At 69.5% G+C, this 57,671-nt stretch carries 41 protein-coding genes (2 of these 41 cut by a window edge); 11 read left to right on the forward strand and 30 right to left on the reverse strand.

From position 1 onward, the window contains the following. Positions 1-562, reverse strand: the start of a protein-coding gene (locus ACFYWI_RS29435; RefSeq protein WP_389238274.1) for an aldehyde dehydrogenase family protein. It extends 908 nt beyond the left edge of the window; 562 of the gene's 1,470 nt are visible here — the first part of the coding sequence; the start codon lies at positions 560-562; its stop codon lies off the left edge, out of view. Positions 563-780: 218 nt separating this feature from the next. On the opposite strand from ACFYWI_RS29435, the gene purU reads away from it, so the two are divergent. Further along, positions 781-1,653 (forward strand): formyltetrahydrofolate deformylase, encoded by an 873-nt coding sequence (gene purU / locus ACFYWI_RS29440; protein ID WP_389238276.1) that lies wholly within the window; start codon positions 781-783, stop codon positions 1,651-1,653. 212 nt (positions 1,654-1,865) lie between these two features. On the opposite strand, the gene ACFYWI_RS29445 is transcribed toward purU, so the two are convergent. After that, positions 1,866-2,690: a 5,10-methylenetetrahydrofolate reductase gene (locus tag ACFYWI_RS29445; RefSeq protein ID WP_389238278.1), complete on the reverse strand. Its 825-nt coding sequence runs from the start codon at positions 2,688-2,690 to the stop codon at positions 1,866-1,868. Next, positions 2,687-4,345 carry a choline dehydrogenase gene (betA, locus tag ACFYWI_RS29450; RefSeq protein WP_389238280.1) on the reverse strand — a complete coding sequence of 553 codons (1,659 nt, stop codon included), beginning with the start codon at positions 4,343-4,345 and terminating at the stop codon, positions 2,687-2,689. Before betA ends, ACFYWI_RS29445 begins: the two co-directional genes overlap by 4 nt. Positions 4,346-4,489: 144 nt before the next feature. Between betA and ACFYWI_RS29455 the strand changes: the two genes are divergently transcribed. Further along, positions 4,490-5,287 (forward strand): IclR family transcriptional regulator, encoded by a 798-nt coding sequence (locus ACFYWI_RS29455; RefSeq protein ID WP_389238282.1) that lies wholly within the window; start codon positions 4,490-4,492, stop codon positions 5,285-5,287. Between the two features lie 106 nt (positions 5,288-5,393). Here ACFYWI_RS29455 and ACFYWI_RS29460 read toward each other — a convergent pair whose 3' ends face one another. The 6 genes from ACFYWI_RS29460 to ACFYWI_RS29485 all read right to left on the reverse strand — a co-directional run bounded on the left by ACFYWI_RS29460 (position 5,394) and on the right by ACFYWI_RS29485 (position 11,727). Further along, positions 5,394-6,569: an aromatic ring-hydroxylating dioxygenase subunit alpha gene (locus ACFYWI_RS29460; protein ID WP_389238284.1), complete on the reverse strand. Its 1,176-nt coding sequence runs from the start codon at positions 6,567-6,569 to the stop codon at positions 5,394-5,396. Between the two features lie 126 nt (positions 6,570-6,695). Then, complete coding sequence (locus ACFYWI_RS29465; protein ID WP_389238286.1) at positions 6,696-7,868, reverse strand: NAD(P)/FAD-dependent oxidoreductase; 1,173 nt, start codon at positions 7,866-7,868, stop codon at positions 6,696-6,698. Beyond that, positions 7,865-8,227, reverse strand: a complete 363-nt coding sequence (locus ACFYWI_RS29470) for a bifunctional 3-phenylpropionate/cinnamic acid dioxygenase ferredoxin subunit (protein ID WP_389238288.1) — start codon at positions 8,225-8,227, stop codon at positions 7,865-7,867. Before ACFYWI_RS29470 ends, ACFYWI_RS29465 begins: the two co-directional genes overlap by 4 nt. 683 nt (positions 8,228-8,910) lie before the next feature. Continuing rightward, on the reverse strand, positions 8,911-9,540 hold the full coding sequence (locus ACFYWI_RS29475) for an MBL fold metallo-hydrolase (protein WP_389238290.1): 630 nt from the start codon (positions 9,538-9,540) through the stop codon (positions 8,911-8,913). Next, complete coding sequence (locus tag ACFYWI_RS29480; protein WP_389238292.1) at positions 9,540-10,625, reverse strand: S-(hydroxymethyl)mycothiol dehydrogenase; 1,086 nt, start codon at positions 10,623-10,625, stop codon at positions 9,540-9,542. The genes ACFYWI_RS29475 and ACFYWI_RS29480 overlap by 1 nt, the downstream gene beginning before the upstream one ends. Before the next feature lie 250 nt (positions 10,626-10,875). Beyond that, the gene (locus tag ACFYWI_RS29485) at positions 10,876-11,727 is read right to left on the reverse strand and encodes a universal stress protein (RefSeq protein ID WP_389238294.1); all 852 of its coding nucleotides are present in this window, start codon (positions 11,725-11,727) and stop codon (positions 10,876-10,878) included. A 299-nt stretch (positions 11,728-12,026) separates the two neighbouring features. Between ACFYWI_RS29485 and metG the strand changes: the two genes are divergently transcribed. Continuing rightward, a complete protein-coding gene (gene metG, locus ACFYWI_RS29490) occupies positions 12,027-13,757 on the forward strand; it encodes a methionine--tRNA ligase (protein WP_389238296.1) in 1,731 nt (576 codons plus the stop codon). Positions 13,758-14,078: 321 nt separating this feature from the next. Here metG and ACFYWI_RS29495 read toward each other — a convergent pair whose 3' ends face one another. Further along, positions 14,079-16,235, reverse strand: a complete 2,157-nt coding sequence (locus tag ACFYWI_RS29495) for a DUF1996 domain-containing protein (protein ID WP_389238298.1) — start codon at positions 16,233-16,235, stop codon at positions 14,079-14,081. Positions 16,236-16,577: 342 nt separating this feature from the next. On the opposite strand from ACFYWI_RS29495, the gene ACFYWI_RS29500 reads away from it, so the two are divergent. The 4 genes from ACFYWI_RS29500 (at position 16,578) to ACFYWI_RS29515 (ending at position 21,197) form a co-directional block, all read left to right on the forward strand. After that, entirely contained in the window at positions 16,578-17,687 is a 1,110-nt protein-coding gene (locus tag ACFYWI_RS29500; protein WP_389238300.1) for a mechanosensitive ion channel family protein, read from the forward strand. Between the two features lie 509 nt (positions 17,688-18,196). Continuing rightward, positions 18,197-19,927: a cytochrome c oxidase subunit I gene (gene ctaD / locus ACFYWI_RS29505; RefSeq protein ID WP_389238302.1), complete on the forward strand. Its 1,731-nt coding sequence runs from the start codon at positions 18,197-18,199 to the stop codon at positions 19,925-19,927. A gap of 171 nt (positions 19,928-20,098) precedes the next feature. Continuing rightward, positions 20,099-20,326, forward strand: coding sequence for a DUF5133 domain-containing protein (locus ACFYWI_RS29510; protein ID WP_389238304.1), 228 nt, complete (start codon positions 20,099-20,101; stop codon positions 20,324-20,326). Between the two features lie 196 nt (positions 20,327-20,522). Next, entirely contained in the window at positions 20,523-21,197 is a 675-nt protein-coding gene (locus tag ACFYWI_RS29515) for a hypothetical protein (RefSeq protein ID WP_389238306.1), read from the forward strand. Positions 21,198-21,553: 356 nt separating this feature from the next. Here the strand turns inward: ACFYWI_RS29515 and ACFYWI_RS29520 are convergent, their stop codons facing one another. The 3 genes from ACFYWI_RS29520 to ACFYWI_RS29530 are packed head-to-tail and all read right to left on the reverse strand — an operon-like array spanning position 21,554 to position 23,054. Then, entirely contained in the window at positions 21,554-22,021 is a 468-nt protein-coding gene (locus ACFYWI_RS29520) for a DUF2269 family protein (RefSeq protein WP_389238308.1), read from the reverse strand. Next, positions 22,021-22,356, reverse strand: a complete 336-nt coding sequence (locus tag ACFYWI_RS29525) for a hypothetical protein (RefSeq protein WP_389238310.1) — start codon at positions 22,354-22,356, stop codon at positions 22,021-22,023. The genes ACFYWI_RS29520 and ACFYWI_RS29525 overlap by 1 nt, the downstream gene beginning before the upstream one ends. Before the next feature lie 26 nt (positions 22,357-22,382). Continuing rightward, complete coding sequence (locus ACFYWI_RS29530; protein WP_389238312.1) at positions 22,383-23,054, reverse strand: DJ-1/PfpI family protein; 672 nt, start codon at positions 23,052-23,054, stop codon at positions 22,383-22,385. Between the two features lie 186 nt (positions 23,055-23,240). Here ACFYWI_RS29530 and ACFYWI_RS29535 point away from each other — a divergent pair, with 186 nt between their 5' ends. Then, a complete protein-coding gene (locus ACFYWI_RS29535; RefSeq protein ID WP_389238314.1) occupies positions 23,241-24,221 on the forward strand; it encodes a GlxA family transcriptional regulator in 981 nt (326 codons plus the stop codon). A gap of 47 nt (positions 24,222-24,268) precedes the next feature. Here the strand turns inward: ACFYWI_RS29535 and ACFYWI_RS29540 are convergent, their stop codons facing one another. The 17 genes from ACFYWI_RS29540 to ACFYWI_RS29620 form a co-directional block, all read right to left on the reverse strand. Further along, positions 24,269-24,604 (reverse strand): helix-turn-helix domain-containing protein, encoded by a 336-nt coding sequence (locus ACFYWI_RS29540; protein WP_389238316.1) that lies wholly within the window; start codon positions 24,602-24,604, stop codon positions 24,269-24,271. A 106-nt stretch (positions 24,605-24,710) separates the two neighbouring features. After that, positions 24,711-28,211, reverse strand: coding sequence for a CHAT domain-containing protein (locus tag ACFYWI_RS29545; RefSeq protein WP_389238318.1), 3,501 nt, complete (start codon positions 28,209-28,211; stop codon positions 24,711-24,713). Positions 28,212-28,218: 7 nt separating this feature from the next. Further along, complete coding sequence (locus ACFYWI_RS29550; RefSeq protein ID WP_389238320.1) at positions 28,219-28,932, reverse strand: hypothetical protein; 714 nt, start codon at positions 28,930-28,932, stop codon at positions 28,219-28,221. A gap of 494 nt (positions 28,933-29,426) precedes the next feature. Then, positions 29,427-30,458: an AAA family ATPase gene (locus tag ACFYWI_RS29555; RefSeq protein ID WP_389238322.1), complete on the reverse strand. Its 1,032-nt coding sequence runs from the start codon at positions 30,456-30,458 to the stop codon at positions 29,427-29,429. Beyond that, positions 30,455-31,732 (reverse strand): toll/interleukin-1 receptor domain-containing protein, encoded by a 1,278-nt coding sequence (locus tag ACFYWI_RS29560; RefSeq protein ID WP_389238324.1) that lies wholly within the window; start codon positions 31,730-31,732, stop codon positions 30,455-30,457. Before ACFYWI_RS29560 ends, ACFYWI_RS29555 begins: the two co-directional genes overlap by 4 nt. A gap of 129 nt (positions 31,733-31,861) precedes the next feature. Further along, complete coding sequence (locus ACFYWI_RS29565; protein ID WP_389238326.1) at positions 31,862-34,117, reverse strand: hypothetical protein; 2,256 nt, start codon at positions 34,115-34,117, stop codon at positions 31,862-31,864. A 6-nt stretch (positions 34,118-34,123) separates the two neighbouring features. After that, entirely contained in the window at positions 34,124-35,218 is a 1,095-nt protein-coding gene (locus tag ACFYWI_RS29570) for a hypothetical protein (protein ID WP_389238328.1), read from the reverse strand. Beyond that, positions 35,215-36,411: a hypothetical protein gene (locus tag ACFYWI_RS29575; protein WP_389238330.1), complete on the reverse strand. Its 1,197-nt coding sequence runs from the start codon at positions 36,409-36,411 to the stop codon at positions 35,215-35,217. Before ACFYWI_RS29575 ends, ACFYWI_RS29570 begins: the two co-directional genes overlap by 4 nt. Next, on the reverse strand, positions 36,408-39,164 hold the full coding sequence (locus ACFYWI_RS29580) for a hypothetical protein (protein WP_389238332.1): 2,757 nt from the start codon (positions 39,162-39,164) through the stop codon (positions 36,408-36,410). The genes ACFYWI_RS29575 and ACFYWI_RS29580 overlap by 4 nt, the downstream gene beginning before the upstream one ends. Then, the gene (locus ACFYWI_RS29585; protein WP_389238335.1) at positions 39,161-43,045 is read right to left on the reverse strand and encodes a tubulin-like doman-containing protein; all 3,885 of its coding nucleotides are present in this window, start codon (positions 43,043-43,045) and stop codon (positions 39,161-39,163) included. The genes ACFYWI_RS29580 and ACFYWI_RS29585 overlap by 4 nt, the downstream gene beginning before the upstream one ends. A gap of 143 nt (positions 43,046-43,188) precedes the next feature. Next, complete coding sequence (locus ACFYWI_RS29590; protein WP_389238337.1) at positions 43,189-45,669, reverse strand: VWA domain-containing protein; 2,481 nt, start codon at positions 45,667-45,669, stop codon at positions 43,189-43,191. A 991-nt stretch (positions 45,670-46,660) separates the two neighbouring features. Beyond that, positions 46,661-47,872, reverse strand: coding sequence for a hypothetical protein (locus ACFYWI_RS29595; protein WP_389238339.1), 1,212 nt, complete (start codon positions 47,870-47,872; stop codon positions 46,661-46,663). Then, positions 47,869-50,835, reverse strand: coding sequence for a DEAD/DEAH box helicase (locus tag ACFYWI_RS29600; RefSeq protein WP_389238341.1), 2,967 nt, complete (start codon positions 50,833-50,835; stop codon positions 47,869-47,871). Before ACFYWI_RS29600 ends, ACFYWI_RS29595 begins: the two co-directional genes overlap by 4 nt. After that, positions 50,836-52,575: a hypothetical protein gene (locus tag ACFYWI_RS29605; protein WP_389238343.1), complete on the reverse strand. Its 1,740-nt coding sequence runs from the start codon at positions 52,573-52,575 to the stop codon at positions 50,836-50,838. Between the two features lie 326 nt (positions 52,576-52,901). After that, positions 52,902-53,474, reverse strand: a complete 573-nt coding sequence (locus ACFYWI_RS29610) for a hypothetical protein (protein ID WP_389238345.1) — start codon at positions 53,472-53,474, stop codon at positions 52,902-52,904. A gap of 430 nt (positions 53,475-53,904) precedes the next feature. Further along, positions 53,905-54,144: a hypothetical protein gene (locus ACFYWI_RS29615; RefSeq protein ID WP_389238347.1), complete on the reverse strand. Its 240-nt coding sequence runs from the start codon at positions 54,142-54,144 to the stop codon at positions 53,905-53,907. Further along, complete coding sequence (locus tag ACFYWI_RS29620) at positions 54,141-54,290, reverse strand: hypothetical protein (protein WP_389238349.1); 150 nt, start codon at positions 54,288-54,290, stop codon at positions 54,141-54,143. The genes ACFYWI_RS29615 and ACFYWI_RS29620 overlap by 4 nt, the downstream gene beginning before the upstream one ends. Positions 54,291-54,691: 401 nt before the next feature. Here ACFYWI_RS29620 and ACFYWI_RS29625 point away from each other — a divergent pair, with 401 nt between their 5' ends. From ACFYWI_RS29625 to ACFYWI_RS29635, 3 genes are all read left to right on the forward strand, one after another. Continuing rightward, the gene (locus ACFYWI_RS29625) at positions 54,692-55,258 is read left to right on the forward strand and encodes an EF-hand domain-containing protein (RefSeq protein ID WP_389238351.1); all 567 of its coding nucleotides are present in this window, start codon (positions 54,692-54,694) and stop codon (positions 55,256-55,258) included. A 653-nt stretch (positions 55,259-55,911) separates the two neighbouring features. Next, positions 55,912-57,297: an ATP-binding protein gene (locus ACFYWI_RS29630; RefSeq protein ID WP_389238354.1), complete on the forward strand. Its 1,386-nt coding sequence runs from the start codon at positions 55,912-55,914 to the stop codon at positions 57,295-57,297. Beyond that, positions 57,294-57,671 carry the 5' portion of a roadblock/LC7 domain-containing protein gene (locus ACFYWI_RS29635; RefSeq protein WP_389238356.1) on the forward strand. Its footprint extends 57 nt past the window's final position, so only the first 378 of its 435 coding nucleotides appear in the window; its start codon is at positions 57,294-57,296; its stop codon lies off the right edge, out of view. Before ACFYWI_RS29630 ends, ACFYWI_RS29635 begins: the two co-directional genes overlap by 4 nt.

The following is a 57,671-nucleotide window of genomic DNA, read 5'->3' on the forward strand; positions in this document are numbered from 1 at the left end:
CCCGCACCAGCAGGATCGATGTCGAGGGGGTGAGCTCGCTCGGCTTCAGAACGATCGTGTTTCCGGCAACAAGAGCGGGGGCGACCTTCCACGACGCCTGGAGCAGCGGGTAGTTCCACGGGGTGATCAACCCGCATACGCCGACCGGCTCGTAGGTGACACGGCTGACGGCGTCGTCGCGCCCGGTGTCGACCACGCGGCCGGCGTTGGTGCCCGCGATCCCGCCGTAGTAGCGGAGACAGGAGACCACGTCGGTGATGTCGTACTCGCTCTCCACCAGCCGTTTGCCGGTGTCCAGCGATTCGGCCCGGGCGAACTCCTTGGCGTCGCGCTCGATCAGATCGGCGGTACGCAGCAGCAGGGCGCCACGCTCCCGCTCGGGGGTGCACGGCCAGGGTCCTTCGTCGAAAGCCCGGCGGGCGGCGGCGATCGCGGCCTCGCTGTCGGCCCGGGTGCCTTCCGACACGACCGCCACAAGCGACCCGTCCGCGGGGCAGTGGATCTCCCGGTGGCCCCCGGCCACCGGATCGCACCATTCTCCGTCCAGATACAGGTCTGCCACGAGCGGAACCCTTCGAGCGAAGTTCGTTGCGCATCACGCACCGCATTGCTTGTGGTGGAACACCATGCTCGAACCGTGTGACCTTCGTCAAGAGGCACGGCGGGCGGATTCCACCCCCGGCCCCAGTTGCCCCGCCTCCCTTGACCAGGGGCCACGACAGGCTGAACATGTTGCGTATCACTCACCGTGTTGTGCAATACGCACCAACGGAGGCTGCCATGTCCCCTCGACCGCAACCTGGCCGTGAATACGTCCTCACGCTCTCGTGCCCGGACCAGGCCGGCCTGGTGCACGCCGTGAGCGGCTATCTGGTCAGGAACTCCGGCAACATCCTGGAGAGCCAGCAGTTCGACGAGCGGCTTCAGGGACGCTTCTTCATGAGGGTCCACTTCGATGTTTCCGACCCGGACACCGACTTGAAAAACTTGCGTGACCGATTCGGCCCCGTCGCCGAGGCCTACCGGATCTCGTGGACCCTGCGGGACGCCTCGACCCCGACCCGAACGCTCATCATGGTCTCGAAGTTCGGCCACTGTCTGAACGATCTGCTCTTCCGCCGGCGCACCGGCGCGCTCAACATCGAGATCCCGGCGATCGTCTCCAACCACGAGGAGTTCGAGGAGCTTGCCGGGACCTACGGCATCCCCTTTCACCACATCCCGGTGAGCAGGGAGACGAAGGCAGAGGCGGAGGCACGACTTCTGGAGCTGGTGCGCGACCTGGACATCGACCTGGTGGTGCTCGCCCGCTACATGCAGATCCTCTCCGACGACCTGTGCAAGCAGCTCGAGGGCCGGGCCATCAACATCCACCACTCCTTCCTGCCGAGTTTCAAGGGCGCACGCCCGTACCTGCAGGCGTACGAGCGCGGCGTGAAGCTCGTCGGCGCGACGGCGCACTATGTCACTCCGGACCTGGACGAGGGGCAGATCATCGAGCAGGACGTGGTCCGCGTGGATCATTCGCTCGACCCGGACGAACTGGTCACGGTCGGGCGGGACGTGGAGGCGCAGGTGCTGGCGCATGCGGTGAAGTGGCACAGCGAGAGCCGGGTCATGGTGGACGGAAACCGGACGGTGGTCTTCCGCTGAGCCGTACGCGATTGCGGAAGCGGGGTTTCTTCCTCACCCCGCCCCCTAAGCGGCCTGGCGGCCGTGGAAGGTACCCCCATCCCGAACGGGGGGCAGGCCACCAGACCCCCGCACGGCGTGAGGTGGGGTACCTCCCACGCCCGCAAGGCATAGGAGGAGTGTCCTCCCACGGACGAAGAGATTGAGGCGCGGGGTCCGGGGCAGAGCCCCAGCTAGCAACCGTCGAGGCGCTCCAGCATGCCGCGACGCCACCGCTCCGTCTCGGCGATCTGGTTGAACGTGAACAGGTGCAGGCCCGCCACCCCCGCCGAAGGCGCGGTCAGCGCGGGCGCGCTGCGCCGCAGCAGCCGATCGGGCGAGTAGCCGCCCGGCGCTGCGAAGCGCAGGAACCAGGAGGCGTGCCCGGCCAGGAAGCGCGCCGACTCCCCCACGCCTGCCTTCGCCGCCATCGCCAGCAGCTTCGTACGCTCCACGGGTCCGGCCACGCCCACGTGCACCGGGAGCGTGACATCGCGCCGGCGGACCCGCGTCACCCACTCCGCGAGCGCGCGCGGGTCGAAGCACAGGTTGCTGACGATGTACGTCGCGTGCGCGCACTTGTCCCACATCGCCTGGATGGTGATGTCGTCGGCGATGAGCGGATGCCTCTGGGGGTAGCCGGTGATGCCGACCCCGGCGAAGGGGCTGCCCAGCTCGCCCAGCCGCCGCAGCACGGGCAGCGCCCCCTCGTACGGGCCGGCCGGCGGATCCGCGTCCCCCGCCGGTACGAAGACGTCGTCCACGCCCACCTCCCGCAGCCGGTGGACCACCTCCGCCACATGGGCGCCGCCCCGCAGCAGCCGGGCCGGCACGTGCGGCACGACAGGGTAGCCGTGCGCCGCCAGCCGGGTCGCGAGGTCAAGGGTCGGCTCGAGGCCTTTGACCGGAGAGGCGGTGACCGTGACCACCACGTCGAGCGGCACATGGGCGAGGACCTTGTCCTCGGTGGACGCCGCCGGCAGGACCTCGTAGCGGACGTTCTTCAGCAGCGTTCTCACCGGGGGTCACGGTGCCGGTAGTACTGAGCCTTGGAGGGCGCGAGCGGCTCCCTGCCGAGGATGAGGTCGGCGGCCTTCTCCGCGATCATCATCACGGGTGCGTAGATGTTGCCGTTGGTGACGTAGGGCATCACGGAGGCGTCCACGACGCGCAGCCCCTCGAGTCCGTGCACGCGCATGCTCTCCGGGTCGACCACGGCCATCTCGTCGGTGCCCATCTTGCAGGTGCAGGAGGGGTGCAGGGCTGTCTCGCCCTCCTGCGCGACCCAGGCGAGGATCTCCTCGTCGCTCCGCACGGACGGTCCGGGCGAGATCTCCCCGTCGTTGTACGGCGCGAGCGCGGGCTGCTCGAGGAGCTTGCGGGTCACCCGGATCGCCTCGACCCACTCACGCCGGTCCTGTTCGGTGGAGAGGTAGTTGAAGCGCAGGGCGGGGTGCTCGCGCGGGTCCTTGCTCTTGATCTTCACGGAGCCGAGGGCGTCGGAGTACATGGGTCCGACGTGCACTTGGTAGCCGTGCCCGCCGGCGGGCGAGGTCCCGTCGTAGCGGACTGCGATGGGCAGGAAGTGGAACATCAGGTTGGGGTAGTCCACATCCTCGTTGCTGCGGGCGAAGCCGCCTGCCTCGAAGTGGTTGGTGGCGGCCGGGCCCTTGCGGAAGAGCCACTGCAGCCCGATGAAGGGATAGCGGTACCACTTCATGTACGGCTGCATGGAGACCGGCTGCTTGCAGGCGTACTGGACGTACACCTCCAGGTGGTCCTGCAGGTTCTCTCCGACGCCCGGCAGATGGTGGACGACGTCGATTCCCAGGGACCCCAGCTCCTCGGAGTTCCCGACGCCGGAGAGCTGCAGCAGCTGCGGGGAGTTGATCGCACCGCCGCAGAGGATGACCTCGCGTGCTCGCACCTGCTGGACCGCTCCCCTCCCGCGCCGGTACTCGACGCCGACGGCCCGTTTGCCCTCGAAGATCACGCGGGTGACGAGGGCGCGGGTCCTCACGTCAAGGTTCGGCCGCCTCTTCACGGGCTTGAGGTATGCCTTCGAGGCCGACAGGCGGCGTCCGCGGTGGACATTGCGGTCGAAGGGCGCGAAGCCTTCCTGCCGGTAGCCGTTGACGTCGTCGGTGCGGGGGTAGCCGGCTTCCTGGGCCGCCTGGAGGAAGGCGGGGAAGAGCGGGCTGGAGGCCGGGCCGCGCTCGAGGACGAGGGGGCCGTCGTGGCCGCGGAACTCGTCGTCCGAATCGGCCGCCAGGCAGTTCTCCATCCGCCGGAAGTACGGCAGGCAGTGGGCGTAGTCCCACTTCTCCATGCCCGGGTCGGCCGCCCACCGCTCGTAGTCCATGGGGTTGCCGCGCTGAAAGATCATGCCGTTGATGCTGCTGGAACCGCCGAGTACCTTGCCGCGGGCGTGGTAGACGCGACGGCCGCCCATGTGGGGCTCGGGCTCGGACGCGTACTTCCAGTCGTAGAAGCGGCTGCCGATGGGGAAGGTCAGCGCCGCGGGCATGTGGATGAAGACGTCCCAGGGGTAGTCGGACCGGCCGGCTTCCAGCACCAGCACCCGGTTGCCCGGATCGGCGGAGAGCCTGTTCGCCAGTGCGCTGCCGGCCGATCCGCCGCCGACGATGACGAAGTCGTACTGCAGGGGAGCCATGGCTGCCTCGTCTCGATCTCGCCGTTCGATACGCGTGGCATGCTAGTACGAGTATCGCTATACGCACCAGGTTGCGAGCAACGCAACTTGTAGGGGCACTGAGCCGCACGCCCGGCCGTTGTTTACTGCGCGTATAGTTTCGCTGTGAGCAACTACAGCGCAGATACCGAAACGACAGGTGCGCAGCCCGGCGGGGTCCAGTCCGTCGACCGCGCGATCAGCGTGCTGGAAATCCTTGCCCAGCACGGCGAAGCGGGCGTCAGCGACGTGGCGGCCGAGATCGACGTCCACAAATCCACCGCATTCCGCCTGCTCGGCGCGCTGGAGTCGCGCGGTCTGGTGGAGCAGGCGGGCGAGCGCGGCAAATACCGTCTCGGCTTCGGCATCGTGCGCCTGGCCGGCGCGGTCACGGGCCGCATCGAGGTCACACAGCAGGGCCGCCCGGTCTGCGAGCGCCTCGCGGAGCAGATCGGCGAGACCGTCAACATCGCCGTGATGCAGGAGCACTTCGCGATCAACCTCTTCCAGGTGCGCGGCCCGGCAGCGGTCGCGGCGCACAACTGGGTCGGCCAGCTGACCCCTCTGCACGCCACCTCCAGCGGCAAGATCCTGCTGGCCCATCTGCCGGCCAAGGAGCGCGCCGAGCTCCTGTCGCAGACAGGGCTGAAGAAGATGACCCCCCACACCCTGACCGCCAGGACAAAGCTCGAGAAGAACCTCGCCGAGGCCAGGGAGATCGGCTACTCCTGGACCCATGAGGAGCTGGAGCTCGGGCTGCACGCCATGGCCGCGCCGATCCGCTCCCGGGACGGAGACGTCATCGCGGCGCTCAGCGCCTCGGGGCCCTCGTACCGGCTGACCGACGAGCGGATGCGCGAGGTCGCCCCGCTGCTGATCGAGGGGGCGGACGAGATCAGTCACCGGATGGGCTACCTGGGTTGACCTCTCGGTCAGGCACCATGAGCAGGGCGTGGGGCGCCACGGGGACCCCCGTGACGGCCCAGGCCCTGATCACCGCTTTGACCGCCAGGGCGTCGTCGCACGTTCCTCACGCGATGCCGTGCGCGCCGTCGCCGACGTCGGTGCGGCCTGCGCCCGCCTGCCGGGTGCCGAGGCGCTCATGGATCCAGTCGTGGAAGGCGCCGATGTGGTGCTCGCTGGGCACGAGCACGCCGCCCTTGGCGTACAGACGGGAGCTCATCGCGGGCTGACAGCGCTCGCAGGCGTCGAAGTCCTGCCGGTTGACCCGGTCGAACAGCTCAACGGAGCGGCTGACATCCCTGCCGCTGTCCACCACGTCCTTGAGGTAGAGCCAGTCGCACTCGACGACGGTGCGGTCGACGGCGACCGGGTACATCCGGTGGAAGATCACATGGTCGGGGACGAGATTGATGAACACCTGCGGCCTGACGGTGATCGCGTAGTAGCGGCGGTCCTGGTCCTTCGAGACCCCGGGTATCCGCTCCAGACCTGCGGAGCCGTCCACGGTGAAGCCCTTGATCTCCGCGCCGAACTCGGCACCGTGGCCCACGTAGTACTGCGCGGCGTAGCCGTCGGCGAACTCCGGTAGCACCTCGGTGAGTTCCGGGTGGATCGTGGCGCAGTGGTAGCACTCCATGAAGTTCTCGATGATGAGCTTCCAGTTCGCCTTCACGTCGTAGACGATCCGCTTGCCGACCTGGAGGTTCTCCATGCCGTAACGCTCGATGGACTCCACGTCGCCGAGCCGTGCGACGACCTCGCCCATGACCTGATCCTCGAACGAGGGCGGGGTCTCGGCCAGGCAGACCCAGACGTAGCCCAGCCATTCGCGAGAGGCCACATTCGCCAGGCCGTACTCGACCCGGCCCACGTCGGGCATCTTGGTGAGGTTGGGCGCCGCGACGAGTTTGCCCGTCAGGTCGTACGTCCACGCGTGGTAAGGGCACTGGAAGGCGCGCTTGACCTCGCCGGACTCCTCCGTGCAGAGCTTGGCGCCGCGGTGCCGACAGACGTTGAGGAAGGCGCGGACGGAGTTGTCCCGGGCCCGGGTGACGAGGAGGCTCTCGCGGCCGACCTCGACGGTCCGGAAGGCACCGGGCCCGGCCAGGTCGGAGGAGCGCGCGACGCAGAACCACATCGCCTCGAAGATCTGCTCCTGTTCCTGGGCGAAGATCCCGGGATCGGTGTAATAGGAGCCGGGGAGGGTGACGATCAGGCTGTCCGGCAGGCTGGTCGAGGTCACAGTGCACTCCTCGCGGGGAATGTCGTCGATCGGTCGTCACGCCGGGGACCAGTACGTCCTGTACGGCGTTGTGCTGTATGAAACGAAGAGCGTGACAAGCAACAGCGGTGATCGCCACCGATGGCGTCAAGGCGTAGCGGCAGCAAGCTGCTTGCGCCAGCGGGTGAACAGGCGCGGCTGGTTCATCCCGAGGACCGCGACCGGATGCCCCGACCGCCTGTAGACCGCCAGGAAGCTGCGGTCGTCCGGGAGCCCCTCCTCGACCGTCACGCTGTCGGCCCCGGCGGAATGCCCGGCGAACTGGATCCGTACGCCGTACTGGTCCGACCAGAAGTACGGCGGCTTGGGCACCCCCGGTGCCGCCGCACCACCGGACAGCAGCGCGGCCACGGCCGCGTCGGGGCGTTCCCGTGCGCCGGTCCAGTGCTCGACGCGACGGTGGACCCCGGCGAGCGGGTCGTACCAGGAGGCACAGTCACCGACCGCGACCACACTGTCAACACTTGTGCGCCCGTCCGCGCCACATGTGACGCCGTTGTCCAGCAGGAGTCCGCTCCCGTCCAGCCACTCGACGCACGGGCGGGCACCCACGCCGACGACGACCGTGTCGGCCGGGAGCCGCCGCCCGTCCTGGAGCAGGACCGCGTCCACCCTCTGCCCGTAGCCGGCCGCCGAGAGCCCCTGAACACCCACGCCGCACAGCAGGCGGACGCCGTGGTCCGCGTGGAGCGTGGAGACCACGCCCCCCATGACCTCACCGAGCGGCCCGGCCAGTGGCGTCGGCGCCGCCTCGACGACCGTCACATCAAGTCCCAGGCCGTACGCGGTCGAGGCGACCTCGGCACCGATGAACCCGCCGCCGATCACCACCAGCCGCCCGCCCCGGGCCAGGTCGGCCCGCAGGGCACGGGCGTCGTCCAGGGTGCGCAGCGTATGCACCCCGGCGAGGCCCTCGCCGCCCGGCAGCATGCGCGCGATCGCACCCGTGGCGATGACGACTCCGTCGGCCCGTACCGACCGGCCGTCGGCGAGCCTCACCGCACGGTCGTTGCGGTCGAATCCGGCGGCCCGGACACCGAGCATCCACTCCGCCCGCAGATCCTCGCCCTCCGCCTCCAGCGCGAGATCCGTTTCGCCGATCTCGCCTGCGAGGAACTCCTTGGACAACGGGGGCCTGTCGTAAGGGCGGTGCGGCTCGTCACCGATCACGACCAGCCGCCCGTCGTAGCCCTGTTTGCGCAGTGAGCGTGCGGCCGAGAGTCCGGCGAGCGAGGCGCCGACCACGGCCACGGTTCTCACGCGGGACCTCCGGCGAGCCGCGCCGCGATGCAGGGCGGCAGATTCGGGGCCTCCGTGGACGGCAGGACGTGAATCATCCCGTCCTCGATCAGGACCTGGTGGGTGCGGACGGGGAGCCTGGCCGGCGGCGAATCGACGGCTCCGGTCCGGAGGTCGAACTTCGAGGCATGCAGCGGGCATTCGACCTCGCCCCCCTCCAGCCAGCCGTCGGCGAGCGACGCGTCCTGGTGGGTGCATGTGTCGTCGATGGCGAAGATCTCGCCGGCATCGGTGTGGAACACCGACACGGGCGGATCGATGTCGAGCCGGTAGGCCTCGCCTCGCGGCAGATCCGCGAGACGGCACGCGGGAATCATCATGACACCTCGGGTGCATATAGCGAAACGGATTGCGGTAAGCGCAACGTCAGTTTGAAGTCCCCCAAAGCCCGTGTCAAGGCATCCCCCGGACACGCGGACCACTTGCTCATGTTTCTTTCTACGCAACACCGTGCGCACTGCACAACTCACGATCCGAAGGGAACGGCATGGCGATCAGTGTCTTCGGGCTGTTCACAGTGGGTACCGGCCCCTCCGGCCCGCACACCGTGGGGCCTGTGGCGGACGCCCGCGCTACGTCACCGCACCGGACGAGGACGGCCTTCAGTCCCGCGTGGGCCCGGTGCGCGCGGAGCTCTTGGGTCGCTCGGGCCACCGGCCGTGGTCACAGCACCGGCGATACCCCTCGGCCGCGAGGGCGAGGGCCCTGAGCCGGTCGAAACCGACACCGACACCACCGACACCGTGGACGACCGGGTGCGCCGGATCCGCAGTGCCTCGACCGCGGCTGTTCACGGACCGGGACCGCCCCGACCGGCGGCCGAAGGGGACACGCCGTGCGCCGCGGTTGCTGCGCGGCGAAGGCACGGATGCGGTCCCGCCCGACAGGTCCGCCAGAAGGTGCGCGACGTCGGCGCCGACATGAAGGTGACGTACAACAGCACCTCGCGGGCGGCCCCGGGTCAGCGTCGTCACGTGCTGACCCGGGGCCGCCCGCGAGGCGGTCAGAACCCGCGGTCGATCCACTCCGGCAGATGCGGGGCCTCCGCGCCGATGGTGGTCGTGTCGCCGTGGCCCGTGTGCACGACGGTGACGTCGGGCAGTGCCAGCAACCGGTCCCGGATCGACTCGATGATGGTGCCGAAGTGACTGAACGAGCGGCCCGTCGCCCCCGGGCCGCCGGCGAACAGGGTGTCACCGCTGAACAGGGCGTTCAGAGCGGGCGCGTACAAGCAGACGGCGCCGGGCGCGTGGCCGGGGGTGTGCAGCACCGTCAGATCGACACCCGCCACCGTCACGAGCTGCCCGTCGGCCAGCCCGGCGTCGGGCAGCCGCTCGGGGTGGGTCTGCTTCCACAGCGGCAGGTCGTCCGGGTGCAGCAGGATCGGAGCGCCGGTCCGGTCGGCGAGTGCGGGGGCGGCGTCGATGTGGTCGTTGTGGGCGTGTGTGCACACGATCGCGCGGAGCGTACGGCCGACGAGCGCGGCCACGATGGCGTCCGCGTCGTGCGCGGCGTCGATGACGACCGCCTCCCTGTCGTCGCCGACGATCCACACGTTGTTGTCGACGTCCCAGGTGCCGCCGTCCAGGGAGAACGTGCCGGAGGTGACCAGGTGGTCGATACGGGCGGCCATCAGAACTGAACCACCGAGCGCAGCACGTCGCCGTGATGCATCCGCTCGAAGGCCTTCTCGACGTCGTCGAGCGCGATCGTCTCGGTCACGAACGCCTCCAGATCCAGGCGCCCCTGCAGATGGAGGTCGATCAGCATCGGGAAGTCGCGGCTCGGGAGGCAGTCCCCGTACCAGGACGACTTGAGCGCTCCGCCGCGTCCGAAGACGTCCAGCAGCGGCAGTTCCAGCTTCATCTGCGGGGTCGGCACCCCGACCAGGACGACTGTCCCGGCCAGGTCGCGGGCGTAGAAGGCCTGTTCGTACGTCTCCGGGCGGCCGACCGCATCGATGACGACGTCGGCGCCGAAGCCGCCGGTCAGTTCGCGGATCGCCTCCACCGGATCGGTCTCCCTGGAGTTGACGGTGTGGGTGGCGCCGATCTTCTTGGCGGTGGCCAGCTTCCGCTCGTCGATGTCCACCGCGATGATCTTCGATGCCCCCGCGAGCCGGGATCCGGCGATCGCCGCGTCACCGACGCCGCCGCACCCGATGACCGCGACGGAGTCCCCGCGCCCGACCCGGCCGGTGTTGATCGCGGCGCCGATCCCGGCCATCACTCCGCAGCCCAGCAGGCCCGCGACGGCCGGGGAGACCGCGGGGTCGACCTTGGTGCACTGCCCGGCCGCCACCAGCGTCTTCTCGGCGAAGGCTCCGATGCCCAGGGCCGGGGACAGCTCGGTGCCATCAGCGAGGGTCATCCTCTGCGTGGCGTTGTGGGTGTTGAAGCAGTACCAGGGCCGCCCCCGCAGGCAGGCCCGGCACTGACCGCAGACCGCACGCCAGTTCAGGATGACGAAGTCGCCGGGTTCGACGTCGGTGACGCCCTCGCCGACCGCCTCCACCCGGCCCGCCGCCTCATGTCCGAGCAGGAAGGGGAAGTCGTCGTTGATGCCGCCCTCGCGATAGTGCAGATCGGTGTGGCAGACCCCGCAGGCCTCGACTTTCACCAGGGCCTCGCCCGGGCCGGGGTCGGGCACGTTGATCGTTTCCAGGCTGACGGGGGCGCCCTTCCCTCGTGCGACAACAGCACGGACCTGGTGAGTCATGGCCACTCCTCGACTGTTCTGAGCCCATGGGACATGCGTTGCTTATTACGGCACGCATCTCACGTGTCGCAACAACAGCATCGTAGAGGCCTGACCCTCGGTCAAGGAGCCTGCGCGCCGGTCCCGGCCGGATTGCTTCGACTGTGCCGCAATCCGCCCCGGCCCCGTGCCATGTCGTTGATATACGCCTCCGCCCTCTGCCCCCGACGGACGAATCGGCCGCCCGAGGGCAGAGCTGCTCCGTCCGCCGTCATGCCGTCTGTGGCACCACGGCGACGGGGCACTGACTGTGATGGAGCACCGTGTGCGCCACCCTGCCGAGCTGGAGACCGAAGTGGCCCTGCCGGCGCCGCGCACCGACCACGACCAGGTCCGCCGCGGCGCTGCGCTCCACCAGCACCTTGTGCGGCGGGCCCTCGACGGTGGAGCGACGCAGCGCGAGCGTGGGGTGCTCCTGTACGCCCTCGGCTACCGCCGCGTCGATCTGGGCGGCCGCAGTTTGCTGGTGCTGTCGACGGTCGGCGCTCTCGTGCACCCGACGGCGCCACGCCCGGACCACCTCGAGTTCGCAGCCGCGTGCCGCGGCCTCCCGGAAAGCGAAGCGGATGGCGCTCGATCCCTCGTCCATGTCGGCGACCCCCAGCAGGATGCGCCGGTAGGCGCCCTCCCGACCTGCTGTGTCACCTCGTACCACGACCACCGGGCAGTGGGCGCGCGCCGCGACTCCCAGTGACACCGAGCCCAGCAGTCGGCCCGTGAAAGTCTCCCGGCCGCGCGCTCCGGTGACCAGCATCGCGGCGTGGCGGCTCTCGTTCACCAGCGCGGTCACGGTGTCCTCCGCCAGAACATCGGTGACGACCTCGACAGCGGGGTTGCGGTGGCGGGCGCTCTCCACGGCGTCACCGACGAGGGTGTCGATCAGCTCCTGCTCCGACGGGCGGTCGGAGCTGTCCGCCGACACGGCACCCTCGTACCGCTCCCACCGGGACGCGTAGACCAGGCGCAGCGCAAGGCCATGGAGAGCCGCCTCGTCCACGGCCCAGTCCACCGCTTCGAGGCTGGGGTCGGAACCGTCGATTCCCACGACCAGAGGCCGCTCCATCGTCCCACCGCCTTTCCCGACCGGGAGGAGTCACTCACTCACCGTCGCATCGGAGCGCCGACGTCGCGAGACGGCGACCCGTCCCGGGCGGCCGAGCGCCCTTTCACCCGCGGGCGAGCAATAAACGGCTGGCAGGGACCGTCCCCGGGTTCGATACGATGACGACGGCCCGCAGACCCGATCCGTCACTGTACGTGACCTACCGTGCGACCTGAGCGTCGCGTCGGCTGCGGCCTCCCGACTTGGGCTCGCCGAGGCACGGTCATCGGCGCCGTACGTACGAAATGGAGCATCCGAGGATGGCTCGACACCTGATCACCAGCGCGCTGCCCTACATCAACGGGATCAAGCACCTGGGCAACATGGTCGGGTCGATGCTCCCGGCGGATGTGTACTCCCGGTACCTCCGCCGGCGCGGTCACGACGTCCTCTACATCTGTGCGACCGATGAACACGGCACGCCGGCGGAGCTCGCGGCCAAGGACGCCGGTCTGCCTGTCGCGGAATTCTGCGCACAGCAGCACGACATCCAGAAGGCGATCTACGACGGCTTCGGCCTGTCCTTCGACCACTTCGGCCGCAGCTCCTCCCAGCAGAACGTCGAGATCACGCAGCACTTCGCGCGGAAGCTGAAGGAGAACGGCTTCATCGAGGAGCGGGCGATCCGCCAGGTGTACTCGGTGACCGACGGGCGCTTCCTGCCGGACCGCTACATCGTCGGTACGTGCCCCTACTGCGGCTACGACAAGGCCCGCGGCGACCAGTGCGAGAACTGCACCCGTGTGCTGGACCCCACGGATCTCATCGACGCGCGCTCCGCCATCAGTGGCAGCAGTGAGCTGGAGGTCCGCGAGACGAAGCACCTCTTCCTTCTGCAGTCCAAGCTCCAGCACGAGGTCGAAGCCTGGCTGGACGGCAACGGCAGCGGCAGCTGGCCGCCGCTGGCCTCCTCCATCGCCCACAAGTGGCTGACCGAGGGCCTCAACGACCGGGCCATCACCCGCGACCTGGACTGGGGCGTGCCGGTCCCTGCCGACACCTGGCCCGAGCTGGCTGCCGAGGGCAAGGTCTTCTACGTCTGGTTCGACGCCCCGATCGAGTACATCGGCGCCACGAAGGAGTGGGCGGACGCCGCGCGAGACACAGACCCGGCGGCGCGGGACTGGAAGTCCTGGTGGTACGAGGCCGACGACGTGCGGTACACCGAGTTCATGGCCAAGGACAACGTCCCTTTCCACACCGTGATGTTCCCGGCCACCGAGCTGGGCACCCGCGAGGCATGGAAGAAGGTCGACTACGTCAAGGCCTTCAACTGGCTGAACTACTACGGCGGTAAGTTCTCCACCTCCCAGCGGCGAGGCATCTTCACGGACGCGGCACTGGAATTGCTGCCCGCCGACTACTGGCGCTACTTCCTCATCGCCAATGCCCCGGAGTCCGACGACACTTCGTTCACCTGGGAGCTGTTCTCCTCCTGTGTGAACAAGGACCTGGCCGACACCCTGGGCAACTTCGTCAACCGGGTGTTGTCCTTCTCCCGCAAGCGGTTCGGTGACGAGGTTCCTGCCGGTCACGAGGCCGGTGACGCCGAGCAGAAGCTGGGCGAGGAGATCGCCCGCCTGCTCGCCGAGTACGAGGACCACATGGAGACGCTGCAGTTCCGCAAGGCCGCGCACGCGTTGCGTTCGCTGTGGAGCGCGGGCAACTCCTACCTGGAGGAGAAGGCTCCCTGGCTGGAGATCAAGACCGATCCGGAAGCCGCCGCGCTGACCCTGCGTACGGCGATGAACCTCATCCACCTGTACGCGGTCGTGTCGGAGCCTTTCATCCCGTCCTCCGCGAAGGCCATGCGGGACGCGTTCGCTCTGCCCGATGACACCGCGGCGTGGGTCACTGCGGAGCAGGCCGGGTCCCTGGATGCGGTGCCCGCGGGCACGGCCTTCGTTGTTCCGCCGGTACTGTTCGCGAAGATCACGGAAGAGGACCTGGAGTCCTACCGTGCGCGTTTCGGCGGCGCCGACACCGCCTGACAGCACCGGTCGCTCCGCACGGCAGGGCCGCGATCCACAGCGTCTCGAGGCCGCGAATCAGCAGTGATCGCGGCCTCTTGGTGTGTGACCGGCTGACAGCCGTATCAAGTAGCGGGCTTCCGACGGGCGCATGACGTCCAGCTTCGTCTAGCTCAGCCGCCCCTGCGCGTGGCAGCACCCACTCGGCGTGGCCCGCATGTCCGCAACGGCGTCCAAGCTCCTCGTCGAAGCGAGCTTCCCCTGTCACGGGTGTCCGCCGTCGCGGCGTCAGCCCTGGCCGGCCCGTGCTACAGGTCCGGCCAGGGCCGAAGTGGGCCGGCTTCACTGATGGCGCGCGGTCTCCCGTCGGGTGCGCGTCGTCCGGAGGAGCACGATGCCCGCGATCAGCAGCACAGCTCCGGCCGCGGAGGGCCACAGCTGAGCGCCGGTGGCGGCAAGCCCGCCCTGTCCGGCCTGTGGCTCGCTGCCTGCGTCAGCCACCACGCCGGTCCCACCGGCGTCCGGCGTGCCCTGCGCACCAGACGTAGCAGCACCCGACCCGGCCGGAACCTCAGCCTTCGCCGGCTTCTGCCCACCAGCGGCATCCGGCCTGTCCTGCGCACCAGACGCAGCAGCACCCGACCCGGCCGGAACCTCAGCCTTCGCCGGCTTCTGCCCACCAGCGGCATCCGGCCTGTCCTGCGCACCAGACGCAGCAGCACCCGACCCGGCCGGAACCTCAGCCTTCGCCGGCTTCTGCCCACCAGCGGCATCCGGCCTGTCCTGCGCACCAGGCGTAGGAGCAGCCGACTCAGCCGGAACCTCAGCCTTCGGCTCGTTGTCGGCCGGAGGGGCGCCGGCGCCGCCGGGACCGCACTTTCGTCCCTCGTTGATGCAACTCACCAGGTTGCGCATGAGGTTGTCGTCGAAGACGTTGATGAAGTCGCCGTGGTCGGTGACCGGCTTGTGCAGCTGCTCCGGGAACGAGTCGACCGCGAACACAGCGGAGTTGTCCCCCTCGAAGACCGGCGGCGGCACGTCGTAGACGATCCGCTGCACCAGCTGCGGAATGGCCTTGAAGCCGTTGCCGCACCGGCCGTTCTGGTCGGCGAAGGCCACATGCGTGCGGTGGTTGGCGCTGTCGATGTTCTGACCGTCCCAGCAGCTCTGGAACTTGAAGGAACGGACCACCTGGCTGCCCTCGGGGCAGATCGGGTACTTGTCCTTCAGCTGGCGGTCCTCGAATCCGGTGCAGCTCCAGGAGGCATTGGCATTGGCGTTGCCGTTGACGAACGCCTTGGCGTCACCCGTGATGATCCGCAGGAAGCGGGGCATCGCGGTGACCTTGCCCACCGGGCTGCCCACGAAGTTCAGCGTGACCTGGGTCGGCGTCCGGATCTCTCCGACGTTCTTGTCCTTGCCGCCGCCATCGGCCTGTGCGTCGGCCTCGTTCTGGCCGTTCTGCAGACGCAGCACGGGCCAGTAATACGTCGACTTGTCACCCTGATCGCGGCAGGTGGTGTCGCCATTGGCCAGATCCTCGTCGCTCGCGAACGCGTCGTTGGCCTGGTTGCCCACGTAGTCGTGCATATGGTGCGCGCCGTTGCTCACACCGGGTGCGACGATCACGTTGTCCGGGTTGAACTTGCCGTTCGCGTTCACACCGCAGTCGGTGGTGAAGGTGCCGCGGGAGCTGCCACGGCGCTTCCGCGGGTTCTGGACATTGGGCTGCACGGACTGGATGTCGACGAAGTCCGACGCCTCGGGGCCGTTACCGGCCTGGCCGCCGGCGTCGCCCTGCTCACCGTTCCCGTTGTTCTGGCCGTCTCCGTTCTGGCCGTCATCCTGGTCCTGCCCCTGGCCGTTGCCCTCACCGGCGTCGGCGCCGTCCGCGTCATCCACCTGCAGAGTGCAAGGGGCCATGGATTCCAGTCCCTGCGGGGGCTGCCCAGCCACGCGGCCGATGGCTGTGGCAATGCGGTCGATGCTCGCCGCACGCTTGTCCTTCAGCGGTTCGAGGACAGCGTTCCGGGCGAACTGCGGATCCCGCTCTATCTGCTCCTTCTCGTCGACGAACCGCTGGTAGGCCTCGGTGATCTGACTGTCCAACGTGGCCAGTTCGCGGTCGACCTCCGGCCTGGCCCCCTCGGGCACCTCGGGGAGCCCGTTCGCAACCTCGGGACACTTGATGGTGGACGCGGAAGGGCCGGCACTCTGGGTCTGATTCTGCTCGTTCCCACCTCCGCCCCATCCTTCGCCCGCGGAGGCGCTGAAGTTGGCCACGATAAGACCACCCCCGCCCAGCATGAGCGCGATGGAGGCAGCAACTACTCTTCTGCCCTTTTTCGAGCGTCTTCGGGATGTATTTCTCAAAGGAACTCCTATGCTTCGTTGCCGGTCGCCGTGAACGTGCGCCGGGTGAGGGAGAAGCGCTGGACTACATACGGAAGAGACCCGGGCAGTGTTCAACGCGATCAGCAATTTGTAGCAGCGCCCCATCGGCGGAGGTGCGCGGGGCGACATCCGGGGGCATTCCGGAGCGGCCTTTCGAACTGACGTCCCGGAACCTGAGGCGCCGCGTTCCCAGGTCCCCACCGGGCTCGCTGACCCCTGTCACATGGCGTGGCGCCCCGGCGCCGTGGCGAGGTGGGTCACCCGAAAGGCCGACTGCGCAGTGCGGCAGGATGTCAGGTCGCGCCGCATCGACTCCGTTCGGGGCCGACGCGACGGCACAACCGCACTCCCAGAATGCACAGGTGGCAAGGTGACGAGACATCACATCCGGCTCCCGGCGGCGACCGTCGCCGCCCGCGCCCTTCTCGGCGGCATCGGAGGGGTGCGGTGAACCGGGACCTCACGCTGCACGACCTGATCGTCGCGGGAATCGCGATGGGCGCCGGAATCGCGGCCGCCCTCCTACTGCGCCTGATCCTGAAATGGCTCGGCGAACGGGCCGGCAGAACCCGCTGGAGCGGCGACGACATCATCGTCGACGCTCTGCGGGCACTGGTCCCCTGGGCCGCGATCACCGGCGGCGCCGCGGTCGCGGCGTCGGTTCTGCCGCTGAACGCCAGGGTCGGACGCAACGTCACCATGACGCTCACCGCCGTGCTCATCATGGCCGCGACCCTCACGGCCACGAGGATCGTCGCCGGCCTTGTGCAGGCCCTGGCCAACTCCAAGTCCGGTGTCGCCGGTTCGGCCACGATCTTCGTGAACATCTCGCGCGTCGTGGTGCTCGCCATGGGTTTCCTCGTCGTACTGGAAACCATGGGCGTCTCCATCGCCCCCCTGCTCACCGCGCTGGGCGTGGGAGGGCTGGCGGTCGCCCTGGCCTTGCAGGACACCCTCGCCAACCTCTTTGCAGGTGTGCACATCCTTGCGTCCAGAACCGTGCAGCCCGGGGATTACATCCGGCTCAGCAGCGGCGAGGAGGGCTATGTCGTCGACATCAATTGGCGCAACACCGTGGTCCGCCACATCTCCAACAACCTGGTGATCATCCCCAACACGCAGCTCTCCGGCACCAACATGACCAACTACCACCGCCCGGAACAGGCGATGACGCTCAACGTCCAGGTCGGAGTCGGCTACGACAGCGACCTGGACCATGTCGAGCGGGTCACCACCGAGGTCGTCGAGAGCGTGATGGAGGACATCGACGGTGGCCTGCCCGACCATGAACCGGCCGTACGTTTCCACACGTTCGGCGACTCCAGGATCAGCTTCACCGTGATCCTGGGGGTCGGCGAGTTCAGTGACCAGTACCGGATCAAGCACGAGTTCATCAAGCGTCTTCACCGGCGCTACCGCGCCGAGGGCATCAGCATTCCCGCTCCCACACGGACCATTGCCGTGCAGCAGGGAGAGCTGCCGATTCCTCCGATTCCCCATCAGCGCTCGGTCACGGAGCCGATGACCGGCGCGGCCCACGGGGAGCCCCCCGTCTGACGACAGGGCAACACGCGTGCCCCGATCGAGCTTCGGCCCAGGAGGAATGCCGACCGCTGCTGGAGTACCAGCAGCGTCGGTGCCCGCTCTTGCCGGGAAGACCCCCCTTCGCCTCCCTCGTATGTCTGCGCCCGGGCGATCGGCAGGAGCAGCCGCATCGCGCCAGTCAGGGTTGGTATCGTCGTCCTGCGCGCCTTTGACCGAGCAGCTTTCGAGCAGGTAGCCGCATTGTTGCCGCCGCAGCTCCCGTCAGCCCGCCGGAACCCGGTTACGGTCGGCGGCCGGCCCGGCGTCCCTGAACTCCCGCGCCCCGCCGCGCCCCTACATGCCGTGTCGAGGCAAGGGAATACGCCGCGCCCGGGCGGGAGCAAAAGTCGCATGAGACGCCTATTTCCGAAACGCGCCGACCAATCCAGCCACTGAAGAACCGGGCCCGTAGCGTGTGCCGGGCGTCGAAGGTGCACTCCGCCGCACGTCACACTCGCCGACGGGCAACGTAGGGGATTCGTATGGCCATCTCCACCGAACCAGTGGCTCCTGTCCCGGTCGCGGAACGTACACCTGGCAGCGTGCTGGTCAGCTGGATCACGACGACCGACCACAAGAGGATCGGCCATCTGTATCTGATCGCCTCGTTCATGTTCTTTGTGATCGGCGGGCTGATGGCCCTGGCGCTACGGGCGGAACTGGCCCGGCCCGGCCTGCAGATCATGTCCAGTGAGCAGTACAACCAGACGTTCACGATGCACGGCACGATCATGCTGCTGTTCTTCGCCACCCCGACCTTCGCCGGCTTCGCCAACGCCGTCATGCCGCTGCAGATCGGTGCGCCCGACGTCGCCTTCCCCCGCCTGAACATGCTGTCGTTCTGGCTGTTTCTGTTCGGCGGGCTCATCGCCACGAGCGGCTTTCTGACCCCGCAGGGCGCCGCCGACTTCGGCTGGACCGCCTACACCCCGCTCAGCGGGGGCGAGCGAACCCCCTACGCCGGCGGAGACATGTGGATCATGGGCCTGGCGCTGTCCGGATTCGGCACGATCCTCGGCGCGGTCAATTTCATCACCACGATCCTGTGCCTGCGCGCGCCCGGTATGACGATGTTCCGCATGCCGATCTTCACCTGGAACATTCTGTTCACCTCGGTACTGGTCCTGCTCGCCTTCCCCATCCTCGCGGCAGCCCTGCTCGTTCTGGAGGCCGACCGCCGATTCGGTGCCCAGGTCTTCAATCCGGAAAACGGCGGCGCGTTGTTGTGGCAGCACCTGTTCTGGTTCTTCGGGCACCCCGAGGTCTACATCATCGCGCTGCCGTTCTTCGGTATCGTCACCGAGATCATCCCGGTCTTCTCCCGTAAACCGATCTTCGGCTACGTCGGGCTGGTCGGCGCCACCATCGCCATCACCGGTCTGTCGGTGACCGTGTGGGCCCATCACATGTTCGCCACCGGCGCCGTCCTGCTGCCGTTCTTCTCCTTCATGACCTTCCTCATCGCCGTGCCGACAGGCGTCAAGTTCTTCAACTGGATCGGCACCATGTGGAGAGGGTCCCTGTCCTTCGAGACACCGATGCTGTGGTCCATCGGGTTTCTTGTGACGTTCCTGTTCGGCGGACTGACCGGCGTCATCCTCGCCTCCCCGCCGATGGACTTCCAAGTCACCGATTCGTACTTCGTGGTGGCCCACTTCCACTACGTCGTCTTCGGCACCGTCGTGTTCGCGACATTCGCCGGGTTCCACTTCTGGTGGCCCAAGATGACCGGCACCATGCTTGACGAGCGCCTCGGGAAGATCCATTTCTGGACTCTGTTCATCGGCTTCCACACCACGTTCCTTCTCCAGCACTGGCTGGGAGCCGAAGGAATGCCCCGCCGGTATGCCGACTACCTGGCCGCCGACGGATTCACCGCCCTCAATACGATCTCCACCATCGGCGCGTTCCTTCTCGGCGCCTCCACACTGCCGTTCCTCTACAACGTGTGGAAGACGGCCAGGTACGGCAAGCGGATCGATGTCGACGACCCGTGGGGGTACGGCCGGTCCCTGGAGTGGGCGACGTCCTGCCCTGCGCCCCGCCACAACTTCGTCACGCTGCCGAGGATTCGCTCCGAATCACCGGCCTTCGACCTCCACCACCCCGGCGTCGCCGAGCTCGCCCACGTCACGAGCGGCGAACGGCGGGACGTCATCGAGCCAGGGAAAGGCGTCGCTCCGCCGCTGGGAGACGACGAGGAAGGAAAATGAGCAGCGGACCCTGATGCCGCGCCTCGCCGAGGACGTGTCCTGCGTCGACGCCGTGCATCGACCTCCCGCTCGAGCCTGCACAAGACCCTGCATGAAGCCGGCGGAGGCGGATATTCGCAGCAGCATCCAGGTCACATAGGTGTTCGTACCGTGGAAGAAGGAGAGTTGCCCATGCTGATGGCTCACCCGGCGGTCCTGAAGAACCTGATCGAGCAGTACGAAACGCTGAGGATCCTCCAGGCCGAGAACGGAAGTGCCGAGGTCCGGCAGCGAATGGACGACATCGCCTACACCCTGTGCGTGTCCACCGGCACCCGCGACGTGGACACGGCCCTCATCGCTGCCCGCCATCAGCTTCCCGGCGCCCTCCCCGAGGACGACTCCCTCCTCACCGGCTGACCATCCCGTACAGCCCTTGTCCGCCCGGATGTCGCCCGACGCCACCGGGAACGGCGTGCGACTTCGCCACGCGTGTGGTGCTCTTGAGGGAGTGGACAACCCGCGGCACTACTTCCCGGGCCCGCCCCATGGCGGGCCCGGGCCCCGCAGACGGTCTCCGCCCAGGAGCGGAAACGGGCTGTGAGAAGGAGGAGCGATGTCCCACACGACGAAAGCGCCCCGACACCTGAGCGGTCTGCGGAACGCTCGCTACGGCGAGATCCTTCTCATCTCGCCGGATGAGGACGGGCTCAAGGCGGCCGTCTACACCACCTTCGGACTCAACGACTGTCCGCCGGAACGGTGGAACGCGCTCGACCCCCGTGCGCTGGCGGAGCAGTTCCAGGTGCCGATGGTGTTCCTGAACGGACCCCGCTTCTGGACGATCGACGAGGTCACGGCGTTCCACTGGGGGGACACGGCGATGTTCGACGGCCTGGAGGCGCGCTGGGTGGCCGAGGTCCGCATCCCCGCGGGGATCGACCTCACCGGGGCGACGGGCAAGAAGTTCTACGTCGACACCACGGTGAAACGGGACACCGAGTACGTCCTGTCCAGCGGCAAGCCGGTGCACACACTGGTCGCCCCGGTCGACCGCACCTACGTTCTCCAGGCGTACTCCCATACCGTGGACGACAGTCAGACGATGGACTCTCTGGCCTCGCTCGGCCGGCGGCTGCAACTCCCGCAAGGCTGGCAGTATCAGGTCCACGTCCCGGAGGACGACCTCGTCGTGCGAACGGTCGCGGGGGACGCCCACGTCGTCCAGGACGAGTTGGAAAACACCTACATGCTCCTCGCCCACGGAGCGTCTCCCGTCCGCAGCCGCTGATGCGCCCTCGGTCCGGACGCCCCCGGCGATGACGCCGAAGATCAACATTCGCGGCGGCACCTGGGACTCGATGAGACACGTGGCTGTCTCCCGGATTGTTCGGTACGCAGGACCGTCCGTCCGGGGCGAGTTGGCGTATCACTGTCCTGCCTGCTTCGAGCAGGGCGCGGGCTTACGCCACGGCGGCGTTGTCCAGGCGCGCTGCGCGCTCCCCGCGGGATGGGATGTGCCGGCCGCCGGGAGGCGGCGCGCCCGCTCAGAGCATCAGGTCGATGGGGAAGCGGCCTCGGCCACAGACCGCGGAAGTCCGTGTGCGGGGACGTGCGGGCGGCCCGCCGCCATGATGCGCGGCACGGTCATGCTCCCGTGGTCGACGCGGGGCGGACGATCATCAGAATGGTCACCACGGCCCACAGCAGGTTGAAGATCCCGGTGAACATGGCGAGCTGCGCGGTGCGACTTCGCTCGACGGGGACGGCTCCCGTGCCGAGTTGCGCGAGCAGGGCGTCCTGGCGGGGCAGTACGAGCAGCGCGAGGACACCTGCCGCGCCGGTGGTCAGCACGATCGAGACGATGAGCCAGGAGTCGCCCAGGACGCCTAGGCTGCTCGCAGTGGCGAAGCCGAACACCGGGACGGCAAGGCCGACTGCGGCGTAGACCCGGCAGATGCGGTGCAGGAGGCGGACCGTTCCCACCGCGGCCGCGTCAGGACCGGCGGCCTGGGCGCGGCGTACGGCGGGGGGAAACATGCTGGCTGCGACCGTGACCGGACCGACGGCGATGATGGCGGCCAGGACATGGAGACAGAGCAGGAGCTTTGTCATCACAGCACGCCCGGTTCCGCGCCGGTGCCCGTGACGCGCCTGCCGGTCACCTTGGTGCCGGGCAGCCGGCCTGCCTTGGCCCGGCCCGTGAGCCGGTCTCCTTCCAGCACGAGTTGGAAGACGAGGTGCAGTCGCATGGGCTTGGTGATCGACTGCCGGTAGGTGATCGCACTGCCCTGGACGGTGACGTCGGTCAGCGGGGCGTGTTCTCCGGACGTGAGGTCCTCGGCGCTGCCGTGCCAGGTGCCGTCGGGCTGTGCCGAGAGCAGGATGCGGGCCTGCTGCTCGCCCAGGGGGGTGTCGATGGTCAGGTGCCAGGTGCCTTCTGCGGGCATGGTGGGGATCTCTCCGGGTGATCGGGTCAGAAGGTGACGGTGGGGGCGGTGCCGCGGCGGGACCACACGGTGCCGCGGCGCTCGTACGCGAACAGCTTCTCCACGCTGAGGGCGACCTGAGGGCCGACCTCGCGCTCGACGAGATAGAGCCCGACGTCCAGGCCGGAGGTGACGCCGCCGCCGGTGATCAGGTCGCCGTCGTCGACGACGCGGGCGTCGACCGAGTCCGCGCCGGTGGCGTCGAGCACATCGAGCCCGAGGTAATGGGTGGCGGCTGCCCGGCCCTCGATGAGGCCGGCCATGGCGAGAATCAGCGAGCCGCCACAGACTGTGGCGACGACGGTGTCCTCGCGCTCGAGCGCCTGCTTCGCCAGGTGCGGAAGATCGGTCTCCAGCGTGCGTCCGAGGATGGTCGGGACGGCATTCGCCGGCTCTTCCTCGCCCAGCTCCGCCGGATCGCGTACCTCGCCTGCGGCACCTGGCAGCACGACGACATCGGCGCGCTCGGGGTCCAGCCGGGCAACTGCTCTCAGGCTCAGCGGCGGTAGGCCGCTGAGTACGTCGCGCGGCCCCTCCGCGGACACCAGTTCCACCTGTACGGCACCGTCGGTGAGCATCCCGGCCGAGTGAAGCACCTCGTAGGGGGCGATGACATCCAGGGGGTCGAAGCCGTCGAACAGTACGAACTGGGCGAGCATCGCGTACCTCTCTCGTCGTGATCAGCGTTTGCCGAACCCACGCTAGAGGGGCACAGAGTCGGAACCCATAGGCGTTTATGACAACCCTCAACGGATTCTCGCCAGAACTGTGAACTGGTGTTTCCTGCTTTGCGCATCAAGTGCCCTCCTGATATGCATGGCGGGAATTCGGCTAGCATGCCAAACATGCATACGGTGGCGGTGCTTGCTCTGGACCATGTCGTGGCATTCGACATGGCCACCCCGATCGAGGTGTTCGGGCGCACCCGACTTCCGGACGGGCGCCGCGCCTACCGGGTTCGGGTGTGCTCACCGGCACCGGAGGTCACGAGCGAGGCCTTCACCGTGCGCGCACCATGGGGACTGGAGGCACTCGCCGAGGCGGACACGATCATCGTGCCGGGCTGCTCGGAACAGGCCCCGTCTCCGCCGCAGGAGGTCCTGGACGCGCTGCGCGCCGCGGCTGCGGCGGGCACCCGGATCGCCTCCGTGTGCTCGGGGGCGTTCATTCTGGCCGCCACCGGGCTGCTGGACGGTCTGAAGGCGACCACTCACTGGATCGGCGCGGCCGAGCTCGCCCGGCGCTTCCCTCTCATCGACGTGCAGCCCGACGTTCTCTACGTCGACAACGGACAGATCCTCACCTCGGCCGGCGCAGCCGCGAGCCTGGACCTGTGCCTGCACATGGTCCGCCGCGATCTCGGCTCCGCCGTTGCCGCGGACATCGCTCGACTGTCGGTCATGCCGCTGGAACGTGAGGGCGGGCAGGCGCAGTTCATCGTCCACGAGCAGCCTCCCGTGCCGCGCGGGTCGGCCCTGCAGCCTGTTCTGGACTGGATCGAGGACAACCTCGCCCACGAGCTCACCCTCGAGGTCATGGCGCAACGTTCCGGAATGAGCGGCCGCACCTTCAGCCGCCGCTTCCGCGAGCAGATGGGCACCACTCCCCTGCAGTGGTTGCTGCGGGCGCGTGTGCGGCGCGCCCAGTACCTGCTGGAGAACAGCGACCACCCCATAGAACGCATCGCCCAGCAGGCCGGCTTCGGGTCGCCGACCGCATTCCGTGAACGCTTCCGCAAGGTCGTGGGCACCACCCCGCAGGCCTACCGTTCCGCCTTCCACGGGCGCCCGCCGGTCCACTCCGCTGCCGCTGCCCCAAACGGCTGACCGGCGGCCGCGGCGCCCCCGCAGGGCTCGTCAACGTGCGTCGAGGGTCAGGAAGTGGTCGAGCTTGGCGCCGAGGATCCCGCGGACACGGTCGCGGGCGGATCCCTGGGCGACTGCGGCCTGTCGGGCCTGGGCCAGCGCCTCGCCGTGCAGGCGCTCGGCGAGCCGCAGGAAGGCGTCGTCCTTGTTGCGTACTGGTGGACGGCGGCGCGGGACATGTCCGCAGTCCTGGCGATGTCTTCCATCGTGGTGCGGCGCACACCGTGCTTGGTGAAGGTCTCGTACGCCGCGTCGAGCACCTGATCGAGTCGCGACGTCATGACACCGGCCTCATCAGCATCCGGACCGCGACGGGACCGGATGGGGCCGGGTCGCTCGCACATTCCGCCCCGCCCGGGGGAGGGCGGGACCGCAGCACCGCAGGCGGCCGTGCGTGAACCATGAGGGCCATCCGAGCGAGTTGCGTCTCGCGGACGTCGGGGCACATCGTCACGAACCGAGATGGACAAGCGAGGGAAGGGGCCGACTGCCTTGGCCACGGCCGTCTCCTTCACTCTCCCGGGCTTCTGCCATGACCTGGTGCAGCGCCCAGGGCACCCGTTCGGGCTGGAGCCGTCGATCCTGGTCCAGCAGCAGGCGGTACATCTTCGCCGCCAGGGGTCCAACCCCCGGCCCGGGGCGGTCCGGGGCAAGAGGGCCGAGCGAGGTGACGACATGGCGGCACCCCGCGAAGTGCAGGCTGCCCGCCAGCGTGTCCCGATCGGGTTCTGTGCCGCTGCCGACGGCCTCGCCGTACCCGGACAAGAACACCAGCTCGCTACGGGCAAGCTCTGCCGCGGCGATGTCCGAGGCGGTCAGCGGCCCGTCGGCCAACGCGAGCGCCACGCCCGTATCCCCGACTGCGCTCAGCGCCCCTGTGCCCGCGACCTGCTGCCCGGGTACGGGCGATCGCACGAGGCGGCAGACAAGGTGAACGACCTCGACATCCGAGAGGGCTTCGAGAACGGCGAGTCTGGTGGCCGATCGCCCGCCCAGAACATCGAACTCCATCCCCGTACCACGCAGCAGGGCGACCTCCTCCTTTGCCGCCTGGGACCACCGCGTCTCGTCACCTGCGTGCGCCACCACCACCAGTGCTCGGCACGACCGCCGCGCAGAGCGCCCCGCTCCGGGACTCCGGTGCCGGAGCAATCCCGCCGGCCCGGGCGCGTACGAGGAGACGGGCGCGGGACCGGGCGTCGGCCTCTCGCCGCTCTCCGACCACTGCGGGGGGTACGCCTGGTGCACGGAGAGGCGCGACAGCGGTCCCGTGGGGCACCACCACACCCACGGGGCGATCCCGCCCTCCGGGCCCGGCAACCGCCGCCCCAGCTCTTCCATGGCCGGTCTCAGCGCCTCGTGCAGGTCGGCATCCCGCAACTCCCGCCGCCGGACGGAGGCGGTATCGACGCCGGGCAGTGCCACGGCAGTGACCGAGTCGCCCGTCAGGATCAAGGCGTCGCTGCGCACAGTGGCCGCGTTGAGAACCACCACCGGTCCGTCAGCCGTGACCGCCCGCAGCTCGTCCTCAGCCAGCCTCGGCGAAAGCCGTGCAATTTCCCTCTGGAGCCGGCGCAGCCTCTGCCCGCGCGGCTGGCAGGAACCGGCGTCGCTTCCTCTCAGCGCCCGTCCGGCCAGGATCACGCGGTGCAGGCACAGGCCGCGCTCAAGGAGTTCCACGGCACGCAGCGGCTCGCCAACGGCCACGGCACACGCCGCGGCGTTCTCCGGCATGCCGGCGAAGCCGTCGGAGACGAGGGCGAACTGTGCATCTCCCATCCCCAGCCAGTCGAGCCGCTCCAGCAGGTCGAACAAATGCTCAAAGCCTTGCAGAGCAAGGGAGTTGCGTCCCGCCAGGAGCCCCAGCCGGACAGCGTGCCGGGCAGCGGTCACTCGCTCGGCCGGAGCGTTGCCGCGCTCATCACGTGCGGCCTCAAGGTTCAGCCGGGAAGCCCACTCGGCATGCTCTCGATTCCCGCGCAGCCACGCGATGTCCGCTGCCAAGGGAGCAAGGCAGGCCACCAACTCGGCACGCGCCGCGGTCGGCTGATCCTCGTCCAGCGCCTCCCGGCCGAGAGCCAGGGCTTCGTCGAGCTCCTCCCCGCCCGTGGTCCCCGGTGCATGTTCCTCGCCGACGACGAGCCGGACGTGCGACAAGCGCAGCATGCCGTGCAGTGCCTGTCTCCTGGTGCGGCCATGTCGTTGGCTTCCGCCGGCCGTGGTCTCCTCCAGCACACTCCCTAGGATCCGCACTCCCTGCCGCGCGTCGTCCACGCTGCCGGTGGCCCGCGCGCGGTAGCACAGGGCGCGGGCGTACTGGACGAGTACTGCCGCGTCCGTCGGATCGCCCGGTCGCAGCCCGGGCAGAGCCGCCTGAAGCAAGGTGAGAGCCCGACTCAGGGCAGCCACATCACCTCGGTCCGCGTAACGCGTCAGACACTGGGCAACCGTCTGTCGCAGGATCTGGGCGCGCGGGGGAACACGGCGGGGTCCGTCCGGGACGACCGCAGACCGGCTGACGGCACGGTGAACACGTTCCGCGGCCATCCGGGCCAGGTCACGGGCGTGCCAACGGCCCCTGGGGAAGTCGGCACGCCATACGCGCGTATCCGTGTCCCGGAGCCAGCTGCACTTCCCCCAGAGGGAAATCAGCTGGTGCTCGGCTCCGGTGGTGCTCACTCCCTCAAGGGCGACCAGGAGCGGCTTCGGGCCGTCGGTCCCGGCACACCACGAGACCACCAGTGCGATCTGCTCCCGCACCAGGGGCGATCGGATCTCGGCCGGGTCGAGCAGTATCACTGCCGCGTCGAAGGTATCCGGCCACGAGATGTCACGGTCCTCGCTCGTGGGCGACTGGAGGACGCTGAGGTCCCGCACCCGGTAGTCGGCCATGTGCAGCAGCTCGCGCAGGTGGTCGTACACCCACTGAGGAAAGCCTGCCGTGTCAGGGCGGCGGCCGAGAAGCACGGTCGGACGCGCCGAAGCCGTCGGAGCCTGCTTCTCGGAGAGGCCATGGGCTGTCCCCGACGGGTCGTAGACATGGCCTCTGGCATTGACGAGGCGAGCCGAGGGAGAGCACCCCGTGCGGGTCTCCCCCCGGCCCGAGTGGAGCAGAAGCACCTCGCCGGCCCGACCTGCCGTGCCCGGGCGCAGCTCGAGTACGACAGGTTCGGTTTTCGGAGCGCGGATGAGCACCGTGTCGGACTCGTCGCCCGCGGCGCCACCGACTCTCAGCACCCCGCGGTGCATACGGACCGCGATCTCCACTTCGGGGACCACCGCTTCACCCGATGCGGCCACCGCGTCGACGACCATGGCGGCATCGGCACGGGTGAGTCCGTCAGGTCCACGGCCGTCGATGCCGATGTCCGTGTCCAGGCAGGCGGCGATCGAGCGGAACTGCCACCCGGTGACCGTGTCCAGCAGCCTCTCCGGGAGACGGCGCCAAGCGCCCACGAGCCAGTCGGCGACTCCCTGGCGCCCTTTGTCCTCCACCAGGGCCCTCAGCGCCGATCGCAGCGCCGCTTCGGCATCGGCCAGCGCGTCCTGGCCTCCGAGCGCGAGCCGCCACGTCACCTCCTCCTCCAGCCGCATCAGGGGCGAGAGATGGCCATGGAGCCCTTCGACGAGATTGCCCAGACGCCTCAGCGGGTCGTCGGCTTCGGAGCGCGCGAGTCTGTCCGCGAGACGTGCCCTGAGGGCCCGTTGGACATCGGGACGCAGCACCATGGCGCGGGGGTTGCGGGATGCTGTCCAGGCGCTGAACCACAGGTCGGACTCGGCACCGACATCCGCGTGCGGGAGCAGCGCCAAACGCACCGCCCGCATCAGTTCCGGCTCGATACGGACCGCGGTGCTGAGCAGTTCCGCGAGTACGGCGGCCTCGGGCGGCGGGCCGGGCGGCAGTTCGTCGTCCCGGTCCTGCCCAGGTGTCCCGTGAGCACCGCTCACCGGGGCCTCACCCCTCTCCCTCCGGAACCACTTTCGCGCCGCGGTCGGCCCGTGCTGCTCCCACCCGGGCGGAGACGTGCCCCACAGTGGTGCCACGATCCCAGGCGATCACCGGCATGGTCGCGGGCAGCCAGGAAGGCACTCGGTTCTCCGGCAGGGGCAGCAGAGCCACCGGGCGGGCGCCGTGGCGTCGCACCAGGGCGGCGAACTCCCGCCATTCGGCCGGCGTACTCCTGTCGTGGTCTCCTGGTGGTCCGATCGTTCCGCAGTCGCTGAGCAGCAGAACCGCACCGCCGCGAGGCGGCGGCTGGTAGGGACGCCAGGTCCACAACGGCCCCCTGCCCGCGCCACGCAGGGGGGCGCAGGAAAAGCGCAGACGCTCCGTGCTTCCCTTTCCCACCAGGGCCTCGACCCGTCGGCACAGCTGCATCTGGTCGCGGGAGAACAGCTGCATCGCAGGCCCGTGGTCGACCAGGATCTGAACGCCGTGGCGCAGGGTCCGCATCATGCGCCGGGGCAGATCGGTCAGTGGCAGGCCTCGGGCGAGGAAATCGACTGTCGTCTCCACCTCCACCTCGCCCTCGGGTGCTGCGCCGGCGAGTGCCGCCTTCAGCAGGGCGGCGGTGGACAAGGGCGCGAGCAGGGGCGTGTACGGCGGCTGTCGGCTCATCAGCTCGCGGTCCGGCTTGGCGACACTGGGGCGCGACCAGCGGCGGGACATTGCGGGCAGGGTCTCGAGCGGGCTGAGCCTGCGCTGCCCTGTGGCGCCGCGGTTCGTGTCTGCGTCAACCTGGCCGGAATGCCCGGAGCTCCTGGAGTCACGGCGGTTCGCTCCGACCGTGGTGGGCACGTGCGGTCCACGCTCTTCCTGTCCCGGTCCGCGTTCCTCCCCGTGCTCCTCCTGCTCCTCCTGCTCCTCCTGCTTCGATTCACGTACCTCCTGAGCGGCCGACGGCCCTGACGGTTTGCCGGCTGCGACCGCCGCGGCGTGTTCCAACGGGGCACCGGTACTCCATGCCGGTGCTCCCTCCGCCGGTCCGGCCGAGCTCGACGGGCCCAGACCGAGGAGGCGGGCAATACGTCGTTGTTTCCCCTCGTCCTCGGGTGCGATCGCTGCGATGGCCACGGCAAGATCTCCCAGCCATACGCACCCTCTCCCGGTGCCCGCCCCCCTGGCATCCGTTGCGCCGCGCCCCGCCCGGTCACGCCAACCGCTCATCGTCCCGCGTCTCCTGCGGCCGCGTCCTCGGGCTGCTGGTGCTTGACCAGGACGAGGTCTCGCAGCCGGCTCCAGCGGGGGTCGGCCTCGCTGCGGATCTCGAGGGAAAGGCAGGCGCGCAGTGCGTCCAGGTATTCAGCCGTGCTGGGAGCGCGCACTCTGTCCTTCCCGGCTTGTTCCCGCGCGGCAAGGACCTCCCTGGCCACGGCGGCCGCCAAGGCCTCCTGCTCGCTGTCCCAGAACCTCTCTGTGAGATGCGCACGGGCGATCTTGATCAGCCCGTCCTCGCCGGGCGAAGGGAGCGAGGCAACGACACAGCGCCTCAGGAACGCCTGCGGCAGCTCGCGTTCCTCGTTGGTCGTGATCACCACAAGGTGGCGGGCGGGCGCCGGACCCGGCTCGGTGAGCTGTTCCATACAGACCACTGTGCCCGTCTCCGTCACCCTGAACTGCCCTGACCCCAGGGGCACCAGCAGGCCGTTGGGAACGTCCGGGTCTGCCTTGTCGATCTCGTCGATCAGGACCACGGCACCGTGAGGTGACCGGCCTTCGTTCATCTCCCCGAACGGCTCCTCGCACATTTCCTGGGTGCCGTCGTTCCCGGGGGCGCCGCCGCGCACCTTCGAGTCCTGGGGTGCGCCACGACGTCTCGCCGAATCCCGGGCATACGCCCACCACAGCGGTCCGGGACGTACATACCGGTGGTCGTTGAGCTCATTGCCCCCGTTCGCGCGCGCCTGTGCGTCGGCGAGACGCCGTACCGTGTCATAGGTCCACAGCAGATCGGTGGCATGCGTGCGGTAGGTGACGACGTGCTCGTAGTAGCGCCAGTTGAGTTCCTGTGCCACATGCACCGCGAGTGAGGACTTGCCGCAGCCCGGTTTGCCACGGAGCAACAGCGGGCGTCCGGTCGCGAGGGCGACCTCGACGGCGAGGTGTCCCTCGTCGGGCATCAGATAGCGGGTACCGTCCCCGCGGTCCGGGCTCCCCCATGTCTGTACGGAGCCGTAGCTTGACTTCCCGGTCATCCCACTCCCCTGCGCGGCATGTCGTAGCTTGCCTCGACTGCGTCGAACAGGTTCTTCACCCTGAGATGACCCAGTCTCTCTCTTTCAGCGCTCAGCTCCGGGTCGGCCACAATGGCGTCTCCCAGCCCCCACTCCGCTCGCAGCCGCTCGTCCGGCGCGGTTCCGTCCAGCACAGCAACGATGTGGAGCCATGGGAAATCGCTCCGGATCTCCTGTACGACGGCTGCGAGCATGCGTCTTCGGGCGCCCCGCCCCACGGGTATGACCAAGTAGAAATCCCTTCCCGGCGGCTTGGCATAGTTGTCACCGGGACAAACGGCAGCCATTTCCCACAGGGCACCCGCCAACTCCCTCCTGAACAGGGCCGCAGCCTCTGTCTCATCGCCTTCGAGCGCGATGGTGAATCCCTTTCCGTAACTGCTGGGGTCCTTGCACATCGCCCGGTCGATATAGTGTTCCGCGGTCTCCTTGGCATAAGCGTTGAGCAGGATGACCCGTCCCGTGTCGACTCCCTCGGCCGGGATCAGTCCACGAGCCGCGGTGGCGTCCACCCATGTCGGGGCCATCTGTCTGGCCAGCTCACCTCCTGCGGGCCCCAATGCGGCGTACAGGTGGCCCACGGCAGCGGGCACGGTCTCACCCAGACCGGCGCCGAGCAGACGGCGGGCGAGCAGCCGCTCGCCGTTGTAGCGTCCGGCCTGCTGGGCCTCGCCCTCCTCCAGCCCGAGCATGTTCGCCGCTTCCTCGAGAGCGCTCGGTTCCGGGCGCCCGCGGCGCAGCATGAGTGATACGCGCTCGATCCAGCCCTGCATCCGCTCGTCCTCGTCAGGCAGCCGAGGGAGCTTCGCGAACTCCCGGGCCACTTTGCCGGCGACCACTGAAGGCGTCGGCCTGGCCTTGGAACCGCATTTGATGGCCTGCTTGTTGCTGAGCACGTCCAGATGCGCGGATTCCAGATCCGATGGCGAAACCCCGTCCAGCAGGACGGTCACCAGGAAGATTCCCTGGAGGTGGTCTCTCTGCCGCAGGATCTCGGCCTCGCGTCGCACCCACTCCGAATCGAGCGCACGCCGGCCGATGACGAAAACCGCGGCGTGGCAACTCGCCAGGTGCTTGCGTATCTGCGGTTCCCAATCCTCCTGCCTGTGAACCGATTTCCTGTCCAGGAAGACCGCGTAACCGGCGCTCTCCAAGCCCTGACGGACCGCGAGGCACACCCCCCAGTCGAAGTCCTCCACCTCCGCGCTGTGACTGATGAACACCCGCTGCCGCATCAGTTGGCCGCCCTCCCCCGGGCGCTCCTGGGATCTCACCACGCGTCATCTCCATCGCACCGGCCGGCCCGTCGGCCTTGCCGTCTTTCATTTCGGTTCATGTGCCCCGCTCTGGTCAACCTCGATTACTCATCCCCACGCCGCGACCAAGAAGAGAAACAGGAGAACGGCGACGAGAGCCATGCCGATGAATCCGGCTTTCCATCGGTCGTCCGGAGACATCGCGGAGTGCGCACCATGCTGCGGTCCCTGCCGGGCGCCCGGGCTTCGGCGCAGCCGCGACAGGAACCGATCGTGCAGGCCCGGTAGCGGCGACGCGGACCTTTGCAGGAGATGGCGGATCAAGTCGGGAACAGCTCGCTCCAGCACGTCGCGTTCCGCCGGCCCACCATTGGCACACAGCGTGCGGATCAGTCTGTCAAGGGCGTCCGCGTGGCCGGGGCGCCCGGCGTACGGCAGCACGGCCCAGCGGAACAGCCGGACAGCCGTCTCCGCTGCCTGCCGGTCCTGTTCGGGATCGTCGGCGTCAGCTCCGGGAAGATGGTGATAGAGGTACAAACGCTGGTCGAGCACCTCGCGGCACACCGTCTCCGCTTCCTGCGGGGAGCGCCTCGGCACCCTGGCTTCGAGTTCGACGAGCAGCGATACGACGGACGGCCGCGCCAGATCCTGCGGACGAAGCCTGTCGAGGAGCTCCGTGTCGGACATCCTGACGAGCCCGCGCGGTGCGGCCCGTCCACTGTCCTCACTGGCCGCGATGGTCGCGGCTCTCTCATCATCCGTGCGGTGACGCACCTGCGGCCCGGACTCCTGGCGCATCACTGCGGGCCCTGTCTGCGACGGCGTGGGCCCCGTGAGAGGCGTGCCCGGACGCGGCATCGCTGGCTTCTCGGCGACGGGCACCTCTCCTGACCCCGGCGGCAACGGTTGCCCGGACGACCCGTCTTCCGCCGCACCCGGTGCGGCGTAGCCGGGTCGCCACGCAGGGGCATGCCAGGCCCGGTCCGCCTGCGCAGAGTGGTGGTCGGCCTGCGGTCCCGCGGATGCCGGCTCACGCGGCGGCTTGTGCAAAGACACCTCGTGCCCATGATGCTCATGCGCAAGCGGCTCGAGCACGGGATGTCGATCCGGCGCAGAAGTGACCTGCTCCGCCGGGTCGGCGGGAGTCTGCGGAGCGTGGAGCAGGTCCGATTCCTCGTACGACAGTGCCGCACTCCGATACGTGACCGCGGGGGTGGAGTCGGTGGAGGAGGGCTCCTGCTCTCCAGGACGGTCCCACTTCTCCGGGCGGAGCTGTTCCTGGAAGCCGGTGTGCTCGTCGTTGTGGGTCTGCTCGCCGAGGGGGCCCTGGTCGCAGATGTAGACGCCCTCGCCGTGGGGAAGCGGCGCCGCGGCGCCGGGGCTCCTACGCTCCTCCGTCCTGGCCTCCTGCGGGCCGGCCATCGGTGAGGCAGCTGTGAGCGGCCGGTACTGGGTCTGGGCACGACGTGGGGCCACGAGGTCCCCGAGCCGTGCCAGCCGTTCCTCCTGCGGCAGTTCGGGGCCTTCGGGGCACCGGCGCAGCAAGCGCCGGAGCTCCGTGGGCTGATCCGGGACCGAGAGGAAGAGCCGCACCAACTCTGTCGCCACCTGATGTGCCTCGTCCTGAAGCGGATCCTTGAGAGCGATCCGCTCCAGGTGTGTGTCCTGGGTGGCCGATTGCCGCCATTGCGGCATACAGACCATCCGTAGCCCGTTCGAGTCCACGGTGTCGTACGTCGCGAAGGTCCAGTAGTCGTCGCCGAGCCAGTCGCCGAAGACACCGCACAACCCCCAGATCAGGAGCGGCGCGTAATGGCCGGTCTCGGAGATCTCCGAGATGCGGACCGAGACCCTGGAGCGGGGCCGGCGCAACACCTGCGCCACCACCGCGGTCAACGCCTTCTCTACTCTCGACACAAACCCGGCGAACGATGCCCATTGGTCGCGAGCGACTTCGTTCACCTGGCCGACCCGCACCCGCGGCATCCCCCCGGACGCCTGCTCGGCGAGATCCCGCTCTGCCCATGTCCAGGAGTTCAGAGTCAGGCATACCTGGGGATGCAGGGCCGTCGGACTGCCCACCAGAGCATGCGACAGCGTGCTCTGCCTGCCGAGGGCGTCAGGATCCGGCCTGCGGCGGATGACCACGACTTCGCCGGTCTCTTCGAGAACGACACGGACCAGGCTCTTTTTCCTTCCTCCCTCCACGCGCAGCAGCGGTGCCAGCCTGGCCCGCAGAGCCTGGGCGCGTTCGTCGTCGCACGAGTAGTCCACGGCCGTGATGCCCGTGTCGTGCCGGTCGCGGTTGCCCTCCCAGCGGAAGACGAGCTGGTCGAGCATCTCCTCACGGCTGTCGTCGCTCACGTCGTGTCACATCCCCACGGCCGAGGGCCTGCGTTCCGGGTCCCTGCTCAGCAACCCGCACATCGCGAGGATGGACACCAGCGGCCCCAGGACCCGGCGTGAGCGCACCCCGTGCGGGAACAGGCCGTTCTGTGGCTGGCCTCCGGTCGCGGAGGCGAAGTGCAGGGTGCAGCGCAGTGCGCTGTCGAACGGCCGGAGCCAGGCCGGTGCGGCGTGCCGCCGCAAGAAGGCGTACACGTCGCGGCTTTCCTCGCGCAGCCGCCGCGGGTCCGCCGGGACCGAGGACGGTTCGCTCAGCCAGCGGTCCACCGGTGGTTCGAAGCGCAGCAGGTCCGCCTTGCCGATCACCAGAGCGGTGGCGACGTCGAGGTAGGGGCCCTGGCGCGGCAACCGGTCGAGCACGGTCTCGAAAGCCGGATCGCTCCGGCTGACTTCGAGGCCGTACTGCTTTCGCGCGTCGTCCAGTTGTGGCAGTCCGAACGCCAGGACCGGATCGACCACGAACACCAGTGCGTCCACGCCGAGCAGGAAGCGCAGCAGGGCGTCGGTACGCACCAGGTCCTCACCTCCCAGGTCGAAGAAGGCGACCGGACGTACCTGCCCGTCCACCCCGGTCAGCAGCAGCGCCTCGACGAATTCGGCGAAGGGTGTCTGTCCGGTGGCCTCGAGCTGTTCGCCCGCTCGGAGGAGGGCCACCCGTTCCCTGATGAAGACGGAGTGGTCGGCCGGGTTGACCGACTGCCACTTCACCCCGTAGGGCTCAAGGCCGCCGTCCGTCACCTCGGCGATCATCTGGGTGAGGAGGTGGCTCTTGCCCGTGCCCGAGGTTCCGACCATGGCCACGGTCAGCGGGCGTCCGTGGGTGAGGTAGGGCACCGGGATGTAGTGCGGCTTGATGTCCTCGGTGTTGCCGCAGCGTTGGAACGCGCTGCGCAGGACGTCGGCGCGTCGCAGCGGGTTGGTGAGCTTGGAGATGTCCAGCCTGTCGTACTGGAGCCTTTCGTTGCGCGTGTGGAGGGCCCGCTCGTCGTAGGTGACGATCTCCAGGCAGTAGGGGCAGATCACCTGGCCGGGCTCGAGCTGCGGTACGGTGCTGGTCATCGGCGTCCCCTTCCGCCACGGTCGCCCGTGCCCCCGTTGAACCACGCGCGCCTTCGGCCCGGCTGGCCCGTGCCGTCCGGAGCCAGGAGAGGCTCGGTGGGGTGCGGATCGTTGTGCGGTCCTGAGCCGTCAAGGTCGAGCCCGGCCGCCGCGCGCTTGCGCGCCAGGGCGGCGTCGAACTCCCTGCGGTGCGGCTCCAGCGGGTCGGGGCGTGCCGCCACCATGGCGTACGGGTCGGAGTCGGGCATCAGCAGGCCGAGCAGTTTCCCCGGCGTTGGACGGTCCTCGGCCTTGGGGGCGAAGGCGCCGCCCAGGGTCTGAACCAGCGAGCGGTGGGCCTCCAGGTCCGCAGGCGGACCGTCCGGGCTGCCCTGACGCCCTGCCACGAGCTGGTACATGAGCTGGGCCGCGCTCCACAGGGCGTCTCTGGCCTCGACGTCGCCGACTCCGGCGCGCTGCTCGGGGGAGGCATAGGGAGGGGCTCCCCAGGGGGCGCGCGGAGTGCCGGTACGCGCCACCGCCCCGAGGTCCCACAGCTGAGTCCTCTCGCCGTCCCACCGGACGGCGGCGGGCACGATTCCGCGGTGGACCAGACCGAGGCTCTCCAACAGCCGGATGGCGAGCACCAGATCGCGTTCGATGATCCGCTGGTCGGTGGTGGAGATGCCGTGGGCGAGAGAGGTCGCCGGCTCACCTCGGGGGTCGGCGTAGATCAGGAACGGTTCGGCCGCGTCCATGTCATAGCCCACCGGGACCGGGAAAAGGCCCTGGAACGGAGTGCCGGAGAAGGCCCGGTGGACCGTCAGCGCGACGCCCACCTCGGTCTCCAGGACGTGGTACTCGTGCGGATCGGAAGCGTCAGCCGCGCACAGCCGCACCTGGAGACCCTGCCAGGCGTCGCCGAGCCGCACCTCGCGGGCCACGCGGGGAGGACGTACCACCCGCTGCAGATCCCGGCCGAAACGCGCGGCGACGTGGTGCCGTCTGCCGCCGGGAGTGGTGAAGGAGAGTTCCGGCGGCTCGTCGTGGCCCGGCCTGGAAGAGTGCTCCTGGGCCGTTCCGCCGCCGGTGGCCCCCAGGGAAGGAGCCAGTGGCGAGCGCGCGGTCCGGCCGAAGACGGGATCGCGCCCGTGCAGCTCCTTTTCCGGAGTCGCCTCCGTGCCGCTGCCCGCGCCTGACTTTCGTTCACTCACCACGGGTTCTCCTCGTGATCGGGCAGTTCCCGCGGCTTTGTCCAGTCGTCGCCGCCCTGGCCGTGCCAGTCCGCGTCCTCGTACGCGCCGTCCTCGCCATCGGCCCACTCCCGCAGCCGTACGCTCTCCACCACGCCTGCCCTCAGGGGGACGAGCCTGAGCAGCCCGGCGTAGCGCCCGGACGAGGTCCACACGGCGCGGCTGCGGACCACCGGGGGCGTCCCGGCGGAGGCGTCCGCCGCCGCGGGCGGCGATTCCGGATCCAGGGCGTGGCGGGCCTCGGCTCCGTTCCACACCGCCTCCGGTGCAAACCTGATCCACTCCACGGCGGACGGGTCCCGGCTCAACAGCGGCGCCTGCTCGGGCGACACGAGTTGGACGACCTTGTACAGGTCCGGGTTGGGGTCGGTAGCCTCGGCGACGCGCTGCGCTCCTATGCCCAGCAGCCCCTCCGAGGTGCCGCGCCGCTGCTGGAACCGCGCGAACGGAGGCGCGGAGACCACGCCGTTGCGCAGCAGGTGCCGGTGTGCCGCGCCGAGTTGCTCGCGCACTCCCTGCTCGATACGGGTCAGCGCGGCACCTCCTGCCCGGCCGCGTTCGACGGCTCCCCAGTAAGGTTCCAGAGCGGTCACCACGGCGTCGACGAGGTCGCCGACCAGAGTTTCGACCAGGTCCGGTCCGCCCTCACCCGCCTCCCTGTCCAGCCACGCGGGACCCTCACCTGACGGACGATCGGCCGTCGCACGGACGCCCGCCGGGGCGGTCTCGGGGGGTCCGTCCCCCGGCCCCGGCGCCCCTTCGGAGGACCCGGGAATCCGCTCGTACGCATCGGGCGCGGGCATCCAGTCCGGGAGCTCCGTACCGGCCGGAGCCTCCCCCACGGCGCGGGACACGGGCTCCTGGGCCGGCGGCTCGCCCCAGCCCCCGTCGCCGGACTGCCCGGGTCCGCTACCGCGTGCCACTGCGCCGTCAAGGGCCTCGGCGGAGGCAGCGGCGCCGCGCAGCGCCCCGGCGACCATGCGTGCCGCGTTCGCGCAGTACATCCTTTCGTCGGCCGCCCACCATTGCCGCAGGACCGCCTCGGCCAGCAGGGCGTCGAGCCCGTCCAGGGCTCGCTGCGCGTCCGCCGCCCCGGTCCGCTCCCACCAGCGGTCCACAGCCTGGCTCCAGCGCAGAAGGACCAGGACGACAGCGAGACCGAGGCCGAGCAGCAGCCCGGTGAGGCCTGCCCACGGGGGGACCTTCCACAACGTCGCCGACCAGGCACCCACGCCGGCCCCGAGCAGCGCCGCCGCCGCCTGCGGCAGGGCACCGGTGGACGCCGAACCGGCCATGGCAGCGCCGGCTTCCCGGTTCGGGCGGCGCGCACCCGCAAGCAGGCTGCCGCCGACGAGCACCAGCAGGACGGCGAGAGCCGCGAGTGTGACCGGCCAGGTCCACAGTGCGGCCAGGGCGGTGGCGACGAGGGCTCCGGCAAGCTGTCCCGGTGACGCAGCGGCCACGGTGAACCGCTGCGCCGCCGACACCCGTTCCAACAGCTCCGTCGGGCATCGCCGGTCCACCTCCGGAAGGAGTGCGGCGCCGGGAACGGGCGCCACCTGCTCGGAGAGCGCCGCAAAGCGTTCCGCGACGCTCCGCAGCGCGAGCCGCTCGCCGAGCATCCGCTCGGCAAGTCTGCGCAGCCCCTCTCCGGTCCCTTCCCTGCCACCGGCATGCGGCGGCACCTGAATGCCCAGTTCCGCCAGCCGGAGTGTGGACTCGGCAGTGCCCGCGCCGGCCGCAGGCCCGCCGTCCTGCAGTGCCTTCAGCACCAGTTGCCGATAGCCGGCAAGGCCGTGGGCCGCATCGTCCAGCGCCTGGGCGGCGGCGCGTCCTCCGGCCCCGGTGACCAGGCCACCGGGACCACGGAACCGATCCACGGCCTCCCACGCATCGTTGAGCGCGTTGGCGCAGTTCAGGTGGGCGCGATCCGCCGGCCCTCCGGGAACGCGGGGGCCGGGGACACGACCTGCGGGCCGCCCTGCCGCCAGTTCGTCCATGGGCTTGGGCAGTTCGACGGAGATGCCCTCGCCCCGCTCGCGCGCGGCGTGGGCGCCGGCCTCCGCCCGGTCGCCCGCGAACCGGCTCAGTGCCTGGCGCCACGCCCGGGTTCTGGCGGCTTCCGACAGATCGTGCTCCAGCACCCGCACTCCGGGCACCGCTACGGCGTCGGGAAACTGGGCGAGCGTTTCCAGGGTGTCGTCGAACAGGGCACGCAGCAGATCCACCAGGATCGCCAGCGCGTCCGGGTCGTCGGCGGAGACGGGATCGCCCGCCGTCCGGGCCGCCCGCAGGTCTCCGGCCCACAGCAGGCCGGCGTCCGGACCCCGCAGAGCGGCAGGACGTTGCATGCGGCGGCCGTACCCGGCCTCGTTGCCCTCCTCCGGCACGCCGCCGGGTGCGGGCTGCGCGCCGCCGTGCGCCTCGTCGCTCGCGGACCCGGGCAGGTCGCCGACGACCAGGCACAGCACGCGCACATGCTGCCCGACGGTGCGGTAGCCGAGGATCTGCTCATACAGGCTGTGATGGGCAGTCAGCCCATGCGGCGTATCGACCACGAGGAACCGGTAGTAGTCCTCCGGCTCGGGCAGCCCCTCCCGCCGCAGCTGTTCCTGAACGGTGGCCCGCAGGGCCCCGGGCGCGGCCAGGGTGTGCGCACCGGACCGCAGGTCCAGCACGATCACCGGCCTCGCGGCGTCCTTGGCAGGGCTCACTCGGGGTCACGCTCCCAGGGATTACGCGTCGTGCGGTCCTCCGCCGCTGCGCCGGAGGCGTCCGGCTCGTCCCCGTCCGTGCCGGCGAACCCGGCGGTCCACGGAAGGTCGCGGTCCTCGCCCGGCCAGCCGTCCTGCGTGTCACCGGCGTCGGCCCGGTAGGGCGGATACACGGGAGACAGCGGCTCGGCAGGTGACGAGGCACCACCGGGCACCTGCGGGCCCGGCTCCGCCGTCTGCCGTCCATACGGCTTCACGGGCGGATCCGGCGGATCGTCCGTGCTGCCGTCCTCCCACGGGAAGTCGTCCTGGGCCAGGCGGCGGGGGGCGGCAGCCCCGTCGGCTGACGGCTCGTCGGCCGGTGTGCTCCTGCCCGGGTCTTCCGGCGTCCATGGGTGTCGTTCACCGTCCGAGGATGCGGGCCGGTCCCGCTCGGGCACCGTGCGATCAGCGGAACGGTCCCCGCCGTCGGTCCGCCCGGCGCCGTCGGCACCGTCGAAAGCAGCGGGCCGCTCGTGCCTGTCGGACCACTCGGATCGGCCGGAGGAGTCGGACCGGCCGTGACGGGCGGGGCCTTGCCAGGTGTCGTCAGGGTACGCGCGGTCGGGGGCGGGCCCGCCGTCCCGCTCGGGCTGCGACGGGTACAGCGGACGCGTTCCCCAGTCGTCCCCCTCATCGCGTCGTTGCGGTCGCGGGGCCCGCGGCGGCGGCTCGGCCCCCGGATGCCCCCTCCCGCCGTCGGGCCGCTGCCCCAGCATCGCCGCCTCCAGGGTCCGCAGCGTCGGCTGGAACGCCCCCTTGTCCGTGAACTCGATATCCAGGGCGCCCTGGAGAGTCTCGGACCAGAACTGCCTCAGCGGCCTGATCCACTGGGTGCTCCGCGGACCGTAGAGGCGCTCCCGCTCCTCGAGGATCTTGAGCTGGTGCGGCGCCACTTTGTGGACGAGTTGTACGTACAGGGGGTCCGGCTCGCTGCCCGACAGCCCGAGGCTCTTCGGCTGGACCCTCATCAGCACGCCGCAGTAGTCCTCGACGATGCTGCCCTCGTCGAGCAGCGCCCACCGCTCGTAGGAACGCAGCAGCCCGGCCCAGCCCGATATCTCGTCCCGGTATTCGTCCAGCCGCAGAGTCATCCCGGGCACATGGGGGCCCTCCTCCTCGTACAGCCGGATACGGACCCGACGGGGGGAGTCGGCGTCGCCCTCGACGATGTCCGCCTGTCCGTTCCACAGGGCGCACAGCAGGCGGTGGAGGATGTGCTGGCGGTCCTGCTCGGTGCTGGCCAGCCAGTCGTCGCGGTAGCCAAGGCGCTGCCGCCAGCTCAGCACGTCCTCGACCTGCTCCGCCCCGCTCGCCCTCGCCCACTGCCGAAGCACATTGCGGGCCTCCGGCACCTCGGTCAGGCTCATTTCGCTGCGGAAGAGCACCACGGTGATGGAGTCGGTCTCCACCCCCCGGAACTCGATGGACCGCTTGCCGTCCCTCGGCAGCAGCAGTGACTTGCGCAGGTACTCCTCGACCGCGTCCTTGGCCTGGATGCGCGGGTAGACGATCAGGATCTTCAGCGGGCCGCGACCCTCGGGGACGAATCCGTGCGGGAGCAGGCCCGCAATCTTGAACCGGAACTGCTCGATCGCGCTCTTGCCGATCTCCTCGGCAGCGTCCCCCACCCCGGCCGCGGCGGCCAGCAGCATCCCCATCGACGGCAGAAGCGGCCGCTCGTCCGCGTGCATCCCGCTCTCCGCGAAGAGCGTCTTGATCCGCTGCTCCACCGCTGCCTTGACCACCGCGACGGCGGCCCCCGGGTTACGCCGTCCCGAACTGTGCGCTGCCTGCCAGCGGTCGCCGTCGACCAGCTTGAGGAGCAGCGCGGCCTCGTCGTCGTTGTCGCGCAGGTTGACCCGCTTGATGAGGCGTTCCATCAGGTCGTCGTAGAACTCGTGCAGGTTGTTCTGCGGGGGCAGCAGATACGACACACCCGTACGGTCGTCGTAGAGTTCCTGCACCTGCTCCGCGAACGCCCTGGGCTCTTCCTCGACCTGTTTGCGGAACGCCTCGACCAGCAGGGCCACCTCCTGGTTGACCGCCACCGCGGCAGGGCGCCAGCGCTGCTCCTGTTCCCGCCAGGCCTCGTGCCAGATGCCCCTGCTGCGCCACTTGTACCAGCGGTTCTGGGCCTCGACCGCCGCGACCACGTCGTCGTCGCCCCATCTCGCCTTGGAGAGACCGCCCATCTTGCTCTTGATCCGGGGGACGGCCGGGGGCTGCGCCTCCACTCCGGCAGGCCTTCCGGGCTCTCGGCTGCGGTTCTCCAGCATGCCGAGGAAGCCGAGCACAGTGACGGGGTCCGGGTCGCCGGGAACGCCCTTGATGATCCGGTCCACCTGGAACAGGTCGTTGGAGCGCAGCAGCCGTTCCACCGCCGCACGGGGGGCGAACTGCTCGGCGAGCGCCGGGGCGCGGCGGGAGACGCGGCGGCGCAGATCCTCCAGGAGTGCCTGCATATCGCTGACCCTGTCGCGCAGCGCCTGCTCGATATCGGCACCGCCACGCGGAAGCGGGTCGGGGTCGGGTACGGGCAGGGCCTCGCGTACCCACAGCTCGTCGAGCCCGGAGTCGGCGAACATCCGGCGGACAGTGCCCGTGTACGCGTGGCTCGCCTGCCTGCCCGGCTCGGTCAGACGGCGTACCGACGTGGCGAGCATGCGCGAGGAGACCAGCTCGGCCAGCTCGTCCAGCGGCGCGGTCATGGAGGCGACCAGGCTGGTGGAGACACCTTGGTGGCCGATACCGGAAGCGGCCCTCGCGGCGCGGTGCAGGCCGCGGTTGATGAAGCTCGCGGCGAACGTCTGGTAGTCGTCGTCGGCGCGGCCGCGGGGGCCTGCGCCGTCGCCCAGCTCGGTGCCGATCAGCGACATCACCAACGAGACGATGGAGCGGCGCAGGTCGTCGGGGCGGATACCGGCGGTGCGGCTGAACAGGAACGCTGTCGGCACCATGCCGGTGCTCAGACGGATCGGGTGCACGCCCGGGTAGCGGATGTGCAGCGCGGACTCCTGCGCCGTGTCGCCGAGGTCGGATTCGGCGGTGGGCACGTTCTGCTCGTCCACGAGGCGGAAGAGGTCCACCACGGCTCTGGCCGCGTTGAGTTCCGCCTCCCGGCCGCCTCCCGCGGACGGGGAGAAGGCGGAGGGCATGACGACCAGCGGGTAGATCCTGGCACCGGCGAAGTTCTTGGCCTTGAACGCCTCGCCGATCAGATGCAGGTAGTCGAGGAAGATCCCGGCTCCGGTACCTCCTGCCACCGAGAAGGCCACGAACACGTCGCAGCCGGACATGGGCCCCCCGCCGAGCTGGCTGAGTTCCCCTCCGGAGCGGCTGATGGCGTCGATGGCCTGCATCAGCGGCCCCATCACCGGCGTCAGGCCGTGCCGCAGCGTGCCGAAGAGGCCGGCGCGGCCGACGGTGGGCAGTTGTCCGGCGCCGTTGCGCAGAGGGGTGACCTTCGGCTCGCCCTCGCGCGGCGGCAGCCAGCCTGCGGCCTCGTCCCGCATCACCGCGCGCAGCATTCTGGTGACTTCGGGGGAACTGTCGAAGTCGGGGAGCAGATCATGAGTGGCACGTGAGGTACGGCTGTAGGCGGCTCGCAACGAGTTGTCGGCGCTCAGATGCGGGAGCCTGGCGAGTTCCGACTCGCTGAAGTCCGCGTAGACGAACTGAAGGCACTCCGGGAGCTGGTAGCGCAGCTGTATGCCCAGCCTGTTGAGCGCCGTGCCGTCGGGCCCGCACAGCTCGGCGCGCAGCCGTCGCTCGAGCTCGGAGCCGACGAGCCCGCCGGTGCCGCCCAGGCCGACGAAGAGCATCGGCTGGAAGATCTTCATGGGTTTCGCCCTTCACCGGGGCCCGTTGGGCTTCCGGTCACGGATGGTCGGGTAGGTGAGCGGGGGGATCGCGGCGTGCGGGCCACGGCCCCGGGAACAGGACGGGGCTCGGGCACCGGCGGCGCGCCGCCGGGGATCGGGTCTCAGAGGTCCTCGTGGTACGTGCCGCCGGGGACGCCCGACGGATACGAGCCGGTCACTCCGCTCGGATCGCCCGGTGTTGTCCCGGCCCGACCGCTGCCCTGTTCCGGACGGCCGGAGCCTGCTTTGCGGGCCGAGATGCCGTACCGGCCCGGCCGCGCGGGTCTGCGGCCGCTGCCTTCGGCGATGTGCAGCGTCAGCCCGTCGGCGATGGTCATGGAGTCTCCGTGGCGCAGCGTCCGATCCGCCTGCCCGCGGGAGCGTACGACCGCGCCTCCGTCCGGACTGCGTCGTACCGCGTACCCCCCGCCGGGGCGGCGCTGGATCCGGGGGCTGTCGGTGGCGGCGTCGACGAGTTCGAACTCGTACCAGTTGCCCCGGCCTGTCTTGGCCTTGTGCTCGGCAACCGTCCGGTTGCCGGCGTCGCGCAGTTCCAGGACCAGGCCTCCGGGTGCGATCTGCCACCGGCGAAGACGGCGGCGGGACAACAGCACAGCGAGCAGCACGGCGAACAGGGCGGTGCCGATGATGACCACAGGCCACCACCTGTTCCAGAGCACCTCGATGTCGCTGGGCCGCGGGGTGACGGTGATGTCGAGCGAGGCGTCGTCGAGCACGGCGTCGTCCTCGGCGGCGATGACCTTGCCCCCGAGGACAAGACCGTCCTCCTTGACGGGCATGCCGAGTTCGGCAGTGCTGCCCACGTTCAGGGTGACGTCCACGGTGCGCGATGCACCGGGCCGGACCGTCACCTCCGCCGGGCTGACGCTGAGCCCGGTGCCCTCCGTGTCGGCGAGGGCGAGGCGTACGGTGCGCTCGGTGGAATCCCTGTTGCTGACCGCGACGGTGCCGTGGACCCGTCCGCCGGGATGGACGGTGCCCCTCGGTATGCCGAGTACGGCGTCGAACTTCACGTTCACCGGGGCGATCCGGGTCGGATAGGGCCGGTTGTCGGGACTGAGGCCGACCGCTGCCACGGTGCTGGAGAACATCAGCGCGCCGGTGGCCTTCCGCGGAACGGTCACCGTGCCGGAGAACTCTCCGTCGTTCGCCCTCTTGTCCGCGCCTTCGCCGCCGTCCGTGAGCTCGATGGCCACCTGTCGGAAGCCGTCGCCGGTCAGTTTCCCGGCCACGGAGATGCCCCGCAGATCTCGCTCGTCGAGCTTGACGTTGTCGCGGGTCAGCAACTGGACATGGACATCCGTCTTCTGCCCTGCCCTCGGGGACGGCTTCTCCAGCGAGATGCTCGAGCGTACGGCGCCTCGCCACAGGACGCTGATACTGGCCAGCTGATCACGGTGGCCCTCGGGCGCGTCGAGGTGCACCCGCCACTCACCGGGAACCGGACGGGTGATGCGCAACGACTCCACCGCCCGGTTGCGCCCGGCGAACTCGAACGTGGAGTCGTCCCCGCTATCCGCCGTGGAGATCTTCTTGCCGTTCGGGTCGTAGTAGGTGGCCGTGACCTCGGGGTCCCGCTTGGAGACCACGATCGTGCCCACGGTTGCCAGGGGCGAGACACGGACCGTGAGGTCGGCCGGCGGGCGTCCGCTGTCACCCGGCTCCCGGTAGAGGCAGCGCGCGGCGGAGAACGCGGTCTCCAGTGCCTCACCGACATCCTCGGCCTTCGACACCACCGCGGCCTTCGGTCTGGCCTCGGGTATGTCCTTGCAACCGGCCTGGTAGCCGCCGGCCGCGAGGCCGCGCAGCGCGTCCCGGTCGATGTCCGAGCCGAAGCCGAGCGGCCAGATCTGCACTTTCGCCTCTGCGGCCTGCTTCAGTGCCTGCTGAAGGTCCCTCTCCACGGCGTCGTCCCGGCTGGCATCGTCCAGATCCCGGTAGGTGTAGCTGTCCTTCACATCGAGCCGGCCGTCGGTGAGCAGGAACAGGACCCGGGGGACGGCGGGCCCGGGGGCCTCGGTGAGCCGGGCCACGCCCTGCCGCACGGCGGAGATGAAGTCGGTACCCGAGCCTTCGTCCGGCTCGCGGCGGCGGAGTTCGGACGCACACTCGCCGATGCGTTCCCGCCCGGCGACGTCCAGCTCCGTGACCGGGCAGACCTCGTCGACGGGCGACTGGTTCGGTGTGTCGGCGCTGGCGAAGCCGAACACCACCATCCGCGACTTCGGTGACGGCTCGCCGACGGCGATCGCCGAGACGGCGTCCTTCTCGCGGTCGATGTCCCCGGGCGCGAGGCTGGCGGACTCGTCCACCGCGACGGCGTAGTTGATCGGGTCGTCGGACGCGGCGGCCGGTGCTGCGGGCGGTGAGTGGTCGGAAGTGGCTCCGGCCCCGGGGGACAGAAGTCCCGTGAGCAGTAAGGCACTTCCGAGCACAGCCAGGCCGCGAGTGAGCACCCGGCCGGGCAACACGGTCGAGCCCGGGCGCCGAGCGCCGGTGACCTGGATCGAGGTGGGCGGATCAACCGCTCCTGTCAAGGCGCCGTCGGCCCGAACCGCTGACGAACCCGCGTCGTCTTCCACGCTTGCCACTCCCCACAACCTCGCAAGAGGCCCCTCAGCGCACTGCGCGGCATCCGCGTGCCGCGTGAAACGCACATGTCGTTCTTAATGATCACTGGTGCGATCTGCCACGGCCTGCAGGCCGCAGACCGTCGGGCCTGGACCGTGCAGTCCCGGAATCAAACGGAGAGGGCCCCGCACCGGGGCCATGGGCACGACAGCCCAGTCAGGAGGAGCCGGCAACACGCAGGTGGAGCGGAAGTCCTCTTCGAGCAGGTTCTCTGCGAGGGGAAATCCGCGCCCGGCACACGATTTCGGCAAAGCCCCGCATTCTCGCGGAAGCAGCGCCTCCAAGAAATGACGACCCTCAACGAACAGCCCCATGACGCCCCCGTACGACACGGCACACACCGGTCCCCCACTGGAAAACTTTCATGCCGTGGAGTAGAGAGTAGACCCGTCCGCTTCCGACGCTGACCACATCTCTGAGATTCATGCCGTGAATTGCACACGCCGATGCCGGAATGGCGCACCCACCACGCCATCCACCTGGACGCGCGTTCGACATCATTCACACATACGGCCGCATCGACAGCGACGCGGAGTCGGCCGCAACGCGCCGATCAGGCGGGAGAAAACACTTGATCCCTTCCTGGCCACTCATCGATCGCATCGATTGACCTGCACAAAGTCACCTCAGTCGGCGGGAGATGATCTCGGGCAAGAGGACTCGGCCGCCGCAATCGCCATGTTGACACCAGCCTGCCGGCCCGTTCAGCCCCCTGTTCGTCACCTGGGTCTCCCTGACTCTTTTCGTCCGCTCCGACTCGCATCAGGGGGGCGCATTTGAAAATTCCGTGCGCCCCTCAATAATTCCGTGCGCTCCTGCGCTGCTGAGCCGCACGCCACTGGATTGACCCCATGGCCCCGTCGCGATACCTCGACTCGGCACGCGGAACATGCCGCACGGCACCTGCTTCCGAAATCCCCGGGCCCTCGGAGCGGCGCCGGTTCACATCAGGCGGGCCAACTGGTCGGCCAGGGCCCGTCTGCCCGCTCCGGCGGCATCCCGGCGCAGGTCGCCGATACGGAGCGTCGCCAGGCCGAGTTGGTGCGAGACCCGGGCGATCTGCGCCTCGACGGCGTCCCTGTCGATGCGGGCCCGTGCACCGAGGTAGGAGTCGATCCGCTCGACGAGGGCGCGGCGACGTACGTCTTCATCGGCGCACCAGACGTGGAAGAAGGACGTACCGAGCACCACGAACGAACCGAGCCTGGTGAGGGGAAGTCCGCGACCCGTACCGAAGCCGGCGCCCGGGATCGTGACCCGCCAGGCGCCGTGCTCACCCCTGCTCGGCTGGTACCGGGCCAGGTTCCTGGCGCTGAGCCACCGGGCCGCTCTGTCCTGGAAGTCCTGGCGTTCGGCGTCCGCCTCTTCCGCTTCGAGTGTGCCGAAGACCTCGGGCGTGGTCTCGCATGCGGCGGTGAGTCCGTCGTCGACCTCGTCGGCGGCCTGCGTGTAGACGAGGTGGCGGACCTTTCCGCCGGGGGCCACCGCGCGCACGATGTATGTCGGCATGAACACGTGGTCCTCGTGGAGGCTTTCCGGGTTGTCGATCCGTTCCGGCAGGTTGTAACGGTCACGGTCGGGGTTGTGGGCCAGCTCCGAGAGTGCTTCTCGGCGGAAGCAGCGGGTGGCGCTCAGCACGTTCAGCGCAGGCCCGTCACGCCGGTTCAGCGCCTCCTGGGCGGTGTCGCCGGACAGGAAGGTGACTTTGCGGACGTCGTAGTGGGCGCGGGTGAGCGGGCGGCAGGCGAAGGCGTCGAAGTACAGTTTGCGCCGGTCCTGCCTGGTGTGCGTATAGCGCACCTTGTCGCGTACGGACCGGTGGCCGAGCTCGGTGAGGGCGATACGCCCCCGCGACTCCTTCACGTGGCCGATGGCGTGGAGAAACCGCAACGCCTGGCGTACCAGGGAGGGATCGAGAGCGAAGAACGAGGCGAGCTCGTCGGCGGTGTCGAGCTCCGCTTCCGCGATACCGCGTTCGAGGAAGCGGTCGATCAGCTCGTACGGTTCTCCCTCGGTGACCTCCGCCCGCACCTCGACACACCACACGGGCAGTAGGACCGAGTAGATCCTTGTCGGCACGAACTCAAGGGTGTACGCAGCGTGTTCCAGGGCGCGCTCCCTGGGGTAGGGCATCAGTCTCGCGCGGCTGTTCACTCGCACCCTCTCCCTTCGGAGAGGGCCGCCAGGCGGTTGCAGATCTCCTGGTACTGACGGATGTCACCGTGCTCGGCGAGGTGGCCGCGCAGCGAGCGGGCCAGTTCGCGGAAGTCCGTGTCGCGGGCATCGGTCAGGGTGTCCATGTCGCCGACCAGTACCAGTTGGTGCTTGACCCGCGTGAACGCGACGTTCGCCCTGCGCAGTTCCTTCAGGAAGCCGACCCCACCATCGCGGTTGCTCCGGGTGAACCCGTAGAGGATCACGTCCCGTTCGCCGCCCTGGAAGGAGTCGACGGTGCCCACGTTCAGGTCCACGTGCTCCGGGTCGATCAGCCGGGACAGGGCCGCGGCGATCTCGATCTTCTGTGCCCTGTACGGAACGATGACCGCCCATTCCCGGTGGTTGCGGTGGTAGAAGACGGCGAGCTGGGTGAGCAGCCTCGCCTCCGCCGGGTTGGTGTAGCCCCGTTGTCCCCAGGACTCGTCCGCGCGCCCCGCCTTCTTCTCGTACCGTTCGGCGGCGGGCAGGCGCGCGGTGTCGACGAAGGCGAACGGGCTGCGGAACAACGGGTCGCGATGCCCGCGCTCCACACGGGTGTACAGCTTGCCGTCGTAGAACGACGAGGAGATGAAGTCGGCGATCACCGACGGCATACGGCGCTGGTTGGTCAGCGGGACGACGTGGGTCTCCGGCAGCCTGTGCACCAGGCCTTCGAGCGCGCTCTCGGCCAGGAGCTTCACGACTGCGGCGTCCCCGACGTTCTTTCCCCACGCCTCCACCTCGGAGTCGAGGAACGGAGGAAGCTGCTGATGGTCGCCCACGAGCACGGCCCGGCGTGCTCGTACGAGCGGCACGAGCACGTCCGCCATGCCGATCTGCCCTGCCTCGTCGACGATGGCCAGTTCGAAGTCGACACCCGACAGTTCGGGCCGGGAAGCCGTTCCGATGCACGTCGCGGCTATGACGTGGGCGTAGCGGATCAGTTCCGGGTAGAGCTGCTCGGTCGCTCCGGACACCGCGTCATGCCATTCCCCGAGCAGCTTCCCCCGGGCGGCGAGCAGCGGCAGCCGCCGCGCCAACCAGTCGTGCAGCTCGGCCAGCTCGCGGTCGCAGGTCTCCGGTTCCGTTTCGCGTACGGGCGGAGGCGTTTCGCCGACGGGCAGTTCCTCGCGAGCGGAGCGTGCGGCGGTGCACGCTTGGGACCGGCAGTCCGCAGCGCGTCCCTCCACCTCGTCCGTGGCCTTCCGCGCGGCCCGCACGGCGGGGACGTTCCGGGTGACGGAGTCGAGTTCCCGCTCGGCCTTGTCGAGTTCGCCGCGGATCCGTGTCGCGGCATCGAGCAGGATCCCGTCCTTTCCGTGCGCCACGCCCAGGCGCCGGTCGTACAGCAGAGCCAGCAGCCGGAAGGGGAAACCGATCAGCCGCCGGCCGGTGCGCCGCCGCGCCGCGTGGCGGAAGCGGGTGAGGCGTCGGATCCGTTTCCGGCTGCGGCTCAGGGCGCGCTCCGTGCGCAGGCGCTCGCAGTTGAGCTCGTCCACGCGGATCTGCGCCGGTCCGCCGACGGCGCGCCGTGCCACCACCAGCTCGTCACGGAACCGCGACGCGTCGGCCGCGAGGACGCCCAGCCGTTCGAGTCGGTGGCCCAGATCCCCCGCCCACCGCCGGGCGTTGCCGACACCGGCGTACCCGCGCTTCCGGGGTCCTGTGTCCCGGAGGATCTCCCTCCGCAGGTCGACGGCTTGACGCTCCATCAGGAATGGTCGGCCTTCTGCCGTGGTCCTGTCCTCGTTCCCGACCCTGACCACCACCAGGTCGCGAGGGAGCCTGGAGAGGACGTTGTCGACGGCGCGGTTGGTGTGCGAGGTGACCAGGACGGGGTGCGGCAGGCCCGCGGCTGCCACACCGCCTGCGATCTGGCTGATCGTCCGGGTCTTTCCGGTGCCCGGTGGTCCGAGCACCAGCAGCATGTCCTCGACGGCCAAGGCCTTGCGGAACGCGGTGAGCTGGTCGTCGTCGAGCTCCTCGGTCGGCGCGTCGGACACCGGCCGGATACGGCGCACCTGGTGGTCGACGAGCGCAGGGAGGAGCCCGGTGCCGTGTGCCTGCCGCGCCCGCAACAGGGCGACCGCCTCCCGCTGCCTGCCGTACACAACGCTGTTGGGGATGATCTCCAGTTCGCCCTGTTGGTCGATGTGGGCCCAGTCGACCGGCTGATCGAAGCGGACCGTGGCCGAGGCACCCGCGGCCCGGGTCACCTGCCCCCGGTACTCGGCCCTCCCCCGGATCCTGACGAACGCGCCCTCCTCGGGTCTGCGCGGTCCGGCGAGTCGGAACTCGTAGACCGCTCGCGTGCCGTGGCGCTGCCCGCCCGTGGATCCGACCGAACGGTAAGGGAAGGGCTCACTCGATCTGGCCGCCTCTGTGGTGATCGTCTCGGAGGCGTCGATCAGCTGGTCGACCGTGTCGAGGAATTCAGTCTGCTCGGCCGTCAGCGCAGGCGCGCCGCGCTCCGTGGCACGCCTGTCACCGATTCGCTGCCATTCCTGGATCAGCCGGGGCCAGTACGCGTCGGAGCCCTGCGGGACCTCGCGGAGGTCGTAGCACACCTGCCAGTCGGTGGGCCGCAGCAGCAGGCAGCCCCGGGAGAGCCGGTGGTGGTCGCGCATCCTGAGCGGGTCGACCGTGGCGATCATGTAGCTGCCCTGGTGCCGTTTGGAGAGGAACAGGCGTACGAGGTAGGTCCCGCCGTGGACCAGCAGGCTCCAGTCCCCGCCGGCGCGCCGGGGCTCGCTGAAGGTCGCCGGCGCCCCGTCGACACGGTGCTTCAGATCCGATGCCAGCCGCAGGGGATCGGTCGGCAGGCCCGGGTGATCCTGGGCCTTCTGACGCAAGTGGCCCTCGAGGGACGCACCAGGGACGAGGATGATCGGCCCCGGCAGATCGACGGTGCGGAACCACATTCAGACTCCTCGGGGAAGGTCGTCGCGCGCGCTGCGCAACGCGGCCCCGAACGCGCGGGCGGCAGGTCTCCCGGCGGGGTCCGGTGCCAGGGCCGCGCATATCGCGCGATCGACGGGCTCCGGCACGTCCGGCACGTGGGCGCGCAGGGGCAGCGGCGTGCCGGGGAGAGGCAGGTGTCCGGTGATGAGGCGGTAGGCCACCGCGCCGAGCTGGTAGACATCGGTCCAGGCTCCGGGGCGGCCGCGCGAGGCCCGCCGCCGCTGCTCGGGCGCCTGGTATTCGGCGGGGCCTTCCCCGGGGCGCACAGGGCGGGTGGCCAGTCCGAGGTCACGCAGCACGAGGCGGCCGTCGTCGTGGGCGATGACCGCGGACAGGCCGAGACACCGATGGGTGACCCCGTCGTCGTGCAACGCGGCCAAGGTGCCACACAGCCTGGCGAGACCCGTGAGCAGGCGGTGCTGCCGCCATGGGTCAACAGGCTCACCCTCTCGGCCGAGGGCGGCGTGGAGGGTCTGACACGGTGCGCCGGTGGCCGGTGACACCGGCCATCCGAGAGCGAGCACGTCGGTGCGACCGTGCGAGGTGAACGAGCCGGTTCCGGGAAGGCCGCCGACCCGCTGCCGCAGACGCGCGAGCAGCTCGTGTTCATCGGCCAGTGCTCGCTTCGCCGCCCGCGCTTCGGGGGTGTCACGTCGGGCCTCGATCTGACGGAGCCAGACGTACCGGGAGGCCGACTGCTCTGTGGGGTCGAGCCGGCGCGCCAGTGCCTGACGGTGAATCACAGAGTGGTCGCAGGAGGGGAGCTCCTCCAAGTAGTCCTCGTGAAGCAGGTAAAGCCCATCGGGGACCTCGATCTCCTCGCCGCCGCTCCATACGTCGATCTCCGGCGGCGGGGACGCGGGGGCGGACACGAAGACGACGGACGGGGCCCCGCTGCGGGCGGGCGGGTCCTCCACGGGCGGCCGCTCGCCACCCACGAAGAGTTCGCGAATGGCGGTGAAGGCGAGAGCGGCGGCGTTCCTGGCCGCGACGGCCTGCCAGCCCTCGGCGTCGGCGTCGTACTTCCGTCCGTCCGCCCTGTCGCTGATACCGCGGACGATCAGGGCGGGCAGCGCTGCGTTGAGGTGCGCGGCGTGAGCCACGCCGGCGCTTTCCATCTCGATGGCGGCGGCGTCCTGGTAATGCCTCCGCAGCTGCCGCTTCAACGGCGAGTCGGCCGAGTTGAGGACGATCTCACCGGCGGCGATGGGTTTGAGATGGACCGCGGGGCTCCGCTCCCCCGGGGAGTGCGGCAGCAACCCGGTCCACGAACCTCTTCTGCAGACGTGCCTGGCCAGTTGCTCCATTTCGTGGCGTATGGGCCAGACCCGCGGCCGGGCCAGGAACCGACCGTCCTCCTCCTTGCCGCCGTGGTAGGCGTAGACGTGCGAAGCCACCACCACGTCACCGAGCTGGATGTCGTCCTTGAGCGCCCCGGCCACTCCCGCGAAGACCACCGCGCGCGGGCGGAACAGCCGGACGGCCCGCTCGGTCAGCACCGCCGCCGCCTGATTGCCCTCCCCGATCTCGGCCAGGGCCACCTGACACGGTGTGCCGTCCAGCCACCCGACCTCGAACAAGGTGCCCGCGTGGTGACTTCGCGTCCGTAAGGCGACCAGATGCGCCCGAACAGCCTCGTACTCCACCCCCAGGGCGGTCAGCACCACCACCGTGTCGCTCTGACTGTTCGCGTCAGCCACGAAGTCCCCCGTCGCCCTCGGTCGCCGGCATGCCTGCGGCCGCAGGGCAGTGCGGGTAGTGGCCGCACCAGGCCCATGGCGCTGTACCTGTCAACACCCGTCAACGCGACCCAGGGCACGCCACTGTAGCGGCATCGTGGCTCAGCTCACACTCGGTCAATTTCGAACAGATGTCGCGTCACATCGAAAGGCCCCTGACCGTCTGCGTACGCAATCCTGACGCTCGTGAACGGCGAAGAGGGACAGCAAGGGAGTAGAGAACTTCCACCGCGCCCGTTCACCGCGCCCATCGACCGTGCCCGTCCACTCCGCCCGTCCGCCGAGGGTTACGTCAGAGGCGGCTCGGCGCGTGACCTTTTCACGTCGGCGTAGAGCACGATCTGCCACCCCAGGACGGCGATCGCCGCGAGTTCGGCCAGGGACACGGCGAACAGCGGTGCCCTCACCGGACCGGCGGTCCAGAACACGACGACAGCGGCCACCGGTGCCAGACAGAAGGCGATGAGGTCGACGGCGAGCTGGAGCCACTTACGGGAGGTCCGCCGGCGGTCACTGCGATGGGCCACCTCCCAGCCGAAGACGCACACGTCGCTACGGCCGTCGGTCAAGGCCGCAAGCCGCGGGCCCAGTTCGTCGCGCACATAGCGTCCTATGGCGGAGATCTTGTCGTCGTTGACCAGATACGTCCACCCGAGCACCACCGAGACCGGCGGCAGCAACAGCAACAACTCGCCGCGTCTGTCCGTCTGAAGAGCGGCCGCGATGACCGCAGCCATGGCGGCGAGCGTGGCGTACAGGAGGTTGTCGCGGAATCCGATACGCGCGCGCTGCTCATCCTTGACCCGCTCGTACTCCGTGATCAGCAGTCCTCCAGCGGTGACTTGTTCGCCAGCCGACACAGTTCCCCCTCACGGTCTGGTGCCCCATCCGACCGAGCGATGGGGTCGGCGTACTGCCGAATTCTGGACACAACCGCCCGTAGGTGCGCAAGGTGGCCCTTCCTCGGCCGAGGCATTCCCCCGGCTGACCCGCCACCATCTCCTGTGCCGCACCGCTCACAGGACTCCGCAGCGCTTCCGGCGCAGGCGGCCCGCAGAGCCGGCCGTTCGGCCCGCACGGTTCCCCCGGCCGTTCCCCCAGCAGTGCCGGTTAGCGGTGCTCCGGAGCCTCCGGTTCCGGCGGCCTGCCGGGCCCGTCGTTCAGCACCTGTGCGGACCCACCGGGTTCCTGTGAAGGTACCCGTCCACGTGGTTGGTCGCGGACCACTTGGCGGTTTCCGAAGGAGCTCTTCGCGCGGAGTGTGTGCCGTCGCTCCTGTCCCGTCGGGGATCAGCGGTCGTCGGTGATGGTGGTGGCGATGCCGTTGACGACGACGACTTCGGCGGACACTCCATCGCCCTTGGTGGCTGCCTCGAGTTGCTCTTCGGTGCATCGGATGGTGGCCTGACCTTCCTCCACGCCGCAGATGTCGCCGGTGCCCACGATCTTGGTGTCCTCGGCGGTGAAGAACTGCTGGTCGGTGCCGTCGCCGCCGCTGACCGTGTACTTGCCGGGCGCGAGGTAGGTCACGTTGCCGAACCAGCGCGGCCCGGACCCCGGACCGCTACCGCTCCCGCGATCACCGCCCAGGTGCCCTCGTACGGCGCCGGCTCACCGGACAGCCGGCTGCACAGCGCCATGTCGCCCAGGGCGAGGGCCGCCTCGGTCTCGGCCACCCGGACCGACCGCGGACCACCACTCCATCCGTTCCGCAACGTACTCCGGTCCCGGGAGCCCGGCCCCGCCGCGTGGAGCCGAGAACCCGGCGGCGGTGAACCTCCGGCCGCCCATGGACGTCTGACATGACAAAGTTCGTTCTCGAGAAGGCGGACAGCATGCAGCGGGCAGCGACCAGCCTCATCGCCGTCCCGCTGCCCGGCATCGCCGGCTTCCTCTCGACTCCGCTGTTTCGCACGTTTCCACGCTCCCGTGGGGACGGTGAGCCGCGGAGCGGCTCGGGCACCAACGACCGCCTGCGGGCCGTGGCGGACCACCGTACGGACCCCGGCCTCGACACGGCACACAGCCGTGTGCAAGCACCAACGTCAATCAGCTCTACCGGAAGGACACGGAACGCATGGCGACGTTCGATCCGATCACTCGTCGGCTCCGGCAGCTCTTCGCCGCGCTGGACACGGACCAAGACGGCTTTGTCACCTGGGGCGACTACCAGCGGATCGTGCACAAGTACATGACCGGCTATGCGTTGGCCGGGAGCGACACCAGGATCAGGTCATTGGAGAAGGCGTACTGGGCGCAATGGCTGGGTCTCCTGACACAGGCGAACCCCGGGCAGGACCGTCTGTCCCAGGACGAGTTCGTCGCGGCGCACCGCGCCGCGGGTTACGACACGTATGCGTCCCACCTGCTGGAGGACATTGCCCAGTCCATCTTCAATGTCCTGGACGTCGACGGCGACAAGCGGATCAGCAGGGACGAGTTCGCCCGGTATCTGGCCTTCTGCGAGATTTCCGGCTCTGACGCGGCGATCATCTTCCAGCGGCTGGACCTGGATCGCGACGCGTTCATCTCCCAGCGAGAGGTCGCCAGGTCACTCCGCGCGTTCCACCTCTACAACGACGACCTCAACACGCCGGGTGGCATCTTCCTCGGCGTCACGGAGGCGAGTTCGGGCACCCGCTGACCGCGGGCTGAAACGGAGCACTCACCGGCCATCAAGGCCGCAGGGCCAGGGCGGCCTGTCCGTGACCAGGGTGCACCCAGGCCCCCTCCGGACAACCGTGCCGTGCCGAGCTGCCGGAACCAGACGGTCGGCCTCCGCACGCCGCGGCCGCCCCGGCAGACGCGATCGCGGGCGCCTTGCTCCGCTCGCAGCCACGTGACGGCCGGGACGGATGTCTGCAACTGCGCAGTAGGCGGCTCCTCGCATCAGGGCGACGGTGGAGCGGGTCGCGAAGTGCCGGGCGATGCGGTTCGGGAGCATGCCTCGGAGTGGAGGACCGGCCGGCTCGACCGGGCAGCGTTCTCGGTGCGGCACCCGGACTCGCTGCCGAAGCGGCACGTGAGTTTGCGTCATACCGGGCGTAACGGATAGCTACCGTACGGTAGCGCCTTGTTGAACTCTATTTGTTGCCGCGAGGCGCTTGAAGCCTCCCGTCCGACCTAGGATGATCAGGCACTCCAGCGCCCCCTGATGGACGCGGGTGTTCCCTGGCATCACCAAACGCCACGGTGCCGCATCCGGCCCCGGCCGATCGAAATCCGATGGGTCCTCACAGCTGGTTCTGCCTGCCTCTCTTCCTCGGGCCTGCCGCACTCCCCCTTCTTGAGGACCTGATGACACAACACATACCGGAGGCGGTGTTCTGGTGCCTTGCCGCGCTCACGCCGGCCGGACTGCTGCTGGTACGCCAGCACCGGATCACCGCCACCCTGCGCCGTCGACTGACGATCCACGAAGTCGGCCTGCTCGCCCGTGAAGAGGAGGCCCGGCACCTCGCCGAGGTCCGGCTGCCTGCTCTGGTCGAGGCGTCGTACGGCACCGCGCCCGCGCCTGGGCCGCTCGACGCGGACCTCGCAGAGACGGCGTACGGCAAGAACCTGCAGAGGATCGTCGAGCAGTTCACCGCGGCCGCCGAGGCCGCGCAGTCCCGGGCGGACAGGGCGGCGAAGGCAACCCTGAAGGCGGCGATGCGCGCCCTGCAGGCGCTGGCGAACGAGCAGCAGCTGTCGATCTCGGACATGCAGGACCGGCACGACGACCCCCATGTGCTTCAGGACCTCCTCGAGATCGACCACGCCAACGCGCAGTTCGGCCGCAGAGCACAGGCCATCGCCGTGCTCTGCGGCTCATGGCCCGGACGGCAGCGGGCCGCGTCACCCCTGCTCGACGTCGTACGCGGTGCGACGTCGAGGATCCGGGACTACCGGCGCGTCAACGTGCAGTCCCGGGTCGACATGGACGTGGTCAGCCGAGCCGTCGAGCCGGTCGTCCTCGCGGTTGCCGAGCTGCTGGACAACGCTGCGCGGCACTCTCAGCCCAACACCACGGTCGAGGTCGGCATTCAGCCCGCCCACAACGGCGTCAGCATCGTCGTCGACGACGCCGGCGTCGGTATGGAGGCGCTCGAGACCGAGGAGGCCGCGCGGCGCCTGTCCGGCCAAGAGGACATCGACATCAACCGGCTCAGCGACCCGCCGCAGTTCGGATTCGCCCTCATCGGCGTACTCGCCGCTCGGTACGGATTCACCGTCTCGGTCGACTCGCAGTCCCCGTACGGCGGTGTGCGGGCCGTGCTCTTCCTCCCCAACACGCTCATCAACCGCGTGCGTTTCACGGGCCCACCGATCCCCCTGCAGGGGGCAAGCACGCCGGACGCCCCGAAGCCGGTCCCCCTTGGCGCACCCGAGGCCCCTGCCGTCAGGGACGCAGCAGACCAACCGGGTTCCGTCATGGCACCTGTCCTGCCCCGGCCGGCCGCCGAATCGTCAGCCTTCCCCGAAGCGGAGGCAGCGCAGTCGTCCACCGTGGGTGGCCTGCCCAAGCGCCGCCGGCGCACGGCGCAGCACGAAGAAGCCGTCGAACCCGCGGCCCCGACCCCCTCCGATCCCTCGCTGGTCCGCCCCGCGGCCGAGACCGCCTCCCGCATGAGCGCGTTCGCCCGCGGCACCCGCTCCGGCCGCGATGCCTACCCCGACAGCGAAGGGAATGCCCAGGAATGACCGGCCATATGACCAACGAACTCGGATGGATGCTCGACGAGGTCCTCAAGGTCCCGGAAGCCCGCCACGCGATCCTGCTCTCCGCGGACGGCATGCTCCGTGCCCACTCCCAGGGCATCAAGCGTGACGAGGCCGAACGGCAGGCAGCGGCGTTGTCCGGACTGCAGTCGATCAGTCGTAGTACCGCCGAGTTCTGCTCGCAGGAGACGTCGCCGTGGCAGCAGACACTGGTCGAGTTCGTCGACGGGTACGTCTTCCTGGTGGCCGCCGGCGCGGGCGCCTATCTGGCGGTCTCCGCCGGCCAGGACGTCGACATGGAAGCCGTCACCTACAGCATGCACAAGCTGGTCGACCGGCTGGGCAAGGAGCTGACC

This window comes from Streptomyces sp. NPDC002889, assembly GCF_042888425.1.
In the GTDB taxonomy this organism is placed as follows: Bacteria; Actinomycetota; Actinomycetes; order Streptomycetales; family Streptomycetaceae; genus Streptomyces.

Coding starts and splice junctions, on each gene's coding strand:
- purU (WP_389238276.1), top strand. CDS start 781: ATGTCCCCTCGACCGCAACCTGGCCGTGAATACGTCCTCACGCTCTCG.
- ACFYWI_RS29630 (WP_389238354.1), top strand. CDS start 55,912: ATGACACAACACATACCGGAGGCGGTGTTCTGGTGCCTTGCCGCGCTC.
- ACFYWI_RS29530 (WP_389238312.1), bottom strand. CDS start 23,054: ATGCTCGCCCAGTTCGTACTGTTCGACGGCTTCGACCCCCTGGATGTC.
- ACFYWI_RS29470 (WP_389238288.1), bottom strand. CDS start 8,227: ATGATGATTCCCGCGTGCCGTCTCGCGGATCTGCCGCGAGGCGAGGCC.
- ACFYWI_RS29550 (WP_389238320.1), bottom strand. CDS start 28,932: ATGTCCCGCCGCTGGTCGCGCCCCAGTGTCGCCAAGCCGGACCGCGAG.
- ACFYWI_RS29495 (WP_389238298.1), bottom strand. CDS start 16,235: ATGGGGCGCTGCTACAAATTGCTGATCGCGTTGAACACTGCCCGGGTC.
- ACFYWI_RS29560 (WP_389238324.1), bottom strand. CDS start 31,732: ATGCGGCAGCGGGTGTTCATCAGTCACAGCGCGGAGGTGGAGGACTTC.
- ACFYWI_RS29510 (WP_389238304.1), top strand. CDS start 20,099: ATGCTGATGGCTCACCCGGCGGTCCTGAAGAACCTGATCGAGCAGTAC.
- ACFYWI_RS29625 (WP_389238351.1), top strand. CDS start 54,692: ATGGCGACGTTCGATCCGATCACTCGTCGGCTCCGGCAGCTCTTCGCC.
- ACFYWI_RS29525 (WP_389238310.1), bottom strand. CDS start 22,356: ATGCCCGCAGAAGGCACCTGGCACCTGACCATCGACACCCCCCTGGGC.
- ACFYWI_RS29570 (WP_389238328.1), bottom strand. CDS start 35,218: ATGACCAGCACCGTACCGCAGCTCGAGCCCGGCCAGGTGATCTGCCCC.
- ACFYWI_RS29480 (WP_389238292.1), bottom strand. CDS start 10,625: ATGACTCACCAGGTCCGTGCTGTTGTCGCACGAGGGAAGGGCGCCCCC.
- metG (WP_389238296.1), top strand. CDS start 12,027: ATGGCTCGACACCTGATCACCAGCGCGCTGCCCTACATCAACGGGATC.
- betA (WP_389238280.1), bottom strand. CDS start 4,345: ATGGCTCCCCTGCAGTACGACTTCGTCATCGTCGGCGGCGGATCGGCC.
- ACFYWI_RS29600 (WP_389238341.1), bottom strand. CDS start 50,835: ATGTGGTTCCGCACCGTCGATCTGCCGGGGCCGATCATCCTCGTCCCT.
- ACFYWI_RS29515 (WP_389238306.1), top strand. CDS start 20,523: ATGTCCCACACGACGAAAGCGCCCCGACACCTGAGCGGTCTGCGGAAC.
- ACFYWI_RS29585 (WP_389238335.1), bottom strand. CDS start 43,045: ATGAAGATCTTCCAGCCGATGCTCTTCGTCGGCCTGGGCGGCACCGGC.
- ACFYWI_RS29520 (WP_389238308.1), bottom strand. CDS start 22,021: ATGACAAAGCTCCTGCTCTGTCTCCATGTCCTGGCCGCCATCATCGCC.
- ACFYWI_RS29485 (WP_389238294.1), bottom strand. CDS start 11,727: ATGGAGCGGCCTCTGGTCGTGGGAATCGACGGTTCCGACCCCAGCCTC.
- ACFYWI_RS29535 (WP_389238314.1), top strand. CDS start 23,241: ATGCATACGGTGGCGGTGCTTGCTCTGGACCATGTCGTGGCATTCGAC.
- ACFYWI_RS29555 (WP_389238322.1), bottom strand. CDS start 30,458: ATGACCGGGAAGTCAAGCTACGGCTCCGTACAGACATGGGGGAGCCCG.
- ctaD (WP_389238302.1), top strand. CDS start 18,197: ATGGCCATCTCCACCGAACCAGTGGCTCCTGTCCCGGTCGCGGAACGT.
- ACFYWI_RS29475 (WP_389238290.1), bottom strand. CDS start 9,540: ATGGCCGCCCGTATCGACCACCTGGTCACCTCCGGCACGTTCTCCCTG.
- ACFYWI_RS29540 (WP_389238316.1), bottom strand. CDS start 24,604: ATGTGCGAGCGACCCGGCCCCATCCGGTCCCGTCGCGGTCCGGATGCT.